Origin of the sequence: Mycobacterium sp. (assembly GCF_032159565.1) — a bacterium.
In the GTDB taxonomy this organism is placed as follows: domain Bacteria; phylum Actinomycetota; class Actinomycetes; order Mycobacteriales; family Mycobacteriaceae; genus Mycobacterium.
On the sequence record NZ_JAVHWR010000049.1, the window covers coordinates 1 to 55547 of the forward strand.

General features: G+C 65.4%; 59 protein-coding genes and 3 pseudogenes (1 of these 62 running past the window's edge). 35 read left to right on the forward strand and 27 right to left on the reverse strand.

The genetic code is table 11. The features are described from left to right. Together QOC76_RS06345 and QOC76_RS06350 are read left to right on the forward strand one after the other, a co-directional pair. On the forward strand, nt 1–608 hold a 608-nt coding region (locus tag QOC76_RS06345; protein ID WP_526355330.1), incomplete at its 5' end, for an amidohydrolase family protein. A gap of 32 nt (nt 609–640) precedes the next feature. Continuing rightward, nucleotides 641–1588: an amidohydrolase family protein gene (locus QOC76_RS06350; RefSeq protein ID WP_526355332.1), complete on the forward strand. Its 948-nt coding sequence runs from the start codon at nt 641–643 to the stop codon at nt 1586–1588. 24 nt (nt 1589–1612) lie between these two features. On the opposite strand, the gene QOC76_RS06355 is transcribed toward QOC76_RS06350, so the two are convergent. Together QOC76_RS06355 and QOC76_RS06360 are read right to left on the reverse strand one after the other, a co-directional pair. Then, nucleotides 1613–3199, reverse strand: coding sequence for a gamma-glutamyltransferase family protein (locus tag QOC76_RS06355; protein ID WP_526355334.1), 1587 nt, complete (start codon nt 3197–3199; stop codon nt 1613–1615). Next, nucleotides 3196–3855, reverse strand: coding sequence for a TetR/AcrR family transcriptional regulator (locus tag QOC76_RS06360; protein WP_526355336.1), 660 nt, complete (start codon nt 3853–3855; stop codon nt 3196–3198). Before QOC76_RS06360 ends, QOC76_RS06355 begins: the two co-directional genes overlap by 4 nt. Before the next feature lie 59 nt (nt 3856–3914). Between QOC76_RS06360 and QOC76_RS06365 the strand changes: the two genes are divergently transcribed. The 8 genes and pseudogenes from QOC76_RS06365 to QOC76_RS06400 all read left to right on the forward strand — a co-directional run bounded on the left by QOC76_RS06365 (nt 3915) and on the right by QOC76_RS06400 (nt 11683). Then, nucleotides 3915–4520: a pyridoxamine 5'-phosphate oxidase family protein gene (locus QOC76_RS06365; RefSeq protein ID WP_526355338.1), complete on the forward strand. Its 606-nt coding sequence runs from the start codon at nt 3915–3917 to the stop codon at nt 4518–4520. Beyond that, nucleotides 4517–5194, forward strand: coding sequence for a class I SAM-dependent methyltransferase (locus QOC76_RS06370; protein ID WP_526355340.1), 678 nt, complete (start codon nt 4517–4519; stop codon nt 5192–5194). Before QOC76_RS06365 ends, QOC76_RS06370 begins: the two co-directional genes overlap by 4 nt. Beyond that, nucleotides 5194–5364 (forward strand): annotated as a pseudogene (locus QOC76_RS06375) (VOC family protein); the annotation flags it as partial. The gene QOC76_RS06370 and the pseudogene QOC76_RS06375, both read left to right, overlap by 1 nt. A gap of 136 nt (nt 5365–5500) precedes the next feature. Next, nucleotides 5501–6439: a fumarylacetoacetate hydrolase family protein gene (locus QOC76_RS06380; RefSeq protein WP_526355342.1), complete on the forward strand. Its 939-nt coding sequence runs from the start codon at nt 5501–5503 to the stop codon at nt 6437–6439. 15 nt (nt 6440–6454) lie between these two features. Next, nucleotides 6455–7426, forward strand: a complete 972-nt coding sequence (locus QOC76_RS06385; RefSeq protein ID WP_526355344.1) for an enoyl-CoA hydratase/isomerase family protein — start codon at nt 6455–6457, stop codon at nt 7424–7426. Continuing rightward, nucleotides 7423–8691 (forward strand): oxygenase MpaB family protein, encoded by a 1269-nt coding sequence (locus QOC76_RS06390; RefSeq protein ID WP_526355346.1) that lies wholly within the window; start codon nt 7423–7425, stop codon nt 8689–8691. Before QOC76_RS06385 ends, QOC76_RS06390 begins: the two co-directional genes overlap by 4 nt. A gap of 56 nt (nt 8692–8747) precedes the next feature. Then, complete coding sequence (locus QOC76_RS06395; RefSeq protein ID WP_526355464.1) at nt 8748–9029, forward strand: Dabb family protein; 282 nt, start codon at nt 8748–8750, stop codon at nt 9027–9029. 791 nt (nt 9030–9820) lie between these two features. Next, nucleotides 9821–11683, forward strand: a complete 1863-nt coding sequence (locus QOC76_RS06400) for a fatty acyl-AMP ligase (RefSeq protein WP_526355348.1) — start codon at nt 9821–9823, stop codon at nt 11681–11683. Between the two features lie 18 nt (nt 11684–11701). Here the strand turns inward: QOC76_RS06400 and QOC76_RS06405 are convergent, their stop codons facing one another. After that, entirely contained in the window at nt 11702–12085 is a 384-nt protein-coding gene (locus QOC76_RS06405; RefSeq protein WP_526355350.1) for a hypothetical protein, read from the reverse strand. Nucleotides 12086–12263: 178 nt separating this feature from the next. Between QOC76_RS06405 and QOC76_RS06410 the strand changes: the two are divergent. From QOC76_RS06410 to QOC76_RS06430, 5 genes and pseudogenes are all read left to right on the forward strand, one after another. Beyond that, nucleotides 12264–12641: pseudogene (locus tag QOC76_RS06410) on the forward strand (NAD(P)-binding domain-containing protein); the annotation flags it as partial. Then, nucleotides 12636–13058, forward strand: coding sequence for an NAD-binding protein (locus QOC76_RS06415; RefSeq protein WP_526355466.1), 423 nt, complete (start codon nt 12636–12638; stop codon nt 13056–13058). The pseudogene QOC76_RS06410 and the gene QOC76_RS06415, both read left to right, overlap by 6 nt. Nucleotides 13059–13429: 371 nt before the next feature. Continuing rightward, nucleotides 13430–14095, forward strand: a pseudogene (locus tag QOC76_RS06420) (Crp/Fnr family transcriptional regulator); the annotation flags it as partial. Between the two features lie 251 nt (nt 14096–14346). Continuing rightward, nucleotides 14347–15474: a S1C family serine protease gene (locus tag QOC76_RS06425; protein WP_526355352.1), complete on the forward strand. Its 1128-nt coding sequence runs from the start codon at nt 14347–14349 to the stop codon at nt 15472–15474. A 95-nt stretch (nt 15475–15569) separates the two neighbouring features. Then, nucleotides 15570–15719, forward strand: a complete 150-nt coding sequence (locus tag QOC76_RS06430) for a hypothetical protein (protein ID WP_526355354.1) — start codon at nt 15570–15572, stop codon at nt 15717–15719. A gap of 157 nt (nt 15720–15876) precedes the next feature. On the opposite strand, the gene QOC76_RS06435 is transcribed toward QOC76_RS06430, so the two are convergent. Both QOC76_RS06435 and QOC76_RS06440 read right to left on the reverse strand, forming a co-directional pair. Next, on the reverse strand, nt 15877–16077 hold the full coding sequence (locus QOC76_RS06435) for a hypothetical protein (RefSeq protein ID WP_526355356.1): 201 nt from the start codon (nt 16075–16077) through the stop codon (nt 15877–15879). Between the two features lie 143 nt (nt 16078–16220). Beyond that, nucleotides 16221–17069: an aldo/keto reductase gene (locus tag QOC76_RS06440; RefSeq protein WP_526355358.1), complete on the reverse strand. Its 849-nt coding sequence runs from the start codon at nt 17067–17069 to the stop codon at nt 16221–16223. Between the two features lie 571 nt (nt 17070–17640). Here QOC76_RS06440 and QOC76_RS06445 point away from each other — a divergent pair. Both QOC76_RS06445 and QOC76_RS06450 read left to right on the forward strand, forming a co-directional pair. Continuing rightward, nucleotides 17641–17967: a hypothetical protein gene (locus QOC76_RS06445; RefSeq protein WP_526355360.1), complete on the forward strand. Its 327-nt coding sequence runs from the start codon at nt 17641–17643 to the stop codon at nt 17965–17967. 96 nt (nt 17968–18063) lie between these two features. Next, the gene (locus QOC76_RS06450) at nt 18064–18555 is read left to right on the forward strand and encodes a Dps family protein (RefSeq protein ID WP_526355362.1); all 492 of its coding nucleotides are present in this window, start codon (nt 18064–18066) and stop codon (nt 18553–18555) included. A gap of 16 nt (nt 18556–18571) precedes the next feature. On the opposite strand, the gene QOC76_RS06455 is transcribed toward QOC76_RS06450, so the two are convergent. The 4 genes from QOC76_RS06455 to hemW all read right to left on the reverse strand — a co-directional run bounded on the left by QOC76_RS06455 (nt 18572) and on the right by hemW (nt 21024). After that, the gene (locus QOC76_RS06455) at nt 18572–18961 is read right to left on the reverse strand and encodes a nuclear transport factor 2 family protein (protein ID WP_526355364.1); all 390 of its coding nucleotides are present in this window, start codon (nt 18959–18961) and stop codon (nt 18572–18574) included. Nucleotides 18962–19033: 72 nt separating this feature from the next. After that, nucleotides 19034–19222: a hypothetical protein gene (locus tag QOC76_RS06460; protein WP_526355366.1), complete on the reverse strand. Its 189-nt coding sequence runs from the start codon at nt 19220–19222 to the stop codon at nt 19034–19036. After that, nucleotides 19219–19740, reverse strand: coding sequence for an RNA polymerase sigma factor (locus QOC76_RS06465; protein WP_526355368.1), 522 nt, complete (start codon nt 19738–19740; stop codon nt 19219–19221). Before QOC76_RS06465 ends, QOC76_RS06460 begins: the two co-directional genes overlap by 4 nt. Nucleotides 19741–19821: 81 nt before the next feature. Then, nucleotides 19822–21024: a radical SAM family heme chaperone HemW gene (gene hemW / locus QOC76_RS06470; protein ID WP_526355370.1), complete on the reverse strand. Its 1203-nt coding sequence runs from the start codon at nt 21022–21024 to the stop codon at nt 19822–19824. 91 nt (nt 21025–21115) lie between these two features. Here hemW and QOC76_RS06475 point away from each other — a divergent pair, with 91 nt between their 5' ends. The 11 genes from QOC76_RS06475 (at nt 21116) to QOC76_RS06525 (ending at nt 32541) form a co-directional block, all read left to right on the forward strand. Further along, nucleotides 21116–21211, forward strand: a complete 96-nt coding sequence (locus tag QOC76_RS06475; protein ID WP_526355372.1) for an Ms4527A family Cys-rich leader peptide — start codon at nt 21116–21118, stop codon at nt 21209–21211. Nucleotides 21212–21321: 110 nt separating this feature from the next. Next, nucleotides 21322–22995, forward strand: a complete 1674-nt coding sequence (locus tag QOC76_RS06480) for a nitrite/sulfite reductase (RefSeq protein ID WP_526355374.1) — start codon at nt 21322–21324, stop codon at nt 22993–22995. A 34-nt stretch (nt 22996–23029) separates the two neighbouring features. Then, nucleotides 23030–23722 carry a phosphoadenylyl-sulfate reductase gene (locus QOC76_RS06485; protein WP_526355376.1) on the forward strand — a complete coding sequence of 231 codons (693 nt, stop codon included), beginning with the start codon at nt 23030–23032 and terminating at the stop codon, nt 23720–23722. After that, nucleotides 23701–24420 (forward strand): sirohydrochlorin chelatase, encoded by a 720-nt coding sequence (locus tag QOC76_RS06490; RefSeq protein WP_526355378.1) that lies wholly within the window; start codon nt 23701–23703, stop codon nt 24418–24420. The genes QOC76_RS06485 and QOC76_RS06490 overlap by 22 nt, the downstream gene beginning before the upstream one ends. Before the next feature lie 248 nt (nt 24421–24668). Beyond that, a complete protein-coding gene (locus tag QOC76_RS06495) occupies nt 24669–25532 on the forward strand; it encodes an ABC transporter permease (RefSeq protein ID WP_526355380.1) in 864 nt (287 codons plus the stop codon). Then, the gene (locus tag QOC76_RS06500; protein WP_526355382.1) at nt 25533–26591 is read left to right on the forward strand and encodes a taurine ABC transporter substrate-binding protein; all 1059 of its coding nucleotides are present in this window, start codon (nt 25533–25535) and stop codon (nt 26589–26591) included. Next, complete coding sequence (locus QOC76_RS06505; RefSeq protein WP_526355384.1) at nt 26575–27384, forward strand: ABC transporter ATP-binding protein; 810 nt, start codon at nt 26575–26577, stop codon at nt 27382–27384. Before QOC76_RS06500 ends, QOC76_RS06505 begins: the two co-directional genes overlap by 17 nt. A gap of 96 nt (nt 27385–27480) precedes the next feature. Beyond that, a complete protein-coding gene (locus QOC76_RS06510; RefSeq protein WP_526355386.1) occupies nt 27481–28926 on the forward strand; it encodes an amino acid permease in 1446 nt (481 codons plus the stop codon). Continuing rightward, nucleotides 28923–30278, forward strand: coding sequence for a glutamine synthetase family protein (locus tag QOC76_RS06515; RefSeq protein WP_526355388.1), 1356 nt, complete (start codon nt 28923–28925; stop codon nt 30276–30278). Before QOC76_RS06510 ends, QOC76_RS06515 begins: the two co-directional genes overlap by 4 nt. Continuing rightward, nucleotides 30275–31291 (forward strand): LLM class flavin-dependent oxidoreductase, encoded by a 1017-nt coding sequence (locus QOC76_RS06520; RefSeq protein ID WP_526355390.1) that lies wholly within the window; start codon nt 30275–30277, stop codon nt 31289–31291. The genes QOC76_RS06515 and QOC76_RS06520 overlap by 4 nt, the downstream gene beginning before the upstream one ends. 14 nt (nt 31292–31305) lie before the next feature. Further along, nucleotides 31306–32541, forward strand: a complete 1236-nt coding sequence (locus QOC76_RS06525; RefSeq protein ID WP_526355392.1) for an acyl-CoA dehydrogenase family protein — start codon at nt 31306–31308, stop codon at nt 32539–32541. Nucleotides 32542–32568: 27 nt separating this feature from the next. Here QOC76_RS06525 and QOC76_RS06530 read toward each other — a convergent pair whose 3' ends face one another. The 6 genes from QOC76_RS06530 to QOC76_RS06555 all read right to left on the reverse strand — a co-directional run bounded on the left by QOC76_RS06530 (nt 32569) and on the right by QOC76_RS06555 (nt 36883). Next, entirely contained in the window at nt 32569–33618 is a 1050-nt protein-coding gene (locus QOC76_RS06530) for a sulfate/molybdate ABC transporter ATP-binding protein (RefSeq protein WP_526355394.1), read from the reverse strand. Between the two features lie 11 nt (nt 33619–33629). Further along, entirely contained in the window at nt 33630–34445 is an 816-nt protein-coding gene (gene cysW, locus QOC76_RS06535) for a sulfate ABC transporter permease subunit CysW (protein WP_526355396.1), read from the reverse strand. After that, nucleotides 34442–35314 carry a sulfate ABC transporter permease subunit CysT gene (gene cysT / locus QOC76_RS06540; protein ID WP_526355398.1) on the reverse strand — a complete coding sequence of 291 codons (873 nt, stop codon included), beginning with the start codon at nt 35312–35314 and terminating at the stop codon, nt 34442–34444. The genes cysW and cysT overlap by 4 nt, the downstream gene beginning before the upstream one ends. Beyond that, nucleotides 35311–36336: a sulfate ABC transporter substrate-binding protein gene (locus QOC76_RS06545; protein ID WP_526355400.1), complete on the reverse strand. Its 1026-nt coding sequence runs from the start codon at nt 36334–36336 to the stop codon at nt 35311–35313. Before QOC76_RS06545 ends, cysT begins: the two co-directional genes overlap by 4 nt. Nucleotides 36337–36457: 121 nt before the next feature. Continuing rightward, nucleotides 36458–36550, reverse strand: a complete 93-nt coding sequence (locus tag QOC76_RS06550) for an Ms4533A family Cys-rich leader peptide (protein WP_526355402.1) — start codon at nt 36548–36550, stop codon at nt 36458–36460. A gap of 138 nt (nt 36551–36688) precedes the next feature. Beyond that, a complete protein-coding gene (locus tag QOC76_RS06555) occupies nt 36689–36883 on the reverse strand; it encodes a hypothetical protein (protein WP_526355404.1) in 195 nt (64 codons plus the stop codon). Between the two features lie 115 nt (nt 36884–36998). Between QOC76_RS06555 and QOC76_RS06560 the strand changes: the two genes are divergently transcribed. The 3 genes from QOC76_RS06560 (at nt 36999) to QOC76_RS06570 (ending at nt 40746) form a co-directional block, all read left to right on the forward strand. Continuing rightward, a complete protein-coding gene (locus tag QOC76_RS06560; RefSeq protein WP_526355406.1) occupies nt 36999–38996 on the forward strand; it encodes a glycoside hydrolase family 15 protein in 1998 nt (665 codons plus the stop codon). Nucleotides 38997–39313: 317 nt separating this feature from the next. Then, nucleotides 39314–39580 (forward strand): ANTAR domain-containing protein, encoded by a 267-nt coding sequence (locus QOC76_RS06565; protein WP_526355468.1) that lies wholly within the window; start codon nt 39314–39316, stop codon nt 39578–39580. Nucleotides 39581–39639: 59 nt separating this feature from the next. Beyond that, nucleotides 39640–40746 carry an LLM class flavin-dependent oxidoreductase gene (locus QOC76_RS06570; RefSeq protein ID WP_526355408.1) on the forward strand — a complete coding sequence of 369 codons (1107 nt, stop codon included), beginning with the start codon at nt 39640–39642 and terminating at the stop codon, nt 40744–40746. Nucleotides 40747–40856: 110 nt separating this feature from the next. Here the strand turns inward: QOC76_RS06570 and QOC76_RS06575 are convergent, their stop codons facing one another. From QOC76_RS06575 to lepA, 4 genes are all read right to left on the reverse strand, one after another. Further along, nucleotides 40857–42200: an MBL fold metallo-hydrolase gene (locus QOC76_RS06575; protein ID WP_526355410.1), complete on the reverse strand. Its 1344-nt coding sequence runs from the start codon at nt 42198–42200 to the stop codon at nt 40857–40859. An 11-nt stretch (nt 42201–42211) separates the two neighbouring features. Continuing rightward, complete coding sequence (locus QOC76_RS06580) at nt 42212–43282, reverse strand: sulfite oxidase (RefSeq protein ID WP_526355470.1); 1071 nt, start codon at nt 43280–43282, stop codon at nt 42212–42214. A 91-nt stretch (nt 43283–43373) separates the two neighbouring features. Continuing rightward, nucleotides 43374–44069, reverse strand: coding sequence for a sensor domain-containing protein (locus QOC76_RS06585; protein WP_526355412.1), 696 nt, complete (start codon nt 44067–44069; stop codon nt 43374–43376). Continuing rightward, on the reverse strand, nt 44066–45913 hold the full coding sequence (lepA, locus tag QOC76_RS06590; protein ID WP_526355472.1) for a translation elongation factor 4: 1848 nt from the start codon (nt 45911–45913) through the stop codon (nt 44066–44068). Before lepA ends, QOC76_RS06585 begins: the two co-directional genes overlap by 4 nt. A 106-nt stretch (nt 45914–46019) precedes the next feature. On the opposite strand from lepA, the gene QOC76_RS06595 reads away from it, so the two are divergent. Next, nucleotides 46020–46610 (forward strand): type II toxin-antitoxin system PemK/MazF family toxin, encoded by a 591-nt coding sequence (locus tag QOC76_RS06595; RefSeq protein ID WP_526355414.1) that lies wholly within the window; start codon nt 46020–46022, stop codon nt 46608–46610. Nucleotide 46611: 1 nt separating this feature from the next. On the opposite strand, the gene QOC76_RS06600 is transcribed toward QOC76_RS06595, so the two are convergent. Beyond that, the gene (locus tag QOC76_RS06600) at nt 46612–47217 is read right to left on the reverse strand and encodes a GNAT family N-acetyltransferase (RefSeq protein WP_526355416.1); all 606 of its coding nucleotides are present in this window, start codon (nt 47215–47217) and stop codon (nt 46612–46614) included. Continuing rightward, nucleotides 47210–47638, reverse strand: a complete 429-nt coding sequence (locus QOC76_RS06605; protein WP_526355474.1) for a CBS domain-containing protein — start codon at nt 47636–47638, stop codon at nt 47210–47212. The genes QOC76_RS06600 and QOC76_RS06605 overlap by 8 nt, the downstream gene beginning before the upstream one ends. A 135-nt stretch (nt 47639–47773) precedes the next feature. On the opposite strand from QOC76_RS06605, the gene QOC76_RS06610 reads away from it, so the two are divergent. Then, nucleotides 47774–48799 carry an aldo/keto reductase gene (locus QOC76_RS06610; RefSeq protein ID WP_526355418.1) on the forward strand — a complete coding sequence of 342 codons (1026 nt, stop codon included), beginning with the start codon at nt 47774–47776 and terminating at the stop codon, nt 48797–48799. Nucleotides 48800–48803: 4 nt separating this feature from the next. Here QOC76_RS06610 and QOC76_RS06615 read toward each other — a convergent pair whose 3' ends face one another. After that, the gene (locus QOC76_RS06615; protein WP_526355420.1) at nt 48804–49541 is read right to left on the reverse strand and encodes a hypothetical protein; all 738 of its coding nucleotides are present in this window, start codon (nt 49539–49541) and stop codon (nt 48804–48806) included. A 69-nt stretch (nt 49542–49610) separates the two neighbouring features. Between QOC76_RS06615 and QOC76_RS06620 the strand changes: the two genes are divergently transcribed. Beyond that, entirely contained in the window at nt 49611–50474 is an 864-nt protein-coding gene (locus tag QOC76_RS06620) for a ribonuclease Z (protein WP_526355422.1), read from the forward strand. Here QOC76_RS06620 and QOC76_RS06625 read toward each other — a convergent pair. From QOC76_RS06625 to QOC76_RS06640, 4 genes are read right to left on the reverse strand one after another with little or no spacing between them, the layout of a single operon-like run. Further along, entirely contained in the window at nt 50471–51277 is an 807-nt protein-coding gene (locus QOC76_RS06625; protein WP_526355424.1) for an alpha/beta fold hydrolase, read from the reverse strand. The genes QOC76_RS06620 and QOC76_RS06625 overlap by 4 nt on opposite strands. Before the next feature lie 25 nt (nt 51278–51302). Beyond that, nucleotides 51303–52142, reverse strand: coding sequence for a transglutaminase-like domain-containing protein (locus QOC76_RS06630; protein ID WP_526355426.1), 840 nt, complete (start codon nt 52140–52142; stop codon nt 51303–51305). 2 nt (nt 52143–52144) lie between these two features. Then, nucleotides 52145–53119, reverse strand: coding sequence for an alpha-E domain-containing protein (locus QOC76_RS06635; protein WP_526355428.1), 975 nt, complete (start codon nt 53117–53119; stop codon nt 52145–52147). Then, nucleotides 53119–54819 carry a circularly permuted type 2 ATP-grasp protein gene (locus QOC76_RS06640; RefSeq protein WP_526355430.1) on the reverse strand — a complete coding sequence of 567 codons (1701 nt, stop codon included), beginning with the start codon at nt 54817–54819 and terminating at the stop codon, nt 53119–53121. Before QOC76_RS06640 ends, QOC76_RS06635 begins: the two co-directional genes overlap by 1 nt. Nucleotides 54820–54977: 158 nt before the next feature. On the opposite strand from QOC76_RS06640, the gene rpsT reads away from it, so the two are divergent. Beyond that, the gene (gene rpsT / locus QOC76_RS06645) at nt 54978–55238 is read left to right on the forward strand and encodes a 30S ribosomal protein S20 (protein WP_526355432.1); all 261 of its coding nucleotides are present in this window, start codon (nt 54978–54980) and stop codon (nt 55236–55238) included. A gap of 33 nt (nt 55239–55271) precedes the next feature. On the opposite strand, the gene holA is transcribed toward rpsT, so the two are convergent. After that, nucleotides 55272–55547, reverse strand: the 3' portion of a protein-coding gene (holA, locus tag QOC76_RS06650) for a DNA polymerase III subunit delta (protein ID WP_526355434.1). The gene runs 687 nt beyond the window's last position; the window shows 276 of its 963 coding nt (coding positions 688–963); the start codon falls outside the window, past its right edge — the gene reads right to left on this strand; its stop codon occupies nt 55272–55274.

The following is a 55547-nucleotide window of genomic DNA, read 5'->3' on the forward strand; positions in this document are numbered from 1 at the left end:
TCACCCTGACCAACGTCTACGGCACCGGCGAGGAGGCCCGATCGCTCGGAGACGAGATCTTCGAGCCACTCTGGGCCGAACTCGACCGGCGCAGGACGCTTGTCTTTCTGCACGGCGAGCAGACACCGGGTCGCAACCGGACGCCGAATCGGTTCCTGCCCACGCCCGTAAGCGAGGTGCCGAACGAAACCTACAAGGCTGCAGCGGATCTCGTCACCAGCGGCCGGAAACGGCAGTATCCGAACGTGCGGATCATCCTTTCGCACTCCGGCGGAAGTACGCCATTCCTCGCCGCGCGGGTCGCGGTGCTCTCCCATTACCTCGGCTGTGAGCTCAGTCCCGAGGAGATCATCGCCGACTTCCGCACCTTCTACTTCGAGACAGCGTTGTCGGGCTTCGAGACGAATCTCGTCGCGCTGGAGAACTTCGTCCCTACAGACCGGATCCTGTTCGGCACCGACTTCCCCGCGGTCAGTCCACAAATGGCCGGCTGGTACACGACCAACGTCGACAACTACTTCGCAGACCGGCCCGACATGCTCGCGCAGGTAATGCACGGCAATGCGCAGACACTCCTGCCCCGACTGGCTGCGAACGCCGCGGCCTGAGTCGCCGCAGCGCCGACGACGAAAGGATCGTCATGACACTGATCGCCCTTGAAGAGCACGTGCTTCCAGCCGAACTCATCAACGAGGTGTGGCCCGACTCGATGGGATCCGAGTCGCTTACCGCGAAACTGGCGGACATCGGCGAGCAGCGGCTGCCCGCTATGGACGAAGCGGGCATCGAAATGCAGGTGCTGTCGGTCGTGGCGCCAGGATCCCAACAGGTCCCTGCCGAGCCCGCAGTCCACCTCAGTAGAGCGCTCAATGACCGCTGCGCCGAAATCGTTGCGGCGCATCCCATCCGGTTCAGCGCATTGGCCACCCTGCCCACCCAAGACTCGGACGCCGCGATCGTCGAAGCCAAGAGGGCGATCACCGAGCTGGGATTCTGCGGGGTGGTCATCAACGGGCACACCCACGGACGCTTCCTGGACGCACCCGAGTTCGATGAATTACTCACGGCCATCGAGGAGCTCGACGTGCCGATCTATCTGCACCCCACCTATCCCCCGCCGGAGGTCGCCGGCGTCTACTTCGGTGACCTTCCGGAATCAACCGGCAGGGCCTTGGCCACCGCGGCCTGGGGCTGGCATGCCGAAACGGGTCTGCACATATTGCGACTCGCAGCAACCGGCGTCTTCAGCCGACATCCCAAGTTGCAGATCGTTGTCGGACACATGGGCGAGAACCTGCCGTTCTCCCTAATGCGCGCAGACTCCATTCTCACCCGCGCCAACCCCGACAGCCCGTCAGTGGCGCAGGCCATCCGCGAACACGTACACATCACCATCTGCGGCTACACCACGACACCGCCACTGCTGTGCGCGTTGCAGGTGTTCGGCGCCGACCGCATCATGTTCTCCAGCGACTACCCCTTCGGCGACCCGGTTCAGCACGCAAAGTTCCTAGCCGACGCCCCGATCAGTCCGGCCGACCGGGACAAAATCTCATACCGCAATGCCCAACACCTCTTCCGGCTCTGAACACGGCCCGGGCCGGGATCAGAGCTAGAAACCGGCGGCCTGCCCGTCGCGCCGCGGGTCGCTTGCTGCGAGATACCCGTCCGGCAACCGCCAGATCGCCTGGCAGCTGCCGAACTGGTTGTAGTCGTCGACCGCGACGACATCGTGGCCGCGGCGGCGTAGCTCGTCGACCGTCGCCGGCGGGAAGCCGTCTTCGAGGCTCACCTGCATGCCTTGTAGCCAACGGAACCTCGGCCCGTCACACGCCGCCTGCGGGTTCTGACCGTGATCGGCGATGCGGACCATCAGCTGCATGTGCCCTTGTGGCTGCATGGTGCCGCCCATCACGCCGAAGCTCATCACCGGTGCGCCGTTTCTGGTAAGGAAGGCGGGAACGATGGTGTGGTACGGGCGCTTTCGCGGCCCAACGAGGTTCGGGTGCCCCGGGGTCGCGCTGAACTCGGTGCCGCGGTTCTGCAACGAGATCCCAGTGCCCGGCACCACTACGCCCGACCCGAAGCCGTCGTAGTTGGACTGGATCATCGACACCATCATGCCGTCGGCGTCGGCCGCGGTCAGATACACCGTGCCGCCCTTCGGCGGCCTGCCTGCCGAAACCGGTTTGGCCCGCGCCGGGTCTAACAACGTCGACCGCTGCCTGAGGTAGTCGGCGTCCAGCAGCTGATTCGGCCGCACCGGCATGTGATCGATATCGGCCACATAGGCCAGCGCGTCGGCGAAGGCAAGCTTGATCGCCTCGATCTGCAGGTGCACGCTGTCTGCCGAATCCACTGGGAGCGAGGCCATGTCGACGTGCTGCAGAATGCCAAGAGCGATCAACGCGACGATCCCCTGACCGTTCGGCGGGATCTCGTGCAACGTATAGCCGCGGTAATCGATGCTGATCGGATCGACCCAGTCCGCGTGGTGAGCGGCCAAGTCGGAGGCCATCATCGCGCCGCCGTTCGACGTCGAATGTGCCTGCATCGCCGCCGCCAGATCACCCCGATAGAACGCCTCCCCGCCCGTCACCGCGATCGCCTCCAACGTCGCCGCGTGCTCGGGAAGCCGGAACCGCACGCCCGGGGCCGGCGCGCGCCCGCCAGGCAGAAACGCTTCGGCGAATCCCGGCAGTGACCGTAGCTCTCCCACCTGTCCGGCCCACTGCGCGGCCACCGTCGGCGAGACGAGGAACCCCTTGCGTCCGTAGCCGATCGCCGGCTCGAAGACCCGCGCGAACGGTAGCTTGCCGAAACGGGCGTGCAGTTCGGTCCACGCCGACACCGCGCCGGGCACGGTGACCGAGTTCCAGCCCCGCACCGGCACCGGTCCGCCGCGGAAGTACTCCGGCGTCCACGCCGCAGGCGACCGCCCTGAGGCATTCAGCCCGTGCAGCCCCTCGCCGTCCCACACGATGGCGAAGGCATCCGAGCCGATGCCGTTGGACACCGGCTCGACCAGGGTCACGGTGATCGCTGCGGCCAGCGCCGCGTCGGCCGCGCTGCCGCCGTCGGCGAGCATCGCCAGGCCGGCCTGCGCGGCCAGCGGCTGGGACGTGCAGACAACGTTGCGCGCCAGCACGGGCTTGCGCGGCCATGCGTAGGGCAGCTCCCACGAGAACGGGACAGTCACCGGCGCAATCCGGGCAGGAGGATAGCCACCAGTCCCTCGGCGTGCGCGTCGATCCACGTCGAGTCGTCGGGATCGCGCCCGGTGAGCAGGCGGACCTCCGCGGCGTTGACGTACGGCAGCGATGCCCCACCGACAAGAACGTAGTAGAGGATCTCGCTGTCGATGGGCGCGGCAATACCGGCGTCACGAAGCGCCTGCCAGGCCGGCCGGATGCCGTTGAAGAACGGCTTCACGTGGGTCTCTGTCAGCCATGTCAAGCGGTCGCTCGGTGCGGTGCCCTCGTGCACCATGATCTGGTTGAGCTCGGGGTGCGCTGCGACGAATCGCACCAATCGGCGTATCCCGTCGGCATATGCCGCGGCAAGTGCCGGAACGCCGATCTCGGTCGGCTTCGCGGGAAAGACGCCTCGGAATGTCTCCCGCAAGAGCCCGAAGAGGTGGTCCACCGCGGCTGTCCATAGCGCCGCCTTCGACTCGAAGTGGTAGTTGATCTGCGGCTGGTGCGCCTCAACGCGCGATGCGATCGCACGCGTCGACGCGCCGTCGAATCCCTTGGCCCCGAATTCGACCAGGGCCGACTCCAGCAGCGCCTCCCGGATATCGGTCCTGGACCGACGGAGGCGCACCGTGTTCGGCGGTTGGGTCTTGCGTTGCATCTCAAAGAGTGTACCGTTATTATCACTCGATAATAACGCTCAAAGAAATGGAGTGGTCGATGAGCGCCACCCGTGAGGCCACGAAGCACGACGCAGATCGCGCATCGACGCGTCTCCTCCCGCTCTCCACGAGCCCGTTCCAGGCGCCGACGGATCGCGACATGTTGCCCTCCGAGCGGCGCGAATTCGTTCGGACCCACCGAACCTGCGTATTCGGCTACGGCCGCCGGTCCGATGGGCCTGCGATGTCGATCGTGTATTACATCCCAGCAGCCAATGACGACCTGTTCGTGGCGACGATGGCGGACCGGGCCAAGGCAAAAGCCGTAGCCCGCAACGGCAAGATCAGCCTCTGCGTGCTCGACGAGACCTGGCCGTTCGCCTACCTGCAGGTCTATTGCGACGCTGAGATCGTCGACGACAACGAGGCGTTGATAGACGTGATGATGGCGGTAGGTGAACGCATGTCGGGGCAGCCCTTGGCGCCAGAGCTGCGCCCCGCGGTCAAAGCCGCCGCAGAGGAGGAAGGCCGGGTGCTGGTGCGCTGCAGGCCCTACGCGACGTTCGTCACGCCGCCGCGACACTTGCACAGCAACGACCAGCAGGAGCTGACCCACTGGGTCTCCGCGTCGATGCCGTGGGACGCCGCGGACACCCCACGATGACCGATGTAACCGAGAGGTGGCGCTCTGAGCGCGTCACAGCGGCCATGTACAACACCGGCGTCAAACATGACAGTGTCGCAATGGTCGGCGCCTGGGCGATGTGGGGCGCCGACATGCGACGCATGTTCGCCGACGTGGCGCGACTTGCAGACGCCCCGGCCGGGACCTCGGTACTCGACATACCCTGCGGCGGCGGCTTCGCCTTTCGCGGCCTGCGTCCCGGCCAGTCGGTGCGTTATGTCGCGGCCGACATATCTCCATACATGCTCCAACGTGCGCGCCAAGAGGCACATCGACGAGCAGTGCAGGACGCGATCGAGTTCGTCGAAGCCGACGTGACCGCACTTCAATTCGCCGACAACAGCTTCGATCTCTGCGTGACCTATAACGGGCTCCACTGTCTGCCGGACCCGCGTGCGGCGCTGGGAGAGCTCACTCGCGTGCTCAAGCCCGGAGGGACGCTGCGGGGGACGTCATGTGTTGCGGGTCGAGGCCCGCGCAAGGATGCTCTGATCGCGATGTTGCGGCGCGCCGGGGTGTTTGGAAACGCTCCACGCGCAGGCGATATCGAGGCGTGGTTGAGGGAATTCGGCCTCGATGTCCTGACACTGGAGCGCAGCGGAGCGGTCGAGTTTTTCGAGGCGCGATTGCCGTTTAGGGAGCAGGCGCAGTGATACGCGACCAGTCTGTCGGCGCCCACAACGATCTGCACAGTGATCGGGGCGCTCGCAAGGACGAGCATCCGGGGCGCTCACGTGGGCCGATCATCAAGGTGCACGACATCGCGTGGTTGGAGTTCGAGAAGCCGGATCTGGCACGGGCTGAGGCGTTTTCCCAAGCGTTCGCGCCCGGCCGCGAATCCCTGCGCGAACTTCGCAAGGTGATCAGCGCGTTGCGCACCGACAACGATTTCGATCTCACGAGCCTCCGCGGCTTGCTCGCCGTGGCCAACTCCTAATACCACGATTTAAGGACCCAAGATGCCCGTCTCGATCCTGCGCACCGTCGACGCCTGGTGGGTGCAGACTCCAACCGGCGCCGCTCGAATCACCACCGCGGCCGCCACCACCCGCCAGCTGCTGGACGATCGCGCCGCCATCGACGCCGCCGACCGTCGCACAGACACCGTGCCGCTGGACAGCCTGCAACTGCTGTCCCCGATCACCGCCCCCTGCCGGGTGGTGGCACAAATGACCAACTACGCCTCCCATGTCAAAGACGCCGGGCGGGACCCAGCCAACACTCCACTCGCCTTCTTCCGCAAGGCATCCGGCTCCATCAGTGGCCCACTGGACGATGTCGTCAAACCCCAACACGTGCGGCTGCTCGACTACGAGGTGGAGATCGGTCTGGTCATCGGCCGCGATATGCCTGTCGGCACCACGATCACCGAAGCCAACCTCTCGGACTACATCGCCGGCCTGGTAGTGGCCAACGACGTATCCGCGCGCGATGTGCAGTTGACGAAAACGCAGTTCTACGAAGCGAAGTCGTATCCGACGTTCACTCCGGTCGGCCCCGCACTGGTGCTGCTGAGCGCCGACGAGCTCAAGCGCTTCGGTGACTTGCGGCTGCGGCTCCAGGTGAACGGTGATATCCGACAAGACATGCTCGTCGACGGCGACATCATCTACCCACCCGTGCAGGCACTGCAGGCACTGTCGCGATTTCAGCGTCTCGACGCCGGCGATCTGGTATTAACCGGTACCCCGGTCGGCACGGCAATCAGCGCACCGCCCAGACCAATCGAGATCATTGGATCGCTGCTTCCGGACCAGCTGAAGTGGAAGGCCTTCTTCTCCAGGCAAGCCAAGAATCCGGAATATCTACGCCCCGGCGACCTCATCGAGGCCGCCGTGGCGACCGACGACGGAGCAATCGACCTCGGTGTGCAACGCACCGCCGTGAAGTACAGCTGAGCGGGGACGGCTGATATGGCGACCCGCGCACGCGACCTTGGTCTGGACACCCTGACGGTCGAGCAGGATGATCGAGTACTCACTGTCCGGTTCTGCGATCCACCGTATAACTACATGACGGCGCGGATGCAGAAGGACCTTGACACTCTCACCGCAGCCGTCGACTTCGACGTCAGTGTCGGTGCGGTCGTTCTCACCGGAGGCGTACCGAACCGCTACATCACCCATTTCGACATCGCCGAGATTCTCGCCGCCGCCCAGCATGTCAGACCACCGTTATCCGGTCAGGCATTGTTGAACCTCCTGCGGAACATCGACGTCGATGCCGAACCGGGCGGCGAACGGGCCCTGGAACGAACTCCCCTCAGCCAGTTTTTGAGTGTCCCGCGGTTCAATCAGGTTGTGCTGCGCATCTTGCGCTCGCCTGCGGTTTACATCGCTGCGATCGGAGGACCTTGCGGCGGTGGAGGATTGGAGATGTCGGTCTGCTTCGACGTCCGCTTGGCGGCAGCTGACGAATCCGTTGGCTTCATACTTCCCGAGCTCCTCATCGGATTGACCACCACATTCGGGGGTCAGCGACTGGCTCAGCTGATCGGGCCTGCCAGGGCGCTGGAGATGATGCTGGAGGGCCGGATGTACTCCGCCCAGGAGGCACATCAGATGGGCCTGGTGAATCGACTGGTTGCCCCGGATGATCTCATCGACGAAGCCAAAGCGCTCGGCGCGCGATACGCCCGCCGAAACCGGAATACCATCGCGGCACAGAAGAAAGTCTTCAACGAAAACGTTGTCTTGAACCCGGCCGAAAGCCTTCACCACGAAAGCGCATCCAACGTATCCACCATCCTGTCCGGTCCCGCTCCACAGGCCTTGCAGAAATGGCTTGACATGCAGCGAAATGGTGAGTCCGTGTTCCTGACAGATCTGGCGCCATGGATTCAGGGCGAAACGGTCCAGCTCAACGTCGAAGAGGTCCACCCATGACTCTTGACGAAGTGTCGCGCACTCAGATCAATCAGATCCCGACGGACTTCGAGGCGTTTCTGAACGCGCGCAGTGGACGTTCGGGTCGGCGTAAACGTCGCGGTATCAAGCTCTTCAACAGAGCTCGCACACTGCCGTCGCACGACCACATCCACGACTTCGCACACGGCTATTACGACGCGGACCCGGTTGCTGAAGCCTTCGTACAAGACGCCTACATCGACGGAAACTCATCCCACGGCAGGGCCATGCTGGATCAGGCTCTCGCGCACGGAATCGACTCCGTGCCCGACGCGCCTGCGTCGATGGTGCGACTGTTCTCCGAATTCGAAAAGGATCCCCCTTGGGTCGATCACGATCTGGTCGAGCGCGGCGCGTTCCTCTTCCGGCGGTGTGGCCCGGCGGTGTTCAGCTTTCTAGGAGTCGGCACGTTGCTCGCATACACCGAAAACCCGATCGTGCAGCCGCTCAGCATGACCGGCAAATACGCCGGCGACGCCGCTCTGAACCGCTTCATGGAGACCGCGCGCTTCTGGATCGACGTGTCCGACCCGGGCGGCACCAGACCCGGAGCGTCCGGTCGCGCCACCGCCATGCGGGTTCGCATCATGCACGTCTTTCTCCGGCATCGCATCATCCGCCACCCGCAGTGGAACCTGGCCGCCTGGGGCAAACCGATTAATCAGGCAGAAGCCACCATCACGCTCCTGTCGGGCGGGTTCGGCGCGGGACTGGGCATGCACAAACTCGGCTACCGATCGACCACCGCAGACACCGAGGCGATGATGCACTTCTGGCGATACGTCGGGCACCTGATGGGCGTCCAACCCCGTTGGTACCCAGCGGATCTGCGCGAAGCCAGCCAATTGATGACGCTCTATTTCGCGAAGCGGGCATTCGGGGCAGGCGAGGACGGCCGCGAACTCATCGAATCATATCCGCGCGCCTTCACACCGAAACAGGGCACGGGTCCTCGCAAGGCAATTCGCGACCAGTTCAACTATCGAATCCAGCTCGGCTACACCCGTTACTTCCTGCCGGGCCGCTTCTACCGGTCCTACGACATGCCCAACCCATGGCCATGGGCGCTCCTGCCGCTCCTTCAGATTCCGATCAACCTCACGATCGACCTGCTGGCACACGCCAGTCCTCGCATCGCACACTTCCAGGATCGGTTCGCCCGATGGCGACGAAATACCTGGTTTCGCAATGAGATGGGCGACCGCGACGCCCATTTCAAGGCCGCCGAGACATTCCGCCGCTGACGTCGCCCATGGACGTTGAATAGGAGGGAGAGCTAAGCAGGATCTCGTTCATCCACATAGTCACCTTCAAGTGGAAATTCCCCGATCAGTCCGCGAAAGCCGCTGCCGCCGCCGACGCGCTTCGCGCCTTCGTCGCCGACCTTGACGGTGTCGAAAGCTACCTCTGTGGCAGCGATATCGGCCTCACCCCATCGAGTCATGACTTCGCGGTCGTCGGAATCTTTACCACTCAGGCAAACTTTGAGAACTACCGCGATCATCCTCAACATCAACGGATAATCAGCGAACAGATCGCACCCATCCTCGGTGACAGAACTGTGGTCCAACTCAGGAGTTGACCCACGCACCAACACCGACGTGCGCGTTGGAACGAGATCATCGCGAGCAGTGACGTTTGACTCCCGATCGGACTGGATGACTGCAGGTGTCTGCTGTGTGATCGACATGTTCGGTCCGGATGGCGGCTGGCTGCTATGCGGCAATGAGGACTGCTCGGGGGTACAGATGGGCGTTAGCGCCGATGACAGCAGACCACCCCAGAGGTGATCGTGGGAATCATGCACATGGTCCTCAACGCCGGAAGCAAGGAGATGAACATGCGTAATCCGCTGGGCCGGTTGTTCTTCTTGATCGCTGAATACCTCGACCGTAGCTTGATCACAGTTCCGGATATCGACTTGCCGTTGCCTGCCACGGCCGGGTCGGCGACGGCGCTGAGCACAGCGCGCGTAGGATTCCCGACAACTCTGGGCGCTGATTGGCGCCGACGCCTAGAATGTTGGCGCACTCATCCGAATTCCCGAGTACCACAGTTCATTTAAACATTGTGTAGCGCACAGCAAGGTCATTGGCACGCGTCTGCGGATCGATGAAAGTCGCCTGTGACAGGACCTCGCATAGGCCTCACGGTAGGGCGTCCGGTCGGCGGCACAAGGCTCTCTGCCGCCGCGCGATTCCTACAGCTAGCAGGTATCGCGGCCTAACTGGTAGTGGGAACGCGGTAGGGACGCCAGCCATAAAGATTTCTGATGACAAGACAGCAATCCTGAAAGCTATGGTCAGCCACGGCGACGCAGCACATTCGGCTCCCCGCCCCGGCTCTGGCGTCGGTGGGTTTGAGAAGGGGTCTATGACCCGTCGGGAGACCAACCCCCGGATCGATGACTACGTGGATTCGGCAGGCAACGGCGAATTGCCTGACGGAACGACGTTGATGTCGAATCTGTCGCAACACATTGCCGCATACGGTGAAACACCGGCATTCCGGTATCTGGATTACGCGCGTGCTGATGACGGGGTGGCGGTCGAACTGACCTGGAGGCAGTTTGGAGCCAGGTTGCGAGCGGTGGGCGCCCGGCTGCAACAAGTGACTTCGCCGGGTGAGCGGGTGGCGATTCTGGCGCCGCAGGGCGTCGACTACGTTGTGGGGTTTTTCGCGGCGGTTCACGCCGGCGCGATCGCGGTGCCACTGTTCGCACCGGAGTTACCCGGGCATGGCGAGCGGCTTGACGCGATCCTGGTAGATGCCCGTCCCGCGGTGGTGCTCACTACCGTCCGCGCTGCTGAATCGGTCGGGGCATACCTGCGGAAACTTCCGCGGTGGCGACGACCGCGGGTCATTGCCGTGGATGCGGTGCCGGACTCGGTGGGCGCGATGTTCATCCCCGCGGCGCTGGGCACCGACGAGATCGCCTATCTGCAGTACACATCCGGTTCCACCCGCACGCCGGCCGGTGTGGAGATCACTCACCGCGCGGTGTGTACCAATGTGCTGCAGATGGTCGTCGCCGGCGGCCTGGACATGAATATCCGCAGCGTCAGCTGGCTGCCGTTGTACCACGACATGGGGTTGATGATGATCATGTTTCCGCTGTTGTGTGGTGGTCATATCACCCTGATGTCGCCGCTGGCGTTCGTGCGTCGACCGCACCGTTGGATCAAGGCGCTGGCGACCGAGTCGGCGCACGGACGTACCTTCGCGGCGGCGCCGAACTTCGCCTTCGAGTTAGCCGCTCAACGCGGCTTGCCGGCCAACGGCGAGAGCCTCGATCTCAGTAACGTGGTCGGTTTGCTCAACGGATCAGAACCGGTCACGATGACCGCGATCGAGCGGTTCACCGACGCGTTCGCTCCGTACAGGCTGCCGCCGACGGCGATCAAACCGTCCTACGGATTGGCCGAAGCAACCCTGTCTGTGGCCAGCATTGCGCCCGACGCCCAGCCGAGCGTGATCTACCTGGACCGCGGGCAGCTCAGCGCCCATCGGGCCGTGCCGGTGCCGCCCGACGCAACCGGCGCGGTGGCCCACGTCTCGTGCGGGCAAGTGATACACCGCCAATGGGCGGTCATCGCCCATCCTGACAGTGGCGCTGAACTCCCCGACGGTGAGATCGGCGAGATCTGGTTGCAGGGCGATAACATCGGCCGGGGTTACTGGGGGCGGGAACACGAAACCGAACTGGTGTTCCGCAACAAGCTGCAATCACAGCTCGAACACGGCAGCCACGCCGAAGGCTCAGCCGCGAGCGGTTTCTGGTTGCGGACTGGAGATCTCGGCGTTTATCTCAGCGGTGAGTTGTACATCACCGGCCGGATCAAAGACCTCGTCATCATCGACGGACGCAATCACTACCCGCAGGACATCGAGGCCACAGTCTCGGAATCGTCCACGGCGATACGTTCAGGGTTCGTCGTAGCCTTCTCCGTGCCGGCCAACGAACTACCCGGTGCCGCCACCGACGACACCAGCGAGCGGCTGGTGATCATCGCCGAACGGGCCGTCGGCGCGGGCCGCGCCGAGCACGCGCCGGTAGCCCAGGCGATCCGGGCCGCGATCTCACGGAACCACAGCCTTGCAGTGGCGGACGTGCAACTGCTCGCCGCCGGCGCCATCCCGCGCACCACCAGCGGCAAGCTGGGCCGCCGCGCTTGCCGGGCCAAGTACCTCCGAAATGTCGCGAGGCACCCGACCGGGTGCGTAGACACGGCCTGACTCCTACCGCAGGAAGAGTCAAATGACCACAGGCACATCGATGTTCAGTATCCATGGTCCGACTCGGATTGGAGTGTAGCCATGTCGGTAGTGCAGCTGGTTGATATCGGTGAGACCGAGCAGGAGGTATTCACCCGATGGGACATCACCGGCCATCAGGTGAACCGCCACCTTCTCAGCAAGGCGCTCACGGGGACGGATGACGTGGTCCTTGACCACTTGACGTTCCCGCCCGGATTCATCCACCGCATGCACCGGCACCCGCACGCTGACATGGTGCTCATCCCGGTGAGCGGTGTTGTGCAGTTCCTCGGCGCGCCGGGGTCCCCCGGTCGAGGTGTAGCCCGGACATGTCCTTGTCATCCCGCGCGGGAACTGGCACGAGATCAGGAACGTGGGCACGGTGGACAGCCAAGTGCTTCACTTCTTCGCCGGGGTCGGTTCGGTTGACGACATGGGCTATGAGGCCCATCCGGGGCAGGGCGACGCGATCGGATCGGTTGGTAGGCAAGGGAGCAGCGCATGCGGATAGCGATCACGGACTCGGCAGGATGGAACGCGCGCTCGCCGAGCGGTTGCTCGACGAAGGTACGAGGTGAGCGTGTGGAACCGGACCCCGGGCCGGGCTGGTGCGCTCCGGGAACGAGGAGCTGGGGTGATGGGGTCTCCCGATGACGGGGGCGACGAGCGAGATGCCGTCTTCCTCTGCCTGGCCGACGACCGCAGCACCCTTGACGTAGCGGCTCCGAAAGGTGAGGCGCGCGCGAGGTGGGCACAGACCCTGGCGGTCAACACGGGAACGGTGGCTCTCGATGTCATCACCGCTCTTGCAGAGGCTTACGGTGACAGGTTTGTCAACGCGCAGATCCTTGGCGCGCCGCAGGCCCTCCGCTCGGGTGCCGCCTCATTCGTTGTCGGCGGCCCGGCGTCAGCACGTGCGGCACTGGTACCGGTGTGGAAGGGGTTCGCAGGTGCGCTCGATATCGGCGACCGTCCGGAGACCGCAGCGATCATCAAGCTCTTGAACAACCAGATGCTGCTGGTGCAAGCGGCGGTGATCGCCGAGACCATCCGAGCCGGCCGCGCTGCGGGTATCGACGACGCCACGTTGGCATCCACTTTCCGCGAATCGCTGATGATGCCCGTTGGTTTACGCGACCGCATCGACGTCTACTTCGACCCCGACCACGCCGGTTGGTTCACCAGCGCCCAGGCCGCCAAGTATGTCACGCTCTTCTTGGAGCTCGCCAAAGGTGGCGCGCCACTGCCGGTCACGGCGGCCGCGCGCGACGCCTACCGTCAGGTTGCCCGGGATGGATGGGAACGAACGACGTCACCGCCCTCGTCGAGTACGGCCGCCGTTCGCCGTGACTGAGACGGTCGCGGGCACGGCCCGCAACTCGTCGGGTCATATCCGCGTGCGTTCGCACCGAAACACGTTACGTCCCTTCGCAAGTCGATCTGCGACCGCGACGCCCACGTCAAGGCGAAGCTGAGACCTTCCGGCGCTGAGTAGCCCCTACCAGCGGCAAGTAGGCGGCCCAGATACCGGCTGGCATACCGCCTTGATGGGCGCCAGCGGTAGCGACATTCGCTCGCTCGACCGGGATCGTGGCAGGTGCATCGTCCACCCTTGGCACTCGACGAGACGATGCTGATCCGCCCATTGATCGGAGAAGCCAGATGCCCCACGCCCCTGTAGCGATCGATACCGCCTTGATGCCCGCACCGCGCCGGCGGGAAGAGATCGACGAGGTGCTCGCCAGGAGCGGGATATTCGGCAGAGTTGAGGCCGGCGCGCGTTCCGCGCTGACCGAACGGCTTCAGCCCGTTGACTTCCCAGCCGGGCACGCCGTCTACACCGAAGGCGACCCCGGTGACCATATGTACATCATCATTTCCGGGAAGGTCAAGATGGGCCGCCTTTCCCGCGATGGCGGCGAGGATCTGCTCGCAGTCATAGGCCCTTCGGAAATGTTCGGCGAGATGTCGACGTTCGACCCGGGTCCGCGTACCTCCAGAGCAACCACCATCAGCGAAGTCCGCGCCGTGTCGATTGGCCGGGACGCGCTGCGCTCCTTGATGTTTGACAGCCCCGCGATAGCCGAGCAGCTGCTTCGGGTGCTAGGTCGCAGACTACGGCGTACGACCAACCTGGCCGATCTGATCTACACCGACGTTCCCGGCCGAGTGGCCAAGCGACTGCTCCACTTGGCGCATCGGTTCGGCGTCCAGGAGGACGGCGCGTTGCGAGTCACCCATGACTTGACGGACGAGGAGATGGGCCAGCTGGTCGGCGCATCACCGGACACGGTTAACGACGCGTTGGCCGATTTTGCCCTCCGCGGGTGGATTCGGCTTGATGACACCAGCGTGTTGATCTCCGAATCCGAACTACTGGGCCGGCGGGCGAGCGCGGGTGTCGATCGCAGCGATCGGGGTGACTCATTGCAGCTGGCAGGTATCGCTAATTTGCCGCTGGCAGGAGGTGGCGATGGACGCCAGCGCTAGCGACACCAGGCACCGACAAACGCGATTCTAGAAGCATGTTCACGCTTCCTACAGCGAAGGACCGCAGCGACATGACCACTCAGCCGAGGCATTCGCATCGCAAACAAGGTCGAAGAAGCCCAGATCAGCAGCCGCACAAGCGTTCCCGAGGCGTGGCACTCTTCGCCGCTGCGCTGGCGATCGCGGTGGTGTCCGCTGGTATCGGCGGAGCGGCCGCCCTAGACCTGTATCCGCAACCGGCCGCAAGGAGCACCGTGGCGACGGTCCCGGTGGCCGCGTCCGGGCCGGCGAGCCTTCGCACCGATTCGATCGAGCAGGTTGCCGCAAGGGTTGTGCCCAGCATCGCCAAACTGCAGACAGATCTGGGCAGTCACGCTGACGTGGGCTCGGGCATCGTCATGACCGCCGACGGGCTGATCATGACCAATGCTCATGTCGTGTCGGCCGCACAGCAGCCCGCTCCGGCCGCCCCGGGCGGCGTGCACACCATCGTGACGTTCGCCGATGGCCGCACCGCGCCCTTCACCGTCGTCGCCACCGATCCAACGTGCGACATTGCCGTTGTGAGGGCCGACGGAACGTCTGGACTCACCCCGATTACCTTCGGCTCGTCAACCGACCTTCGCGTCGGCCAGCAGGTCGTGGCGGTGGGTTCGCCGCTGGGTTTGGACGGCACCGTCACAGCGGGCATCATCAGCGCTTTGGACCGGCCGGTGTCTACCGCTTCCGGTTCAACGAATCAGGCCACGGCGATCGACGCCATCCAGACCGACGCCCCGCTCAACCCCGGCAACTCGGGCGGGGCCTTGGTGAATGCGAACGGCCAGCTCATCGGAATGAACTCGGCGAACGCGTCGCTTGGCGCCCCATCCACCGAAAGCGGTTCGACCGGCCTTGGTTTCGCGATTCCCGTCGACGAGGCCAAACGCATCGCCGATGAACTCATCCACACCGGCACTGCCTCTCATGGGTTTCTCGGTGCGCGGCTTGCTGACGACGGAAATGCAAACGGCGCCCGGATCGTCGAGGTCTCGAGCGGCGGACCCGCGGCGGCGGCCGGCCTGCCCGCAGGCGCATTGGTTACGAAGGTCGACGATCAACTGATCGACAACGCTGACGCATTGGCCAGCGTAGTGCTGACGAAGGCGCCCGGCACCGCAATCACCGTGGATTATCTCGACCCATCGGGGACTGCCCGTACCGCGCAAGTCTTGCTCGGCACCGATCAGGGACAGCAGTCGTCAGAGCCGCTGTCCGGCGCGGGGAAACCGTCCAGTTAGCGGGTACGTCCATGGGGGCAGCGGGGACGACATGCGGCCGCTCGAGGAACACCGTGGAATCAGGCCAGATTAGGCCCCCGTGACAGGAGCAAATCATGCATACGAAACTGACATACATCGCAGCGCTGTTCGGAGCCACCGCGGCCGCCGTGGCGGTTCTCGCCGCACCCGCCGCCGCAGCCACCGAAAACTCCTGCTCCGCACGTGCATCGGCAACCGTGTGCCAGTCGCCCGACAATGCATAGATCAACGACGCGCCGCCACCCGTTACCTTCGATCCTTACGGCGGGTACGAACTCGCCATCGGCGGCGGCATTCTGCCCGGACGGTAGATCACGCGTGCCCGCTGGGCGCAGTTGATTACTGATCAGGTCGCCGGAGCCGCTGGGCTGACCTCGACGATCAGGTGTTGGTCAACGGTTGTCCGCTCTGCGCGCTGTGGTCGGCGATGGCGCACAGCACATTCAGCTCGGGCATGTAGCCGAATACGCTGCCGCGAGGCGTGTTGTAGGCCAAGGCCCGGTAGCCGTACACCGAGCGGTGCTGCCGTCGCGGGCGAAGCTGGTGACCCGCACTCAAAGCCGCCGTTCTCTCGCGGTTCATCCGCTGGATCGCCCGCGTGGACCCCGGCCGGCCGGCCCGGCTCACCCTCAACGAGCCGATCCCCCGCAATAGGGGGTCTTATGTCGGTCACCGGAATCCCGTTCGTCCGCGTTGCGTGGCTCTCGATCGGCCGACGATCACCGTTACTTGGGTATGTAGTCGAACATGTCGGGGTTGGGGCCGGTTCTACCGGATTCGCCGTGATCGAGGGCTGAGATCGCGTCCATTGCGGAGTTGTGCAGTTCGAAGTCGAACAGTTCGAAATTGGACTTCATCCGAGCCGGCGATACAGATTTCGGGAACACGATGTCGCCCCGTTGTATGTGCCACCGCAGCACGACCTGTGCGGGTGACCGGTCTATGGCGTCTGCGATTCGCTCAACGACCGGGTCACCGAGCACCCTTCCCTGAGCGATCGGCGACCACGCCTCGGTCGCGATGCCATGCTTTCGTCCGTACGCGCGGACCTCATCGTTGGTGAAATACGGGTGGGCCTCGATCTGGTTGACCGCGGGTACGGTGTCGGACTCCGCTGCCAGTCTGTCCAGATGTGCGGGCTGGAAGTTCGACACTCCGATGCTGCGGGCGCGTCCCTCCTTGGCGAACTCCTCGAGGACATTCCAGGTCGAGACGAAGTTACCGCCATATAGCGTCGGCAGCGGCCAGTGGATGAGAAACAGATCCACGTAGTCGGATCCAAGCGCGTTCAGCGTGTTTTCGAACGCACGTCGCGCATCGTCGGGCTTGTGGAAGCCATTGTTGAGCTTGCTCGTGATGAAGACATCGGCGCGGTCCAATCCGGCGTCGCGGACACCCTGGCCGACCCCCTTCTCGTTTCCGTACATCTCTGCTGTGTCAATGTGCCGGTACCCGATCTCGACAGCAGCCTTCACCGCTTCAGCGGTTCTCTCTGGCGCTATCTGAAAGACACCAAAACCCATCTGCGGGATGTGGTTTCCGTTGTTTAGTCCGATTACAGGAACATTGCTCATATCATCTCTCCCAGATTGGATCGGTGCGACGGTGAAACTAGGTCCTGTGCCGTGTTGCCGGCGACAGCCAGAGTCCGCTTGTTGCGGCGGAATCCCAATTGAGCGGTAACGCTTAGCGGCCCCACTGCGGCATCGACGACGAACGACCAGCGCCCCGATGGGTGGGGACTACGCGTGGCTTCGGCTTTGAACGGCGATTCGGCGCAGATCATCGCGCCGGTCTGGTCCTCCCACATCGTTACACCTCTCGTTTCCTCGCGAATGCCTCGGTAGCGCCGAAATCGCTTCCCACCAAGCTTGCATTTCCGGGTGGTCACTGTCGTCCCCGCTGGCACCCACTGAACATTCTGGTCAGCACCCCCTGCATGACCGGCCAGAAGCAAACATTCATCCGACCAGGACGAGGGGATTACGCGCGTCCGAGTCGGTGAGGCGCCTTGGCCCTTGGCGGCCATGGGCTGATTGCAGCTGGGGGGAAACAGGTTTGGGTGGCATCCGTGATGACGCGGACTCGGTACTGCGAAATCCTGGAATGAGCCTGATCAGGGCCCAACCATTGAGGAGCACGACCTTGAGGATCAAACTGAATTACATCGCACCACTGTTGGCGGCGGGAGCTGCCGCGGTGGCGATCGCCGCCGCCCCGATCGCCGCGGCCGCTCCGGCTCCGGCTGCGGCTCCGCACGGGGCCTGCGACGCCGGAGTCTCCGGCAGCATTTGTGATACAGCCGGCGACGCCGGGATCAACGACTCCCCACCCCCGGTTAGCTACGATCCCTACGGAGGCGAGGGCTTTCTGCTCGGCTACGGCGGTGGTTTTCACGGCGGCTTCGGCGGTGGCGGCTTCGGCGGCGGCGGCTTTCACGGCGGCGGGGGCGGGGGCGGACACGGCCGGTAGCGGTCACGGGCCACGCCTGGCAGCCAAAAGAACACCATGAAACGTTGTGCGCCAGCATCATTGGCTTTCCACAACCATGACTAGAACGGAGATGCAATGACTACTTCACGCCGTCTGACCGATGATCAGGTCCGGGAGTTCGACGCCCCGCGCAGCCTTCCGCTGAACCTACAGAAGGTTCTAGTCGATCTCATCGAGCTGCATCTACAGGGTAAACAGGCCCATTGGAATCTCGTCGGCACCAACTTCCGGGATCTGCACCTGCAACTCGACGAAATCGTCGACACCGCACGCGAAGCCAGTGACACCATTGCCGAGCGTATGCGGTCGCTCAACGCGGTGCCCGACGGCAGCTCCGACACCGTCGCCGCGTCCACCACACTGCCCGCCATCTCGCGGGCGGAACTCAGCACCACGGAAACGGTCGATCTCATCACCACCCGGATCTACGCCACCGTCGGCACCATGCGGTTCGTCCACGACGAGGTGGACTCAGAAGACCCGTCCACCGCCGATCTCCTGCACCAGATGATCGACAGCTTTGAGAAGGCCGCCTGGATGTTGAAGTCGGAGAACCGGAAAATCTGACTCTGTCGGGATGCCCTCAAGACGTGTCCCGAGGCGGCGGCTGCGAGCCGGCGGATTCAGGGTCCACCTCGACCGCATAGGACGTGATCGCGGTGATCTCATCGCCCACGAATTCGTAGATGTCGCAACTGGCGACCGCCGTCACGCCACCGGGGCCGCTGTAACGCGCAAAGGTGTCGACCGCAACAACGTCCGCCCCAGCCGCCACCACACAGCGGTCGTAGGTTGTTGTGGTGTCTTCGAGGCTGGCCGCGGTCTCGCGGCAGGTCTGCCGGACGGCATCGGCCCCCTCCAGGACCATGTAGCCCACGATCGTCCAGCGGACATCCTTGGCGAGAAAGCCGACCGCCTCGTCGAACCGATGCTCGGAAAAAGCTCGGGCGATAGCGCCGGGGTCGAAAGCCATGAACCGACGCTACTGCCACCGCACTTCGGGATTGCCGACCGCTCGTGAGTCCCGCTTCGCCGCGGGCTAGCGCTAGATCAGGACGAGCGCTTCGTCGCGGCTCAGCACGCTGAGCCTGCCCAGCAGGCTGGCCAACTCGCTCAGCACCGCGGCCCGCTCCGGTTTCGCGCCAATAAAGGCCTCGTAGGTGCACTGGTCCTCGAGACTCAGGGCGCCCAGAAGATAGGCCGCGTCCCAATCGCCGATGTCGTCCGCGATCAACAGACAGCGCCCGTTTCCTGCAAGGCGTTTCTCAGTGCGTGCAGCGCGTAATGAAGCCGGGATTTGACGGTCCCCTCCGGAATCCGTTCGTATTCGGCGATGGTGGCCACCGTCTGGCCGAGATAGTAGGCACGAACGATCGCAACGCGATGGTCGGCCGACAAGGACATCAGCGCATCCAACACGAGACACTTGTCGAAAGCGGGACCGATCTCGTCCGGCGAGCGCCGTTGGGGAACCGACTCCGTCTGCAATTCCCGCGCATATCCCGCACTTCGGCGATCGTCGATCACCTGGTTGCGGGCGACGGTGAACAGCCAGGCCCTGACCCCGTCGGTGCACTGCCGCATCAGGTCGGGTTTACGCCAAAGCCGCAGAAGCGATTCCTGCACGACGTCCTCTGCGAACGCCATGTCGCCCCGGGTGAGCCGCAGAACATAGCGCAACAGCGCCTGCCTGTGTGCGTCATGAGTCGCCCGCAGGATTGCGGACTGCTCGGGATCGGTCACCCCGCACATGCTCCGCGCGCGCCCTTGGCATCCGCTGTGAATTAACTTGTGAATACGAGACAGAACGCGGAAATCGTTACGATGTGTGGCTCAGTCGAGCACGGTGCGCACGACAGCGTCGGCCAGAAGTCGGCCGCGGTCGGTGAGCACCAGCTGCTCGGCTTCAACCCTCAGCAACCCGTCGCCGATGGCGATCTGCGCGCGGTCGCGTTCGCGATCGCTGAGAGAATCGGCCGACAATCCGTGTCGCAACCGCAGCCGCAGCATCACGTCCTCGGTGTGCGTCGCGACGGCGTCGAGCTGTTCGAAATCGGCCACCGGAAGCCGCCCTTCGGCCAGGGCCTGCGCATATGCGTTGGGGTGCTTGATATTCCACCACCGGGTCGATCCGACGTAGCCGTGCGCCCCCGGCCCTGCGCCCCACCACTCGCCGCCGTCCCAGTAGCCCATGTTGTGTCTGCACTCGCCACCCGGCGTGCACCAGTTGGACACCTCATACCAGTCGAAACCGGCTGCACGCAGTCGTCGGTCGGCAAGCTCGTAGCGATGTGCCATCACGTCGTCATCGGTCGGCGACATCTCGCCGCGGCGCACCCGACGGCCCATCGCCGTGCCTTGCTCGACGGTCAGCGCATACGCCGAGATGTGATCAACGCCTCCTTCCACAGCGGCGTCGATCGACCGCAGAAGGTCGTCGTCGGTCTCCCCAGGGGTGCCGTAGATGAGGTCGATGTTGACGTGATCGAACCCCGCCGCAAGAGCCTCGCGCGCTGCCGCAGGCGCCCGGCCCGGCGAATGCACCCGATCGAGCACCGCCAGCACATGTGGCGCCACCGACTGCATGCCGAGCGACACCCGCGTGTAGCCGGCGGCGCGCAGCTGCGCGAAGAGTTCCGGAGACGTCGACTCCGGATTCGCCTCGGTGGTGACCTCGGCCTCGCGCGCCAGAACGAAGTGCTCCCTGACCGATTCCAGCACCCGGGTCAGGCCTGCGCCGCCGAGCAGCGACGGCGTTCCTCCGCCGACGAACACCGTCTGCACGGGCGGAGCCGCACCGAGCCGGACCGCGGCCTCGGCGAGCTCGGCCCGCAGGGCGACCAGCCAGCGATCTGATTCGGTGCTCCTCTCGTCCGCGCGGGCGTTCACGCCGCCCAGCTCGGCCGGCGTATAGGTGTTGAAGTCGCAGTATCCGCAACGGGTGGCGCAGAACGGCACGTGGATATAGAGGCCGAACGGGCTGCCCCCCGTCGGCGCTCGGCAGGGCAGGTCGACTGGCTGGGTTCGAACGGTCACACAACCAGTTTTGCAGAGGCCTTTTGCTCACCCTGAGCGCAAATCTGGCCCGTTTAGGGCATGTGTCGATGTCCGTGGCACAATTGGGGCCGTGACCGCCGCCCGCATCTTCCCCCACCGCGTATCGCTGGTGGCACGGCGGCATGTCGACTACAAGCGCGTCTGTACCTCTTGTTGTCTGCCTTGAAGTCGTAGACCTGCCCACCAGTACTTCAGCTGGCCGCCGGATCTGCGCCGCCGGACAGCCCCCGGTGAACAGCGCGCCCGAAGGCCGGCTCCCGATAGGAGCCACATCAGATGACCACCGCCAAGCCGGCGAAGCCGGCCAAGCGCAGGGGTGAAGGCCAGTGGAAGCTCGGCTACCGCGAGCCCCTGAACCCCAACGAGCAGGTCAAGAAGGACGACAACCCGCTCAACGTCCGCGCCCGCATCGAGAATATTTACGCCCACAAGGGCTTCGACAGCATCGACAAGCAGGACCTTCGCGGCCGGATGCGCTGGTGGGGTCTCTACACCCAGCGCAAACCCGGCTACGACGGCACGTGGACCGGTGACGAGAACACCGACATGCTCGAGGACTCGTACTTCATGATGCGGGTGCGCTGCGACGGTGGCGCACTGTCCACGACGGCGCTGCGCACGCTCGGCGAGATTTCGACGGAGTTCGCCCGCGACACCGCCGACATCTCCGACCGCGAGAACGTGCAATACCACTGGATCGACATCGAGAACGTCCCGGAGATCTGGCGGCGACTCGACGAGGTCGGCCTGCAGACGACCGAGGCGTGCGGCGACTGCCCGCGTGTGGTGCTCGGATCGCCGCTGGCCGGTGATTCTGTCGACGAGGTGCTCGACGCGACCCCGGCCATCGACGAAATCGTGCGTCGCTACATCGGCAAGCCGGAGTACTCGAACCTGCCGCGTAAGTTCAAGACCGCGGTGTCCGGCCTGCAGGACGTCTGCCACGAGGTCAACGACGTCGCGTTCATCGGCGTCAACCATCCCGAGCACGGCCCCGGCCTGGATGTGTGGGTGGGCGGCGGCCTGTCGACCAACCCCATGCTCGGTCAACGACTGGGCGCGTGGGTGCCCCTGGACGAGGTGCCCGACGTCTGGGAGGCCGTGGTGTCGGCGTTCCGCGACTACGGCTACCGCCGGCTGAGGGCGAAGGCCCGGCTGAAGTTCCTGATCAAGGACTGGGGTGTCGAAAAGTTCCGCCAGGTGCTCGAGGATGAGTACCTCGGCCGCAAATTGATCGACGGCCCCGCGCCCGATCCGGTCGTTCACACGATCGACCACGTCGGCGTGCAGAAGCTCAAGAACGGCCGCAACGCCGTCGGCGTCGCGCCCATCGCGGGCCGGGTGTCCGGAACCATCCTGTCGAAGGTGGCCGATCTGGCCGAGAGCATCGGCTCTGACCGCATTCGCTTCACCCCCTATCAGAAGCTGATCGTTCTCGACGTGCCCGACGACAAGGTCGATGAGCTGGTCGCAGGCCTCGATGCGCTCGGGCTCCCATCGAAGCCGTCACACTGGCGCCGCAACTTGATGGCCTGCACCGGCATCGAGTTCTGCAAGCTGTCCTTCGCCGAGACCCGCAAACGGTCCCAGGTGCTGGTGCCCGAGCTGGAGAAGCGGCTCGAGGACATCAACGCCCAGCTGGACGTGCCGATCACCATTAACATCAACGGCTGCCCGAACTCGTGCGCACGCATCCAGGTCGCCGACATCGGCTTCAAGGGCCAGATGGTCGACGACGGCGACGGACCGGTCGAGGGATTCCAGGTGCATCTGGGCGGAAGCCTGGGCCTGGACAGTGGGTTCGGCCGCAAGTTGCGTCAGCACAAGGTGCTCTCGTCTGAGCTGGGCGACTACATCGATCGCGTCGTTCGCAATTTCGTGAAACAACGCGAGCACGGAGAGCGTTTCGCAACGTGGGCACTGAGAGCAGACGAGGCGGACCTTCGATGAGCGCTTGCGCGAAGAGACGAGCACTGAGGTGACGATGACCGAGACAGACTTGCAGCAGCTGGCCGAACGCGGCGCGGTCGACCTCGAGGGCGCAGGCGCGGAGGACCTGCTGCGCTGGACGGACGAGAATTTCGGCGGCGATTATGTGGTGGCGTCGAACATGCAGGACGCGGTGCTCGTCGATCTGGCGGCCAAGGTGCGGCCGGGCGTCGACATCCTGTTCCTGGACACCGGCTACCACTTCGTGGAGACCATCGGCACCCGCGACGCCGTCGAAGCCGTTTACGACGTCAACATCGTCAACGTGACGGCCGAGAACAGCGTCGCCAGGCAGGACCAGCTGTTCGGCAAGGACCTGTTCGCCCGCGAGCCCAACGAGTGCTGCCGGATGCGCAAGGTCGAACCTTTGGGCAAGGCTCTGCAGAATTACTCGGCCTGGGTGACCGGGATACGTCGGGTCGAGGCGCCGACGAGGGCCAATGCGCCGTTGGTCAGTTGGGACAGGGCCTTCAACCTGGTCAAGATCAATCCCATCGCGGCGTGGACCGACGAAGACATGCAGGCCTATATCGACGCCAACGACGTTCTGGTCAATCCCCTTGTGTTCGAGGGCTATCCGTCGATCGGATGCGCACCGTGCACGGCCAAACCGGTCGAAGGCGCCGATCCGCGCAGCGGCCGCTGGGCGGGCACAGCCAAGACGGAATGCGGGTTGCACGCTTCGTGACACTCGTCCTGACGGCGCACGGCAGCGCGGACCCGAGGTCCGCGGCGTCGGTGTGCGAACTCGCGCGCACCGTCCGAAGGGTCCGCCGGGGCGTCGATGTGCGGGTGGCGTTCTGCGAACAGAACTCCCCCAATCTCCGTGACGTCCTTGCGTTCGCCGGCCGCGACGCCGTCGTGGTGCCACTGTTGCTCGCCGACGCCTACCACGCCCGCGTCGACATCCCCGCCATGATCCGCGATTCGGGGTCGTCGGCGCGGCAGGCCGACGTCCTCGGCGAGGACGACCGCCTCGTCGCGGTGCTGCGGCAGCGGCTGACGCATGCAGGCGTGTCCCGGCTGGATCCCAGCGTCGGCGTTCTCGTTACCGCAGTGGGCTCGTCGCGCCCGCAGGCCAATGCGCGCACCGCCGCGGTCGCCGATTATCTCGTGCCGCATACCAATTGGGCGGCGACTACCGCATTCGCCACCGGACCGCATCCCACGCTTCCGGAAGCCGCCGAGGTTCTGCGTGACCGTGGCGCGACCCGATTGATCATCGCGCCGTGGTTCCTCGCCCATGGTCGGATCACCGACCGCGTCGCGGTCTTCGCGCGAGCGCACGGGATGTCGATGGCCGAGCCACTCGGTCCGCACCGGTTGGTCGCCGAGACCGTGCTTGATCGCTTCGACACCGTCGCGGCTGCACGCCGCGTCGCGTAGTACTCAGTCGCTTCGACGGAGCGCTTTCGTACGCTCATCCGCAGTGTTGCGGACGAAACCGCACATTCGGCGGGTCTTCGTTGCTGCTCAGCCAGGTTTCGCAGCCGGCAATAAATTCTCGCTGAGCCTGAATATCCTCCAGACAACTCCCAGCCGGTACCAATATCGGGTGACTACCGCGCCCTCTGATGACTCCTGTTGTGGCTGAACCCTCTTCGCTTTGTCTCAGCAACAGGAAGTCGTGAACAGTGTCGGTTTTCATCGATATCGCCCCCACCGAGCCGCACGTCGACTCGCCGGCAACGGCCGCTCCCATAGCCAAGTGGCGCGGCAGGCTCGCACGCGCCGCGCTACCGGTGCTGTCGCTGATCGTCTTCTTCATCGTGTGGCAGGTCGCCGCGGCGAGCGGCATCTGGAACCAGACGTTCGTGCCTTACCCGGGCACGGTGTGGCGGGCGTTCATCGCCGTCTCGACAACACACGACGGCGTCCGCGGTTATGCGGGCTACCTGCTGTGGGAGCACCTGTACATGACGTTGCGCCGCGTGCTGGCGGGCGTGGTCATCGGCGTACTGCTCGGCGTACTGCTCGGCCTCGTCATGGGCTCGGTCAGCTGGGTGCGCAGCGTGCTCGAACCGTGGCTGACGTTCCTGCGCGCGCTGCCGCCGCTGGCCTACTTCTTCCTGCTTGTCATCTGGCTCGGCATCGACGAGGCACCGAAGGTCACGCTGCTCGCGCTGGCCGCGCTGCCGCCCGCCGCCGTCGCGACCACCGCAGCCGTCGTCGCCGCACCCGTCGGCTTGCAGGAGGCCGCCCGTGCCCTCGGCGCGTCGCGCCGCCAGACCATCCGAGACGTCGTCGTTCCGTCGGCCCTTCCGGAAACGTTCACCGGCATCCGGCTCGCGGTCGGCATGGCCTACTCCTCGGTCGTCGCCGCCGAACTCTTCAACGGCATCCCCGGTATCGGCGGCCTTGTCAAGGACGCCAGCAACTACAACAACACCCCCGTCGTTCTGGTCGGCATCTTCGCCATCGGGATCTCCGGCCTGGTGATCGACGGTCTACTTCGCGCCATCGAACGGCGTGCCGTCCCCTGGAGAGGAAAAATCTAGATGAATTTCATCCGAGCGGCTCGGGCGGCGACACTCAGACGCGCTCTTCTCGCGGCACTGGCAGTGACGACGTTGGCGTTGGCCGGCTGCTCGGTGGACCAACCCGGTCAGCAGGCCGACAGGCCGACGATTCGCATTGGTTACCAGAGCTTTCCCAGCGGCGACCTCGTCGTGAAGAACAACAAGTGGCTGGAGAAGGCGCTGCCGGATTACAACATCAAGTGGATCAAGTTCGACTCCGGCGCGGACGTCAACACCGCATTCATCGCCAAGGAACTCGACTTCGGCGCGCTGGGTTCAAGCCCGGTGGCCCGCGGACTGTCGGAACCGCTGAACATCCCCTACAAGGTCGCGTTCGTGCTCGACGTGGCCGGCGACAACGAGGCGTTGGTGGCCCGCAACGGCACCGGTATCGACTCCATCGCACAGCTGCGCGGTAAGCGCATCGCCACACCGTTCGCCTCGACGGCGCACTACAGCCTTCTCGCTGCGCTGTCGCAGAACAAGCTGTCGCTCAGCGATGTTGCGCTCGTCGACCTTCAGCCTCAGGCCATTCTCGCGGCGTGGGAACGAGGCGACATCGACGCCGCCTACACCTGGCTGCCGACGCTGGACGATCTGCGTAAGGGCGGCAAGGATCTGATCACCAGCCGCCAGCTGGCCCGAGACGGCAAGCCGACGCTGGACCTGGCCGCGGTCGCCGACGATTTCGCGTCCGCGCATCCTGAGGTCGTAGACATCTGGCGTCAGCAGGAGGCCCGCGCGCTCACGACGATCAAAAACGATCCCGACGCCGCCGCCAGCGCCATCGCGGCCGAGATCGGCTTGTCGCCGCAAGAGACCGCCGGACAACTCAAGCAGGGCGTTTACCTGACACCGGAAGAGGTCGCATCGCCGGAATGGCTTGGCTCCGATGGCAAGCCGGGCAACATCGCGGTCAATCTGCAGAGCGCCTCGCAGTTCCTCGCCGACCAGAAGCAGATTCCGGCGGCGGCGCCGTTGAAGACCTTCCAGGACGCGGTCTACACGAAGGGACTGCCGGGTGTCCTCAGTCAGTGAGCTCAAGAACGCAACCGATCGCCGGCATGCGGGGGCGATTCGCATCAGCGATGTGTCGCATCGGTACGGCCGCGGGCGCGCCGAGGTCACCGCGCTCGGACCGGTCGACCTGACCGTCGAACCGGGTTCGTTCCTGGTACTCGTCGGCGCCTCGGGATGCGGTAAGAGCACGTTGCTTCGGTTACTCGCCGGCTTCGAGGCGCCCAGCGAGGGCTCCGTACAGGTGTCGGGCAGCCCTCCGACACCGGGCGTGACCGCGGGTGTGGTGTTCCAACAACCGCGGCTTTTCCCGTGGCGGACGGTCGGCGGCAACATCGACCTGGCCCTCAAATACGCCAAGGTGCCTCGGGAGCGCCGCACTGAACGCGGCACGCAACTGCTCGAGCGGGTGGGCCTGGAAGGCACTGCCGACCGCAAGATCTGGGAGATCAGCGGCGGCCAGCAACAGCGCGTCGCGATCGCACGGGCGTTGGCCGCCGAGACGCCGCTGTTCCTCCTCGACGAACCCTTTGCGGCGCTCGACGCCTTGACGCGGGAACGGTTGCAGGAGGACGTCCGTCAGGTCAGCGCCGAATCCGGCCGTACCACGGTGTTCGTCACACACAGCGCCGACGAGGCGGCGTTCCTCGGATCGCGCATCGTGGTGCTGACACGTCGGCCCGGGCAGGTGGCGCTCGATCTTCCGGTGGATCTGCCGCGCGGCGACGTCGACGCCGACGAACTGCGCCGCTCACCGGAATACGCAGACCTGCGTACCGAAGTCGGCCGTGCCGTCAAGGCCGCCGCAGCCTAGTAAGACTCATGATGACTCCAGATGTGGTCCTGCACCGTCGTTCAGTCCTACGGTTCCGTTAGCCCACCGACTGCCCCATCGAAGGATGGTCCCCGCATGTCCGAAATCACCGCCGCACCTGACGCTTTGAGGGACGAGCCGCCAGGTACAGGTCCGACACGCAAACTCCGCGGCAACCTCGGCGTGGCGTCCATCGTCTTCATGGTGGTGGCCGCCGCCGCGCCGCTCGGCGTGATCGGCGGCGTCGTGCCACTGGGCATCGCATCGGGCAACGGCGCCGGGTTCCCTGCCACGTTCGTGGTCTCCACGGTCATCCTGCTGTTCTTCGCGGTCGGATTCACCGCGCTCACACCGTATGTGGAGGACGCGGGGGCGTTCTTCTCCTACGTCCGCAAGTCGCTGGGTTTTCCGGCCGGTATCGGTATCGCGTTCGTCGCGCTCGTCAGCTACGTAGCGATCGAGGCAGGCGTCTACGGCCTGCTGGGTCCGGCGGGCGGAGTCATCGTCGAACTGTTCGGCGGCCCGGCTCTGCCCTGGTGGGTGTTCGCGGCGGTGGCATTCGCCGCCACGACGTTCGTCGGCTACCGCAACATCGAGCTGTCCAGCAAGGTGCTGGCCGTGCTGCTGACCGCCGAGATCGCGATCGTGGTGGTGCTGGATGCGGTCATCGTCTTCCAGGGTGGTGACCACGGTTTGTCCAACGGAGTCATCAACCCGAGCGCCATCTTCTCCGGCTCGCTGGGTATCGGGCTGCTGTTCGCGCTGATCAGCTACGTCGGCTTCGAGGCCACCGCGATCTTCCGGGACGAGGCCCGCACGCCGGACCGCACCATTACGCGCGCCACCTACGTCGCGCTGATCCTGATCGGCGCCTTCTACGCGGTGACCAGCTGGGCACTGATCTCGGGCTGGGGCGACGACGAAGCATTGAGTCGGGCAACGGATTCCGGCTCCACCTTCCTCGCTGACACCGCGCAGCGCTACATCGGTGTCGTCGGCACCGACATCATCACGGTGCTCTACTTCACCAGCCTGTTCGCGTGCATCCTGTCGTTCCACAACGTGGCGTCGCGGTATGTGTTCGCCCTCTCTCAGCGCGACGTGCTGCCCGAGTCGTTGAGTCGCCCGCACGACCGGCACGGCTCACCACATCAGGCCTCGCTGTGGATTTCGGGTGTGGTCGCCGTCAGCATCATCGCGGCCGTGGTGTTCGACCTCGACCCTGCGGCCCAGTTCTACACCTGGTTCGCCGGCGCGACCACGGTTGGGTTCGTCGTCCTGCTGATCGCCACATCGGTGGCCGTGCTGGTGTTCTTCGCCAAGGACCGTCGCGGCTACTCGCAGTGGCGGGTGCGTATCGCGCCCGCACTGGGACTGGTTGGGCTGGCGGCAGGGCTGGTGCTCATCGTGATCAACCTCGAAGGCCTCGTCGGTGGATCCACCGCGCTGGGCTGGTCGATCGTCGGTCTGCTCGTCATCGCGTTCGCGGCGGGTGCGGTCGTCGGTACCCGAGTCGGCGACAAAGCGGTATCACGGCAGTGACACACACCGTAAATTCGACGTCGAGCGACAACCGGGTTCGATCAGCTCCCGAGCAAGAACTGCGGAACGGGCTGATAGATGGGTCGCTGGCCGAAATCGAGATCGCGTGGAGTGATCCGTTCGGTCACGCGCAGGGCAAACGAATCCCGGCATCGCAGTTCTCGATCCGGGCTCTCGGCACCGGATTCGCCTTCTGCGAAGCATCTCTGGGATGGGATACCGCCGGCACGGTGATCGACTCGCTGCGGCTGACGAATTGGAGCGGCGGCTACCCCGACGTGTACGCCGTTCCAGACTTCTCGACCTACCGGCCGTTGCCGTGGCGTCCCCGGGTCGGCCACGTGATCTCCGATATCGTCGCGCACGACCGCCGTCCGTCACTTCTTGATCCCCGCGCCGTACTGAAGAAGGTGCTGGCGCGCCTTTCCGCGCTGGGCTTCACCGCCAAGGTCGGCGTCGAGTTCGAGCTCTACCTCCTCAACCCGGACGGCTCTGCGTTTCAGGAAGACATCCACGCTTATTCGCTCGAGAACGCCAACGCTCTCGATCCGATACTCGCCGACCTGTACGAAACGTTGAGCGCGTTCACGGCATTGGAGGGCATCCAGACCGAATACGGTCCCGGTCAGATCGAGACGAACCTGGTCTACACCGACGCGCTGGAAGCGGCGGACGACGCCGCCCGGCTGAAATACGCCGCCAAAGAGGTCGCACGCAGACACGGCAAGATCGCCAGCTTCATGCCCAAGCCCTTCACCGAACATTCGGGAAGCTCGCAGCACCTGCACATCTCGCTGTGGCGTGGTGGCAAGCCGGCCTTCGCGCCCGACGGCGGCGCCGAAAACGCACTGACCCTGCATGCCATCGCGGGACTGCTCGAGCATCTCCCGTCGATCACGCTGTTCGGCGCGCATTCGGTCAACGCCTACCGGCGGTTCACCCGGGACTCGTTCGCGCCTGCGACGGTTACCTGGAGCCGAGACAACCGCAGCGCCGCTGTGCGATCGCTGATCGAACCCGATCCCGCCGCCACCCGGATCGAATTGCGCAGCGGCGCCGCGGACGCGAACCCCTACTGGCTGATCGCATCGGCCCTGGCAGCGGTCGTCGCGGGGCTGGAAGCCGAACGCACGCCGCCGGCCGCCCTTGGCGGAAACCTCTACACCGAAGGGGTTCGGTTGCCTGAATCACTGGGTGTGGCAATCGAACTGGCCACTCGTGACGACACCATCCTGGAGATACTAGGAGCCGACTCGGTTGTCGACTTCGCCTCGTTGGCCCGCAGCGAGTGGGCGGAGTTCTCCACCGAAGTCAGCGACTGGGAACGCCGGCGCTACCTGAGCCGCTCGTGACCGCTCCGCGGTTCGGCGTGTGGGCGCCGGTATACGGCAATCACGGCGCCCGGTCTCATCCGCGCGACGCGCCAGACGCCGGCTACCGGCGGACGCGCGACCTGCTGTTGCGCGCCGAGCGGGCCGGCTTCGATTCGACGTTGTTGGCAGAACACGTGATTCATCCCAGCAACACCGAAGACGACGTACTCGAGACGTGGTCGACCATAGCTGCGTTGGCGGAGGCCACCTCATCCATCGAGTTGATCGGTGCGGTCAAACCACTGCTGTTCAACCCGTTGGTGTTCGCGAAGATCGCCGCCAACATCGCCGACATCGCCGACGGACGACTCGCGGTCAACCTCGTCACCGGGTGGTTCCTGCCCGAGTTGGAGGGGTTGGGTCTCGACCCGCTCGATCACGATGACCGGTACGCCTACTCCATGAAATGGATCAGAATCGTCACCGAGTTGTGGGCGGGCAAACACGTCGCAATCGGGGACCGCGACGGCCAGCCCGCGCTGGTCCGGCCGCTACCGCCCAGGCCGCCGCTGTTGTACGTCGGCGGCGAATCCGAACCCGGCCGCGCACTTGCCGCCGAAACCGCCGATGTCTTCTTCATCAACGGCCGCCCGTTCGCCGACACGGTCGCGGTCATCGAGGACCTGCGTGCGAGACCTCGAGACGGTGCACCGCTGCGATTCGGCCTGTCCGCCTTCGTGATCGCCCGCGAGACCGAGGCGGAGGCCGCCGCCGAACTTAGCTACCTGCAGTCGCTGTCGGATGCCGAGAGCCGGCCCGAGATCTCCGGTGGCACCGATCCGGACACTCAGATGTACAAAGTGCTGTCGGGCACCAAACGAATCGGCTCCAACGGCGGTACCCTCGCCGGTCTGGTCGGCAGCTACGACCAGGTGATCGAGCGCATCGAGGCTTTCCATGACGCCGGAGTCGAGCTATTCATGCTCCAGTTCCAGCCCATCGAGGCCGAGGTGGACCGGTTCGCCGACAGAATCATTCCCCATTTCCGTTGACGCTGGGAGCCGACATGACTGTCACACGCGACGCCGTCGCACCCCGAAAGTCGTTCTCCGGTCGCCCGCTTGACGGGTCGGTCGAAGACCGACTCGCGCGGCTACCCGAGGTCGTCGCCGCACTCCGTCGAGACGACGCCGCCGCCGAGCGCGGGCGGATACTGCAGTACGAGGCCGTCGAGTCGATCTGGCGGACCGGTGTGCTCAATCTTCGTGTGCCAACCGAGTTCGGCGGCCCCGGCGGGAAGGCACGTGATGTGCTGTCGGCTGTGATCCAGATCGGTCGCGGCAGTTCGAATGTGGCACAGGCCCTTCGGTCCCACTTCGGCTTCTCCGAGCGGCTGCTCAGCAACAGGGCCACGCGGCAAGAGGCGAAGGAATGGTTTCCGCGCGTCTACGCGGGCCTCATCGTCGGAAACGCCATCACGGATGCGGCGGGCAAGGCCCCGTCGAGTGCCGACACCAAGGTGCTGCCCGACACCGACGGGGTCTTGCGGCTCAACGGTTACAAGTTCTATTCCACCGGCACGCTTTTCGCCGACGTCATCGCGGTGTCGGCGCTGGATGCAGACGGTCGCGACGTGCAGGCGATCATACCGGCGGACCGTCCCGGAGTTGACTTGTTCGACGACTGGGACGGATTCGGTCAGCGCACCACCGCCAGCGGCGGAACGGCATTCACCGACGTCGAGGTGCATCCCCACGAGGTCGTCACCGTATCCGACGGCAACACCCTGGGGCACGCGACAGCTTTCCTGCAGCTGTATCTGGCGTCGGTGGCAGTGGGCATCGCATACGCGGTGTTCGACGACGCCGTCGAATACGTGCGCACGAAGGCGCGCCCGGCGTCACATTCGGTGGCGGACAGCGCAGCCACCGACCCGTTCGTGTTGGAAGCCGTCGGCGAGATCTCGGCTGCGGCGACGTCGGCCGAAGCCATCGTGTTGACGGCCGCCGACGCCATCGATCACCTTGTCGACGAGGGCAGGCAGAGCGACCCCGACGTGGTCGCCCACGTCGCCGTCGCCGTGGCCGGGGCACAGTTGGTCGCGGAGCGGCTGACGATCTCGGCCGCCCAGCGACTTTTCGACACCGGCGGCGCATCGGCGACCGCGCGGGCGCTGAACCTGGACCGGCACTGGCGGAATGCGCGCACGATCGCCGGGCACAGCCCGCTGGCGTACAAGGCGTATGCGGCAGGCAATTACGCCGTCAATGGGACGCGGCCGCCCGCCAACGGCTACTTCTAGCCCCGCTTGTAGTCCCGCTGATCAAGGTCAGGCGTTGGTCAGCGCCTCGTTGTCGTCGACCTTGGGCAGGTCGGCGCCGCCCGGCAGCGAAGGCACCCGCGTGGCGCGGACATAGACGATGTCGCCCTCTTTCAGTCCGAGTGCCTCGGCGTCACCGCGGGTGATCTGCGCGGTGAAACCGACGTTGTTCGATGCCGCGGTCAGCTCGACGCGAATCTCGAAGCCCAGTGTGACGATTCGATCGATCGTGGCCTTCAGCACGCCGGTGCTCTGCACCGAATCGTCGGTGTTGGCGATCGCCATGTCGGGATTGCGACCCACGCGGATGTCGTGTGGCCGCACCAACGTGCCGTTGAGCGAGGACACCGCCCCAAGGAAGGACATCACGAAGGCGTTGGCCGGGGTGTCGTACACCTCTGTCGGCGAGCCGACCTGCTCGATACGGCCCTTGTTGAGGACGGCGATCCGGTCGGCGACGTCGAGCGCCTCCGCCTGGTCGTGCGTGACGAGCACCGTCGTGACGTGCACCTCGTCGTGCAGCCGACGCAGCCACGCGCGCAGATCGTCACGCACCTTCGCGTCGAGCGCACCGAACGGCTCATCGAGCAGCAACACCTGCGGATCGACCGCGAGCGCGCGCGCCAACGCCATGCGTTGGCGCTGACCGCCCGACAGCTGGTTGGGATAACGGGTCTGAAAACCGGCGAGTCCCACCACTTCCAGTAGGTTGTCGACTTTTTCTTTGACTTCCGCCTTCGGGCGCTTACGGATCTTGAGACCGAACGCGACGTTGTCGCGGACGGTCAAATGCTTGAAGGCCGCATAGTGCTGGAAGACGAAGCCGATACCGCGCCGCTGCGGCGGCACGTTCGTCACATCCTTGCCGTTGATCGTGACCGTTCCGGTATCGGGCTGATCCAGGCCCGCGATCGCGCGCAACAGCGTGGACTTACCCGAGCCGCTGGGACCCAAAAGCGCCGTCAGCGAGCCGTCCGGCACCACGAAGTCGACGTTGTCCAGCGCGGCGAAGTCGCCATAGTGCTTGTTCGCACCTCGCACGATGATTGCGTCGGTCATTCCCAGTTCTCCTATGCCTTGGTCTGCCGCGCACGTCGGGCGTCCAAAACGACCTGAACGATCAGGACGAGCACAGCCACAGTCATCAGCAGCGTGGACACGGCGTATGCGCCGTACTCCGCGCCGCGGGTGTACCGGTCCGCGACCAGCAGTGTGAGAGTCTGCGAGGTTCCCGGCAGGTTGGACGACACCATGATGACCGCACCGAATTCACCGAGCGTGCGCGCGATCGTCAGGACGATGCCGTAGGTCAGGCCCCACCGGATCGACGGCAGCGTGACCCGCCAGAAGGTCTGCCACCACTGCGATCCCAGCGTGGCGGCCGCCTCCTCCTGATCGGTGCCGATCTCGTGCAGCACGGGTTCGACTTCCCGGATCACGAACGGAACCGTCACGAAGATGCTCGCCAGCACGATGCCCGGAATACCGAAGATGATTTTGAAGCCGAGGTTGTTCTCGACGAACCCGAACAGCCCGGCCGAGCCCCAGAGCAGGATCAACGCGACGCCGACGACGACCGGTGAAACGGCGAACGGCAGGTCGATAACCGCCTGCAGTGCGCTCTTGCCGCGAAACCTGTTGCGCGCCAATACTAGAGCGGTCGGCACACCGAAGATCACGTTCAGCGGGACCACGATCGCCACGACGAGCAGCGACAATTGCAGTGCCGACAGCGCCGCCGGCGTGGTGATCGATTCGAAGAAAGCCCCGATTCCGGGCTGGAAGGTACGCCACAGAATCAACGCCACCGGCACGATCACCAGGATGACGACGTAGGCGAGCGCAAGGTAGCGCAGCAGATGGCGCACAACGGGTGACAGTGTCATCGCGCCAACTCCTCACGTCTGGCCGCCCGCGACCCGATGGCACGCAGGATGAACAGGACCACGAATGAGATCACCAGCAGCACAATGGAAATAGCAGCGGCGCCGGTTCGGTCGTCATTCTCGATCAGCGTCCGGATCCACTGCGACGACACTTCCGTCTCTCCCGGCACCGCCCCGCCGATCAACACGACAGAGCCGAACTCGCCGATCGCTCTGGAGAAGGCCAGTCCCGCTCCGGACAGCAATGACGGCAGCAGCGCGGGAAGGACGACCTTGGTGAAGATCGTCCAGTTGTTGGCGCCGAGCGAGGCGGCGGCCTCCTCGGTCTCCCGGTCGAGCTCCAACAACACCGGCTGCACCGAGCGCACCACGAACGGCAGCGTTACGAACAACAGCGCCACCCCGATGCCCCACTTGGTGTGCTGCAGGTGAAGGTCCACCGGACTGTTCGGGCCGTAGAGCGCCAGCATGACCAGGCTCGCGACGATTGTCGGTAGTGCGAACGGCAGGTCAATCACCGAGTCGACGAGGCGCTTACCGGGGAAGTAGTCGCGGGTGAGTACCCACGCCACCAGCAATCCGAAGACGAGATTGATTAGGCTCACGCCGATCGAGACCGTGAGTGTCACCCGGAACGACTCGACGGCCGCCTTCGATGTGACCGTCGACCAGAAGGCACTCCAGCCACCACCGGCCGCCTGCCACAGAATTGCGGCGAGCGGCAGCAGCACGATGACGCTCAGCCAGATCGACGCCGCACCGACCCGCAGCGACGTCGTGCCATACCGCCTCTCGAACAGCCCGGGCGCCCGGCCCTCACCATCGGTCAGTTCGGGCCGGGTCGCCTCGGGGTTGAGCCCAACCGTCATCCAGTCGCCTGCTTGTAGATCTTCGTGATGGACCCGTTCTCCTTATCGAAGAGCGCGGGATCCACCGAGCTCCACCCGCCGAGATCAGCGATGGTCCACAGCTTCTGCGGCGTCGGGAAGTCGTTTGCGAAGTCCTCAGCGACCGACGGGTCGACCGGCCGGAACCCTGCCTGTGCCCAGACCTTCTGCCCCTCAGGGGTGTAGAGGAAGTTCTTCAACGCATTGGCCTTGTCCGCGTGGGCGCTCGACGTGACGACCGCGACCGGGTTCTCGATCTTGAAGGTCTGCGGCGCGTTGATGTGCTCGACAGGCTTGCCCTGCCGCTCGACATTGATCGCCTCGTTCTCGTAGCTGATCAGCACATCGCCGGTTCCCTGAAGGAATACGTCGGTGGCTTCGCGGCCCGAACCGGGTCGCGTCTTGACGTGCTCGGTGACAAGCTTGGTGATGTAGTCGAGTCCGGCCTGCCCGTTCTTGCCGCCATCACTCTTGGCGGCGTAAGGCGCCAACAGGTTCCACTTGGCCGAGCCGGAACTCAGCGGGCTCGGCGTGACCACCTCGAGCCCGGGCTGCAGCAGGTCATCCCAGTCTTTGATGTTCTTCGGATTGCCCTTGCGGACAACGAGCGAAACCACGGAACCGAAGGGGATGCCCTTGGTGGCGTCGGCGTTCCAGTCCTTGGCCACCTTGTCGGCCTTCACCAGGCGAGTGACGTCCGGCTCGACCGAGAAGTTGACGATGTCGGCGGGCTTGCCATCCTGCACGGCTCGCGACTGGTCACCGGAGGCACCGTACGAGGTCGTCACGGCGACACCCTTGCCTTCCGGGGTGCCGGCAAACGCCGGAATGATCTTGCTCCAACCCGGCTCGGGCACCGCGTAGGCGACGAGTGTCAAGGTGGTGTCGGCGGCCGGCTGATCGCCGCCACCGGCGACGTCACTGGAGCCCCCGCCGCACGCCGCGAGCAGTGTCGCGGTGGTAGCGAGCACGGCGGCATTGAGCCAGGCTTTGCGGATCTTCATTGATGGCCTTCCTTGCGTGGACGAGACGAACGGGTGAGTCCGCCACGACGGCAAGGCGAAGGATCAGTATCTGGGCACAGGAACAGCCGCTACCGACACCAAACCGCGGACGGAGGTGACTTCAGCGACAACAACAGACGTCAGCGACAGCAGTGAACCCCACGGCAATGAGGACCAGGACATGGCCACTCTTGTTGCCGGCCGCTGTGCGCATGGCGCGAAGAATAACAGAGTCCGGCTAATTGCTCAGATCGGGGCTTTCGCCGACGTCAACGAGTGACGAACCACATGACGATCACCAGCGCCACGAGGATGACCAGTACCAACGTGACCCGAGACCGGGGCATCCGCCTCACTCCCCGTCCTCATCCTGGTGCCGCGCCCTCCGGAGAAGCCGGATCCCGTTGCCCAGCGCACCGTCCAGCAGGATCGCGATCCCATAGGCCAGAGCAAGCACCACCGGCATCACGACCGCGGTCTGGGCGACGAAGCCGAGCCCGGAAAGCCACAGCTCAACGCCGTCCCACCAGTTGAGGAAGCCGCCCACCTGGCCAGCCTACGGTGCGAGCGCCTGCCCACCTGCGCGCGACGCCGCGCCAGCAACGCCGGACACACCCCTCGTCAAGTAGACGCCGGGCAGGTTCGGAGTCGATGATGTCCGAATGGTTCTGCAACACAGTGAAGAGGCCAGCGAGGCGCCGGGGCCCCCGCCGTTGACCGTGACGGCCCCGGTGCCGTACGCGCCGAATGGAGCGTTGCGAAACCCGTTTCCGCCGATCGCCGACTACGCGTTTCTCTCCGACTGTGAGAACACCTGCCTGATCTCGTCGGCCGGCTCTGTCGAATGGTTGTGCGTCCCGCGGCCGGACTCGCCCAGTGTGTTCGGCGCGATCCTGGACCGCGGCGCCGGCCACTTCAGGCTCGGACCCTACGGCGTCTCCGTACCCGCCGCGCGGCGCTATCTTCCCGGCAGCCTGATCCTGGAGACGACCTGGCAGACCCACACCGGCTGGGTCATCGTCCGTGACGCGCTGGTGATGGGCCCCTGGCACGACCTCGAGTCGCGGTCCCGTACGCATCGCCGCACGCCGATGGACTGGGACGCCGAGCACATCCTGCTGCGCACCGTGCGCTGTGTGAGCGGCACTGTCGAGCTGGTGATGCAGTGCGAGCCCTCCTTCGACTACCACCGCGTCAGCGCCAGCTGGGAGTACTCGGCCCAGGCCTACGGCGAGGCGATCGCTCGCGCCAACAAGGATCCCGACTCGCATCCGACGCTGCGGCTGACCACCAACCTGCGGGTCGGCCTGGAGGGACGCGAGGCGCGTGCCCGCACCCGCATGAAGGAAGGCGACAACGTTTTCGTCGCGCTGAGCTGGTCGAAACACCCTGTGCCGCAAACATATGACGAGGCTGCCGACAGAATGTGGCAGACCAGCGAGTGCTGGCGGCAGTGGATCAATGTCGGCGACTTCCCCGACCATCCCTGGCGGTCCTATCTTCAGCGCAGCGCGCTGACGCTGAAGGGGCTGACCTACTCGCCGACCGGCGCACTGCTGGCGGCGCCGACCACCTCGCTACCGGAAACCCCTCAGGGCGAACGCAACTGGGACTACCGCTACGGCTGGGTGCGCGACTCGACGTTCGCGCTGTGGGGTCTCTACACACTCGGGCTGGATCGCGAGGCCGACGACTTCTTCGCGTTCATCGCCGACGTGTCGGGCGCCAACAACGGCGAGCGCCATCCGCTTCAAGTCATGTACGCCGTCGGCGGTGAGCGCACCCTGGTCGAGGAGGAGCTACGTCACCTGTCCGGCTACGACAACGCCCGGCCGGTGCGAATCGGCAACGGCGCTTACAACCAGATGCAGCACGACATCTGGGGCACGATGCTGGATTCGGTGTACCTGCACACCAAATCGCGCGAGCAGATACCCGAGACGCTGTGGCCGGTGCTCAAGCAACAGGTGGAAGAGGCCATCAAACACTGGCGCGAACCCGACCGCGGCATCTGGGAGGTGCGCGGCGAGCCGCAGCACTTCACGTCGAGCAAGATCATGTGCTGGGTGGCACTGGACCGGGGTTCCAAACTCGCGGAGATCGAGGGTGAGCGGTCCTACGCGCAGCAGTGGCGCGCAATCGCCGAGGAGATCAAGGCCGACATCCTGGTCAACGGCGTGGACGCGCGTGGTGTGCTGACCCAGCGCTACGGCGACGACGCGCTCGACGCCTCCCTGCTGCTGGCCGTTCTCACCCGGTTCCTACCACCCGACGACCCACGGATACGCGCCACCGTGCTGGCGATCGCCGACGAGCTGACCGAGGACGGCCTTGTGCTGCGCTACCGGGTCGAGGAGACCGACGACGGCCTGTCCGGCGAGGAGGGCACGTTCACGATCTGCTCGTTCTGGCTGGTGTCCGCACTGGTCGAGATCGGCGAGATCCACCGGGCCAAGCACCTGTGCGAACGACTGCTGTCGTTCGCCAGCCCGTTGCATCTCTACGCCGAGGAGATCGAGCCGCGCACTGGACGGCATCTCGGCAACTTCCCGCAGGCGTTCACCCACCTGGCGCTGATCAACGCGGTGGTGCACGTCATCCGCGCCGAGGAGGAGTCGGACAGCTCAGGTGGATTCCAACCGGCCAACGCGCCGATGTAGGTGGGGGTCGCGCGTCGCGTCGGTCGCTTGAAAGCGAATGCGTTCAAGTTGATATGCCAGTGCAGGTTCGCCCGTGGACGCCGCGACGACGGCCCCAGCTGACGTGAGGTCGACGCCGGCGACATAGCGACGTAGTCGCCTGAAGCGCTGGGCGATGTCGACCATGCGGTCACGCTAAGCCAGGCGGCACCGAAGCCGACCGGTTCAGATCAGCGTGATGCGATATTCCCGACGCTCTGGTGGACAGCTCACTGTAGTTTCTCTCTGTTCGCGCGGAAATCTGTTCGGCGGCTTGTACCTTGCGCAGCATGGCGTCTATGGGTTATCGCGCTGAAGAACACACCTCACGTCAGGTGATCGACGTCGCCATCGGGGTCCTTATCGGGTTGCGGGGTTGTTCGCAACGCGAGGCGTTCGACGAACTTGTCCGCGTGGTGAATAGCAGCGGTGTCGGCATCGGCAGCGCCGCAGCCGGGCTGGTGGCCCTCGCCAGCGGATCCTCGTCGGCCGGGCATGCCGAAGCGTTCACCGCGTGGGGCGATCTGATCGGGTGCGGCCGGTCGGCTCCTGCGGCGACGATCTGAATCGCGCTGATTGTTTAGCTTGTCGTCGCCGGCAACCGATGGCAGAGTGCACGGCTCTGATGACCATTCACTTGCACTGGTACCTACCCACAAACGGCGACAGCCGCGAAATCGTCGGGTCCGGCGACGACTCACACCTGTCAGTCGGTCCGTCGACCGGCAGAATCAGGCCGCCGACCATTGCCTACCTCGGCGAAATCGCCCGCACCGCGGAACTCCTCGGCTTCGAGGCGGTGCTGACGCCGACCGGAACCTGGTGTGAGGACGCGTGGATCACCACCGCGGCGCTGACGCAGGTGACGTCACGCCTCAAGTTCCTGGTGGCCTTCAGGCCTGGCTTCATCTCGCCGACCTTGGCGGCGCACCAGGCTGCAACCTTCCAACGCATCTCCGGCGGCCGGCTGCTGCTGAACATCGTCACCGGTGGCGATCCGGTCGAGCAGGCCCGGTTCGGCGACTACCTCGGACACGATGAGCGGTATAGCCGCACCGGTGAGTTCCTCGCGGTGCTACGCGGGGTTTCTGCTCAGCCGACCGGATCGACGTTCGACTTGGATGGTGACCACTACCGGATCGCCGGTGCCCGCATCGATTACGGCGACTGGGACCCACCGCAGGTTTTCTTCGGCGGGGCCTCACCTGCCGCCGAAGAGGTCGCAGCGCGGCACGTGGACACCTACCTGGCGTGGGGCGAAACTCCAGCACAGATCACCGAGCGGCTCGACCGCATTCGGGTACGTGCGGCGGCGCACGGGCGCGAGTTGCAGTTCGGCATCCGGCTGCACGTCATCAGCAGGGACACCTCCGCCGAAGCCTGGGCGCACGCCGAGCGGCTGCTCGCTGCCATCAGCGACGAGCGGATCGCATCAGCTCAGCAAGTGCTCGCCAGGACCGAATCCGTTGGGCAGCAACGTATGACGGCTCTGCACGAAGGCCGCACCTCCGACCTCGAGATCTCGCCGAACCTGTGGGCGGGTTACGGCCTGGTTCGCGGCGGCGCGGGCACCGCCCTGGTTGGTAGCCACACCGAGGTCGCCGATCGCATCGCGGAGTATCACGCGTTGGGCATCGACCACTTCATCCTGTCCGGGCAGCCGCATATCGAAGAGGCGTACTGGTTCGCAGAAGGCGCCGGTGCCATCCTGCGCGAGCGCGGCCTGGTCTGAACCGGTTAGTTTCCCTGACCCCCTCGGCCAAGCGCCTTGAGGTCGGTGCACGGGGTCCTTACCGGCCGCGCGACCGATCCGTCACCCAACGCCGCTCGTCGCTGTAGACGCTAGCGCGAATCGCGTGTCAGATTCAGTTCCTCGGCTTTGCCGAACTCGTCGTCGACGAGCACGACGTCGCGCTCGTGCCTGTCGAGAATCGACGCCGCGATAGAGGCGCGGTAGCCGGACGCGCAGTGCACCCAGACCTCGCCGACAGGCAGTTCACCGACGCGGTCGACCAGCTCGTGCAGCGGAATGTTCAGCGCGCCGTCGATGTGCGAGTCGGCGAACTCGTCGGCCTGTCGCACATCGAGAACCGTCACCCCGTCGCCGCCGATGGCCTTGGCGAGCGCACCGAAGTCGGCCACCCGGTAGGTGCGCTCGTCTGCGGCGTCCCTGACAAGCTCGATGTCGGCTGAGCCTGTGATGTCGTCGACGCCGATACGCACGAGTTCGCGCCGCGCGTCGGCGATCTGGTCCTCGTCCTCACCGATCAGCGTCAACGGGGTGCCCCACGGGTGCAGCCAACCCAGGTATGTCACGAACGACCCGGACAACTCGAATCCGAGGCTGCCCCCGACGTGGCCGGCGGCGAACGCCACGCGGTGGCGGACGTCGACGACCCACTCCCCCGACTCCAGCCGGCGACGCAGCTCGTCGGGTCCGATGGTCTTGGGGAGGGAAAGATCAACGGCTGCGGGGCCTTCGCTGTTGATCACACCCATGTGTGCGTAGTAAGTGGGGTATGCCGAGAGCTCTGCCAACAGCTCGTCGACGAAGTCCTGCTCGTCCTTGGCCAACGCGGGGTTGCTCTGGCGCTGCTGCCCGATCGTCGACGAGTCCTCGTCGACGATCGAGGCGGAGCAGAAGCTGCCGAACCCGTGCGTCGGGTACACCTCGGCTCCGTCGGGAAGGGTGTCTGCAAGGCGCCGGACGGAGCGGTACTGCGCGCGAGTCAGCGCCTCCGTTTCGGCGTCGTCGACCAGGTCGGTGCGACCGGTGCTGCCGAACAACAGGGACCCACCGCTGAACACGCCGACGGTGGTTCCGGATTCGTCGCGCAGTTCGTAACTGACGTGGTGTTGCGTGTGGCCCGGCGTGTGAATGACCCGCAGCACGATCGGCCCGGACTCGATGGTGTCGCCGTCGACGACCCTTCGTGCCGAATATCCGAGGTCCTCGCCTTCGGGCACCACGTATTCGGCGGCCGCGGTCCGCGACAGCTCGAGCCCGCCGGTCACGTAGTCGTTGTGGATGTGGGTTTCCAGCACGTGGGTGATGCGGGCATCGCCGACGGCGGTCAGCACACGGTCGATGTCCCGCTGTGGGTCGATGACCACCGCGGTGGTGCCGTCGGTGACGACGTAGCTGCGATCGCCCAGTGCCGACGTCTCGATGATGGTCACTTTCATGGTGCTAGGGGTTACCCCGAAACCACCGACGCGTGCACGTTCGCCCACGAGTTGTTCGCATAGCCTTTCGGATTCCATAGCGCCTCTGCCGACTCGGGCTGAAGCGCACCGGTGTTGTCCCAGGCCCTCGCGGTGATGTTCAGTGGCCCAGTGGCGACGACGGCGTCGAGCGTCCAGAACCGCCACGACCAGGGGCTGCGCTGTGGCGCGAGGTCCGCCTGGCGCCAGGATGCTCCGCCGTCGATGGACACGTCGACCCTGGCGATTCCTCGGTCATCCCCGGCGAAGGCGTACCCGCGGATCGTCAACGGTCCCTCGGGAATCGAATCGCCGTCATCCGGCACGAGAATCTCGGAATTGACGGCGACGGACGACAGCGGGATGCCCGTGCTCGGATCGGCGGTGTCGGGATCGGCGTCGGCAGGCAGGAGGTGATAGACCTGCGCCTGAAAGTAGTTGTCGGACGGCGCATCCTGAACATTGATGGACGTTACCCATTTGACGCTTCGGGCGCCGATGTAACCCGGCACCACCACGCGGACCGGGCCGCCGTGCAGGCCTGGCAGCGGACCACCGTTCATCTCCCAGGCAAGCAGCACCTCCGGCGACAATGCCTTCGACAATGGAATGGAGCTGCCGTAGCGCTGTGGCGGCGTCGCTTCCTCGGCGATATCGGGGCCTTCGAAGGCGACGTGCAGACCGTCGCCGGTACGCACTCCCGCGCTCTGCAGCACGTCGGCGAGGCGCGCACCCCGCCATTCAGCGGTCGAAGTCGCCCCCGCTCCCCACGGATCCTCGCCCTCGATCTTGCGGATCTCGTTGAATCCGGCGCGACGGTTGCCTGCGCACTGCAGCGTCGCCACCAGAGTGTGGACCTCGAATCGGGTGGTGAGTTCGTCGAAGGTGACGGTCTGTTCCCGGTCTATGAGTCCAGCGATGCTCAGCCGCCAATCGCGTTCGACAACACACGGAATCTGACCGTGATTGCGCGTATAGAACGTGTCCACCGCGGTGATATCCGCTTCCGCCAGCGCGGACCGGGATGGCTCGGAGTTGAACGGCGCACTGCTGTGCACGATCATCTCCGGTCGCTTGCCCCACACCTTGCTCAATCTATCGGTGTGTCCGGAGCCCGCGCGCGTTGAACTCCGGCTGATCAGAAGTTTTGCTCTGTTACTTCTCCGCGGCGTTGTCGACGATGTCGACGGCCATCGTCGACGCCTCGTCGTTGACGCTGTAGCCGCAGGCCCACGTTTCCGCCGTCAGGTTGGACACCGCCACGAGGGCGTGCTGGCATCCCCAGCCGTCGGCGTCCTCCTGCGTCGCCATCTGGGTGACCAGGTCGTCTCCGGAGACGTCGCCGAACTGCCACAGCGAGCTGGTGTCCTCGGTGTTCACCGCAAGCGACGAACCTGCGCATTTCTGCCAGATCGACCGCGACTTCTCGAGGAACCGGTTGGCGTTACCGGCCTGCGGGTAGAGCACGACGGTCTGCTCGACCCAATGGTCGTTGTCCTGGTCGGGCTCGCGGGCCACGATGTCACGCACCGCCGTCCACCCGCTGCCCTTGTAGACGGGCTCCTCGGCGCCGAACATCGCGCCGAGGCAGTCCGGGTCGGACACCTTGTCCGATGAATCGGTCATGTTGTCGATGTCGCTGGTGACCTCGAGGTCGGTGGTGCCCATGATGTCGTTGATCTCGTCGATGCCTAGGACCGCCTTGTCCAGAGCCGACTTATCCAGCCGCGGCACATCCGACGGCACCGTATTCGCGTTGCGCACCGCGGTGCCGGAAACCGTACTCACGCAGCCGGATAACGCCGTCGCGGCCGCGACCACGATTCCCACGAGCAGAACTCGCGCTGTCATTTCTTCGGCTTGTCACCCGCGGCGTCGCTGGACAGCGCGGCGACGAAGGCCTCCTGCGGAACCTCGACGCGACCGATGGTCTTCATCCGCTTCTTGCCCTCCTTCTGCTTCTCCAGCAGCTTGCGCTTACGAGTGATATCACCGCCGTAGCACTTCGAGAGCACGTCCTTGCGGATGGCGCGAATGTTCTCGCGGGCAATGATTTTCGATCCGATGGCAGCCTGCACCGGAACCTCGAACTGTTGGCGAGGGATGAGTTCCTTGAGCTTGGTGGTCATCTTGTTCCCGTAGGCGCCGGCGGAATCCTTGTGCACGATCGCGCTGAACGCGTCGACGGCCTCACCCTGCAGCAGGATGTCCACCTTGACCAGATCGGCTGCCTGTTCGCCCGCAGCCTCGTAGTCGAGGCTGGCGTATCCGCGGGTCCGGGATTTCAACGAATCGAAGAAGTCGAAGATGATTTCGCCGAGGGGCATGGTGTAGCGCAGCTCGACCCGCTCGGGCGACAGGTAGTCCATGCCACCCAACTCGCCGCGGCGGGACTGGCACAGCTCCATGATGGTGCCGATGAACTCGCTGGGCGCGATGATCGTCGTCTTGACCACCGGCTCGAACACCGCGCGTACCTTTCCGTCCGGCCAGTCCGACGGGTTGGTGACGACGAGCTGGCTCCCGTCGTCCTTCTCCACGCGGTACACCACGTTCGGGGAGGTGGAGATCAGGTCCAGGTCGAACTCTCGCTCCAGCCGTTCCCTGGTGATTTCCATATGCAGCAGCCCGAGGAAGCCACACCGGAAGCCGAACCCCAGTGCCACCGACGTCTCCGGCTCCCAGACCAGTGCCGCGTCGTTGAGCTGCAGCCTGTCCAACGCGTCCCGCAGGTCCGGATAGTCGGAGCCATCGACGGGATACAGCCCGGAATAGACCATCGGCTTCGGCTCGCGGTATCCGGTGAGCGCGTCCGTGGCGCCATGGCGAGCGGAGGTCACGGTGTCGCCGACCTTCGACTGGCGGACATCCTTCACGCCGGTGATGAGATACCCCACCTCGCCGACACCGAGCCCGGCGGCCGCCTTGGGGTCGGGCGACACGATGCCGACCTCCAGTAGTTCGTGGGTGGTGCCGGTAGACATCATCTTGATCCGTTCGCGCGGCAGGATCTTGCCGTCGACGACGCGGACGTAGGTGACGACGCCGCGGTAGATGTCATAGACGGAGTCGAAAATCATAGCCCGGGCCGGTGCGTCGGCGTCGCCCTGCGGGGCGGGCACCTCACGCACGACGTGGTCGAGCAGGTCGGCGACGCCCTCGCCGGTCTTGCCGGATACCCGAAGCACGTCGCCGGGCTCGCAGCCGATGATGTGGGCGATTTCAGCGGCATAGCGGTCGGGGTCGGCGGCGGGCAGGTCGATCTTGTTGAGCACCGGAATGATGTGCAGGTCGCGGTCCAGCGCCAGGTACAGGTTGGCCAGCGTCTGCGCCTCGATGCCCTGGGCGGCGTCGACCAGCAGCACCGCGCCTTCGCACGCCTCGAGCGCCCGCGACACCTCGTAAGTGAAGTCGACGTGGCCCGGGGTGTCGATCAGATGCAGCACGTAATCGGTGCCATCGACGTTCCACGGCAGCCGGACGTTCTGGGCCTTGATGGTGATGCCGCGCTCGCGCTCGATGTCCATCCGGTCCAGGTACTGCGCACGCATGTCGCGGTCGGCGACGACGCCGGTGAGCTGCAGCATCCGGTCGGCCAGCGTGGACTTGCCGTGGTCGATGTGGGCGATGATGCAGAAGTTCCTGATCTGCGCCGGCGCGGTGAAGGTTTGGTCGGCGAAACTGCTTATGGGAATCTCCTGGTCAGGCTTTGTATAGCGGGCGCGCTATGCCCTTCCAGGGTATCGAGCCGGCGGCACGGCGACACAATCGCGCGATTTCTCCTTCACCTATGCTGCGAATATGGCGTCGCAATGGAGGACGTTTCAGAGGATCGCAGAGAACCTGGTATTCAACGGAGCACCGAAGGTGATCCGCCAGCTCCAACGACCTGAGAACCTGCCTCGCAACATCCAGCAGGGCATCAAGATGGGCCTTGACGCCCTCGCCGGCACCACCGCGGTCCCCACGACCGCGATCACCGCCGGGCGCCCGGTGACCAACAACAGCGTCCCGACGGCACATCGCGCCCGCAAACTTGTGTACGCCCCTGACCTCGACGGCCGCGCGGATCCCGGCGAAGTGGTGTGGACGTGGGTGGTCTACGAGGACGACCCGTCGCGGGGCAAGGATCGCCCGGTGCTGGTGGTTGGCCGCGACCGGCGCACGCTGCTGGGCCTGATGCTGTCCAGCCAGGAACGCCACCAGAACGAGCGCGATTGGGTCGGTATCGGTTCCGGGCCATGGGACTACGAATCCCGGCCGAGCTGGGTGCGGTTGGACAGGGTGCTCGACGTGCCCGAGGAGGGCATCCGACGCGAAGGCGCGATCCTGGAACGCGAAACGTTCGAGATCATCGCGGCGAGGCTGCGCCGCGACTACTCCTGGAGCTGACCTACCGCGGCGCCCGCCACATCGGCCACATCTTCGGGCCGTCGGGAACCTGGATCTCGCCGATCTGCTCGAAGCCGAACCGGCTGTAGTAACCGACCAGCTCTTCCCTGCTCGCCTCCAAATAGGCGGGCGCGCGTTCACCGTCGCAGCGGTCGAGGCGCGAGCGCATCAGCGCCTGCCCGAAGCCGGCGCCGCGCACGCTCGGGTCGCTACCGATGACCATCAGATACCAGTGCGGTTCCTCGGGGTGAGCTTCCTCCATAGCCCTGCCGAGGGCCTGCGTCTGCTTGCCACGCGAACGGAAGTACCACGCCAGCGTCGGCAGCATCCGGAGCTCTTCCCATCGCGACGACTTGCGTTGCCCCGGCGGATCCCACAGCGTGGCCGCGCCGATCCGTCGGTCGCGGCTCGCCACTTCCGACCCGCCGCGGGACAGGAAATGATGGCTGGTCAGCGCCGCGAACATCGGCGGCAGCGCCTTCGCCCTTGCCTTGTCGTCGGGCAGCATATAGAGCATCAACGGGTCGTCGTAGAACGCCCGGGCCAGCACTTTCGAGGAGGGACGAACGTCGGCACGCTCGATGGGCCGACGTTCGATCTCAGCCACGGGTGATGTAGTCCTGCAGAGCCCTGTGCTCGCTCTCCAGTTCCTCCATCCGCTGTTTCACGATGTCGCCGATGCTGACGATGCCGACGAGCCGGTCGTTGTCCAGCACAGGGATGTGTCGGACCCGCTTCGTGGTCATCAGCGCGGTGAGATGGTCGACCGTGTCGTGCGGCGAGCAGGTCGCGACGAACGTCGTCATAATGGCCTTGACGGGCAGTTTCAGCAGTTCAGCGCCGTGCTCATGCAGCTTTCGCACGACGTCGCGCTCGGAGACGATGCCGACCAGCCCGTCGGACGACACCACCACCATGGCGCCGATGTTGTGCACAGCGAGCTCGTTGAGCAGCCCGGAAACCGAGGTCTCGGGGGTGATCGTCGCCACCGCGGCGCCTTTGTTTCGCAACACGTCCGCGATTCGCATCGTCGCCTCCATCGTGACCTGGTTCACACAAGGTTAGGTCGAAGTCGGTCGAGGCGAAAGCATCTTGGTCGGAACAGTCACGCGCCGGCGCTGGTTGCAGGAACATGAACCACCGTCGACTTGAGGAACGAAAGCATGACTAACCAATCTAATGACGTGCCTGCAGTCGCTCTCGGCGACGGATTGACGGTCAGTGCAATCGGTTTCGGAGCGATGGCGTTGACGCCCGTGTACGGAGAGGTCGATGACACCGAATCGCTGGCCACCCTGCACCGCTGCCTCGACCTCGGCGTCACGTTCATCGACACCGCCAACGTGTACGGCGGCGGAAACAACGAACGGCTGATCTCCAAGCTGCTTGCCGACCGACGTGACGAAGTCACCCTGGCAACGAAGTTCGGCATTGCGAGCAATCCGGCCGATCGAGCGGCAGGGACTCTGGTGGCGCGCGGGGACGCCGAGTATGTCCGCAAGTCCATCGACGAGAGCCTGTCACGGCTCGGCACCGACGTCGTCGACCTCTATTACATGCATCGCCGCGACCCGTCGGTGCCGATCGAGGAGACCGTGGGCGCGATGGCCGAGCTGGTGACCGCGGGCAAGGTGCGCCACCTCGGCCTGTCGGAGGTCACCGCCGACGAACTGCGGGCCGCGGTCGCGGTGCACCCGATCGCCGCGGTGCAGAGCGAGTGGTCGATCTGGAGCCGTGACGTCGAGCGCAATGTCGTGCCCGCGGCCGCCGAGCTGGGCGTGGGCTTCGTTCCGTACTCGCCGTTGGGGCGTGGCTTCCTGACCGGCACCGTGCGGTCGGCAGCCGATCTCGCGGCGAGCAACGACTTCCGCAAGACGATGCCCCGCTTCGCCGAGGGTGCGCTCGACGCGAACCTCGTGGTGGTCGACGTCGTCACGTCGGTGGCCGATGCGTTGGGCGCGACGGCCGCCCAGGTCGCGCTGGCCTGGTTGCGGCAGCGCGCCGAAACCTTCGGTGTGGCGTCGGTGCCGATCCCGGGAACCCGGAGGGCCGCACGGGTCGAGGAGAATCTCGGCTCGTTGTGGGTGACGCTGACCGCGGATCAGCTCACCGCACTGGATGCCGCCGCAGATGCCGTGTCCGGGAACAGGTTCCGCGATATGAGCTGGGTGTCGGCCGGCCGCGAGTAGCCGGTCACGGCGGCATGGTCTGCCACGAGCGAAGGTGGTGGACGGCGAACCCGTCGAACAACGGCTGCTGAAGCCGTGCGGCGACGGCGGTGAGCTCCCTGCGCATCACCGCCTCGCCGTCGTCGGCGAACGTCGTGTTGGTCGGTACCGAGGCTGACGGCGGCTGGGTCTCGACGCCGATCCGGTAGCGAGTTCCCGCGGCTTCACAAAGCCGGAGCATCGGTTCGGCCTCCGCGACGATGGTCGAGGCACGGTCTCGGTAGGCCAGCACGGTGATCGAATCACACTGACGCACAATGCGAGTGAGCAACTCACGGTGATCGTGCACAAGCCACGGCACCAGATCCAGCACCAGCGGAGCCACCTCCGTCACTTCCTCCACCAGAGTGGCGAAGGAACTCATCAGTTCGCGCGCATCCTGCGGCCAACGGGGCAGTGCCCACGGTTCGACGTCGAGGTGGACGGCGTCGAACACGGCGTCGGTGGTGGCCCGGAACGCCCAATTGGACGCGGTGTCATGCTGGACCGTCCACGTTGGGTCGCCGCCGAGGCACGACACCGCAATTCCGTTGGCCCGTAACGCTGTGGTGAGCGCCGCGATATTGTCGTCGACCCCGCTGAGTGGCACCGCGACGTAGACCTCGCGAAGCCGGCGCGCGGCCACGAACTCGACGATCTTCGGGATGTCTGCTCCTGCTTGCCACAGCCACGTTGCGACCGTTCCCGCCGGATCCGCGTCCACAGATCTCACGTTAGGCAATTTCTGGCGATATGGCCTGAGCCGGACCGTTCGACGGGGTAGGTATGTCTGATGATCGAAGTCACCCTGCTCGGCACCGGCAGTCCGATTCCCGACCCGAACCGGGCGGGCCCGTCGACGCTGGTGCGGGCCGGTGGGCAGACGTTCCTGGTCGACTGCGGTCGTGGCGTGCAACAGCGGTTGGCGGCGGTGGGCTCGGGTGCCAATGCGTTGTCCGCACTGCTTCTCACGCATCTGCACAGCGATCACATAGCCGACCTCGGAGACGTGATCATCACGCGCTGGGTGACGACATTCGATCCGGACGCGCCGGCCTTGCCGATCATCGGACCGCCCGGCACGGCAGAAGTCGTCGACGCCACGCTCAAAGCGTTCGGCCACGACATCGGCTACCGGATTGCACACCACGCCGACATCACCGGCCCACCGCGCGTCGAGGTGGAGGAGGTCACCGGCGGCGTGGTGTGGGGCCGCGACGGCGTGCGGATTCTGGTGGCGCCGACCGATCACCGGCCGGTGGCGCCGACCATCGGGTTCCGGATCGAACATGACGACGCGTCGGTGGTGCTGGCCGGCGACACCGTGCCGTGCGCCGGCCTCGACGACCTGGCCGCGGGCGCAGGCGCGCTCGTGCACACGGTGATCCGCAAAGAGCTGATCTCGCAGATGCCGCAGCAGCGGATCCGCGACATCTGCGATTACCACTCGTCGGTCGAGGAGGCCGCTGCCACCGCGGAGCGCGCGGGCGTCGGCATCCTCGTGCTCACCCACTACGTGCCGGGCATCGCACCCGGGCAAGAGGACGACTGGCGCGCGCTGGCGGCGACGGTGTTCAGCAGGCAGATCGAACTCGGCGACGATCTGCACCGCGTCGAGGTGCACCCCGGCGTATGCGGTGGCCGCGGCGGCAACTAACCGACAAGCGCGCGTAGCGCTTCGGCGGCCGGCTCGTACGTCATGACGGTGAAGTGGTCGGCGTCAACGTCGGTAATGGTGAGCGTCTGGACCGTCGAGTCGATATCGGCGGCGACGTCGTCGGGAACCACAAGGCCGCCATTGAGTGGCTGCCTGCAGCGCACCAATCCGACGGGCATGGTCAGGTGGCGCCACTGGTGCGGCCAATCTCGCCCGGACGCGTCGCGGCCATCTTCGAGGCAGGCAGCCTTGCTGGTCCGCCGGAATTCGTAGAGATAGAAGCGCCGCCAGAAGTCGGTGAACGGGCGGATCGGACTCACGGCCTCCACCTGCGACACGTAACCTTCGGCAGTCGAAAGGTGGAAATCCAGCCGGTTGAGGCCGGCGAGTACGGCTGCCACGGCTCCTTCGTCGGACCGGCCCGCATGGTCGATCAGCCCGAGGCGGCGGATACGGCCCGGTTCGAGCCCGGCGGCGAGGATGCCGGTCAGCGCGCCGAGCGACCAGCCGATCCAGTCGAACTGCTCGTGTCCGAGAAGCGTTGCCGCCTCGAACATGTCACGGGCATGAGACGCCAGACCATAGGTGCCCGGTGCCGTGGAGTCGCTGCCGCCGCGTCCGCGCAAGTCGACCGCGACGACCTGGCGTCCGCCGTCGGCGACGAGATGCGGAGCCAGGTAGTCGAAGCCGTGCATGTTGGCCGAAAGTCCGTGCACCGCGAGCACCAGCGGCGCATCGGGATCGCCGAAGCGTTGAGCGTGCACGCGCCCGGACGTGAGCTCGAGGTCGAACTCGGCCGCCATGACAGCCAGGTTAGCGGTCGAGGCGCTATGCCAGCCGGGTGATCTCCACGACCACGTCCAGGTCGGTCGAACCTTCCCCCGAGTAGACGCCCTTCAGCGGCGAGACGTCCGAGTAGTCCCTGCCGACACCGACGCTCACATACTGCTCGTTGATATCGGTGTCGTTGGTCGGGTCGTAGTTCCACCAGCGGCCCGTCCACGCCTGGACCCATGCGTGGCTCTGGCCCTCGATGGCGTCACCGACAGGTGCCTTCGGTGTCGGATGCAGGTATCCCGACACATACCGCGCCGGAATACCCATGCCCCGCAGCAGAATCAAGGTGAGGTGTGCGAAGTCCTGACAGACGCCCTTGCCTTCGCGATGAGCATCGAGCCCGGACGAGTGCACGCCGGTGGTGCCCGGCACGTAGTCGAGTTCGCTGTTCACCCAATTGGCTGCGGCGACAACGGCGTCGAAGGGATCGTGATCCTTCGCGATCTTCTGTCCGACCCTGACGATGCGTTTGCTCAGCGGCGTGTAGTGCGTCGGGCCGAGCACCTCGTCGAACTTGTCTATCACGGCTTCGGTCGTCAGGTCGTCCCAGCTCACCTTCTCGTCGGGCACCTCATCCTTGTCGGTTTCGACCACCGACGACGACGTGACCTCGAGCTCCGTGTGCGGCGCGTGTAGGTCGAAAGCCGTCACCGCCGTGCCCCAGTAGTCGACGTAGCGGTAGGAGCGCGTCGCGGGGACGGTTTCGACGCGGTTGAGGATGACGTTCTGGCGGGAGTCAGACCGCGGCGTCAGGCGTGCCTCGTTGAACGACGCCGTCACCGGTGACTTGTACGCATAGCCGGTCGAGTGCACCACCCGCATGCGCCACATCTCTAAATCTCCCCCTCTTCGATGACGAGGGACCCGTTGCGTCCGGCGTCCGTCCACGCCACCCAAGGCGCGGAGTGGAAGTACTCCAGCGCCAACGCCTCTCCGACGTCGCTGCACGTTTCCTGCAAGCTGGCGAGACGCCGTTCGAGCGACTCCAGAAGCACGCCGGGACGGACGAACTCCAGCTCGCTGCGGGCCCGGCCGAGGAGCCGTTGCGCCTCAGCGGTCGCGCCGACCCGGTTGAGCGCGCGGTGGTGCAGTTCGTCGAGGCTGTGCTCGGCCAGCCGCAGCGAGTAGAACACCGACCGCGGGAACAGCCGGTCCAGCAGCATGAACTCGACGACGCGGGTGGCATCGAGCACGCCGCGGTAGGTGCGCAGATAGGTGTCGTGTGCACCCGCCGAGCGCAGCACCGTCACCCAGGCGGGCGACGATGCGCTATCGCCGACCCGGGACAGCAGCAAGCGCACCGTCATGTCGACCCGTTCGATCGCCCGGCCGAGCACCATGAACCGGTAGCCGTCGTCACGGGACAGCGTCGAGTCGGCCAACCCGGCGAACATCGCGGCGCGCCGCTCGACATAGGAGAGGAACTCGCCGGGCCCGAGGCGTTTGGCGGCCCGTTCGCGATCGGCGAGTGCGTTGTAGGTGGTGTTCAGGCACTCCCAGATTTCGGTTGACGTGACTTCGCGTGCACCCCTTGCATTCGCGCGCGCAGCTGAGATCGAGTCGACGATCGATCCGCCGTGTGTGTTCCGGCTGAAGGCGACGACGTCGGTCAGCGACCACACGTCAAGCGGCTCCGAGGGCGCTTCCATCCCCAGCACCCGAAGCAGCGTGCGCGACGCTTCGTCGGGGTCGACGCTGGAATCCTCGAGCAGCTGATGGACGGTGACGTCGAGGATGCGGGCGGTGTCGTCGGCGCGCTCGACGTAACGGCCGATCCAATACAGAGATTCGGCGTTGCGGGCGAGCATCAGCGCACCAACGACTGCTGTTGCTGTTGCTGCTGTTGGCTCTGACCGGGACCCGGCGACTGCTGTTGCTGCGACTGAGACGCGGATTCGCCGTTCTTGTCGGCTCTTGGACCCTTGGGCCCCTTGGGCAGCTTGCGGACCACCTCGGCGGCCGCCAGTTCCCGGTCGGCCACCGACGCACGCGACGCCAGCACCCAGGTGTCCTTCGAGCCGCCGCCCTGGCTGGAATTGACCACCAGCGAGCCCTTCGGCAGCGCGACGCGGGTCAGGCCGCCGGGCAGCACCCACACGTCGTCGCCGTCATTCACCGCGAACGGCCGCAGGTCGACGTGGCGTGGCGCGAGCTTGTCGCCGATCTGGGTCGGCACCGTGGACAGCTGCACGACCGGCTGGGCGATCCAGCCGCGCGGGTCGTTGCGGATCTTCTTGCTGATCGTGGCGAGCTCCTTCTGAGAAGCCTCTGGCCCGAAGACGATGCCGTAGCCCCCGGAGCCTTCGACGGGTTTGACGACGAGTTCGTCAACGCGGTCGAGCACTTCCTCGCATTCGTCGTCAAGCCAGCAGCGGTACGTGTCGACGTTGGCGATCAACGGCTTTTCGCCCAGGTAGTACTCGATGATCGTGGGCACATAGGTGTAGACCAGTTTGTCGTCGCCGACGCCGTTGCCCACCGCGCTCGAGATGACGACGTTGCCCGCCCGCGCCGCGTTCAGCACGCCCGCAACCCCGAGCACCGAGCTCGGATTGAACTGCATCGGGTCGAGGAAGTCGTCGTCGATGCGGCGATAGATGACGTCGACCTGACGCTCCCCCTCGGTGGTGCGCATGTAGACGGTGTTGTCGCGGCAGAACAGGTCGCGTCCCTCGACGAGTTCGGCGCCCATCTGCCGGGCGAGAAGTGAATGTTCGAAATAGGCGGAGTTGTAGACGCCGGGCGTCAGCACCACCACGGTCGGGTCCGCCTCGTTGGATGCCGCGGCGTTGCGCAGTGCCCGCAGCAGATGCGATGAGTAGTCGCCGACCGCGCGCACGCGGTGGGTGGCGAACAGGTTCGGGAAGACGCGCGCCATGGTGCGGCGGTTCTCCATCACGTAGGAGACGCCTGAGGGTGAGCGCAGGTTGTCCTCAAGCACCCGGAAGTTGCCCTGTGCGTCGCGCACCAGGTCGATGCCGGCGACGTGGATGCGCACGCCGTTGGGCGGGACGATGCCCGCGGCTTCGCGATGGAAATGCTCGCACGAGGTGACCAGCCGACGCGGGATCACGCCGTCACGCAGGATCTCCTGCTCGCCGTAGATGTCGTCGAGGTACATCTCCAGCGCCTTGACGCGCTGCCGGATGCCCTTCTCCAGACGCGACCATTCGGCGGCGGAGATCACCCGCGGCACGAGGTCGAGCGGGAAGGGACGTTCCTGGCCGGAGTGCGAGAACGTGATGCCCTGGTCGATGAAGGCACGGCCGAGTGCGTCGTTGCGCGCTTCCAGCTCAGAGGCGTCGGAAGGCGCGAGTTCGGCGAAGATGCCCTTGTATGGCCCGCGGACGTTGCCCTGCGCGTCGAACATCTCGTCGAAGGCTTCGGAGTAGCTGCCCAGGTGGTTGTAGCCGTCGAAGATCCCCTCGTAGCGCGAGGTCCGGCGGCCGTTGGTGCGTGAGGGCTTGGCGGTCTCGGTCGGCAATATACGAAGGCTCACCGTTGACATGCTGCCCCACCCGCTCCGTTTCCGCAGGCCAGCGGCTTCCCATTCTCCCCCACTTTGGGTTTTTACCCCGTGCGCTGGTAATCTGAACCCTCGCTGCCCGCTCGCCGGGCGCCCAAGAGCTTCCAACCCCCAACCGAGATTTACGAAGGAATCAGCGCGTGGCCAACATCAAGTCGAAGGTAAAGCGCATTCACACCAACGAGCTTGCCCGACTGCGCAACCAGTCGGTGAAGTCCTCGCTGCGCACGGCCGTTCGCTCGTTCCGTGAGGCCGCCGAGGCCGGCGACAAGGACAAGGCCGCCGAGTTGCTCGAGTCGACCAACCGCAAGCTGGACAAGGCCGCCAGCAAGGGCGTGATCCACAAGAACCAGGCGGCGAACAAGAAGTCCGCGCTGACCCGCGCCTTCAACAAGCTCTGAGTCGGCGGTCTGGGCTCAGTCCGCTCAGTCCGCTCAGTCCTTGATGAGTTCCGCCACTTTCCGCACCGCAGCTTCCAGCGCATAGTCGGCGTCTGCCGCTGCGCCCTTGACATCCGCGTTCAGTGTCGCCACCAACTGCATCGCCGTCGCGATCGATTCGCGCGACCAGCGTCGCGCCTGCTTCTGCGCCTTCTGTACCCGCCACGGCGGCATCCCCAGCTCGGATGCCAGTCGGTAATGGTCGCCCGACAACGGCCCCACCCGGGCGATCGTGTGCACCGCTTCTGCCAGCGCGTCGGCGAGCACCAC

What these genes read in the sequence shown, in the direction of transcription:
- QOC76_RS06400 (WP_526355348.1), top strand. Translation starts at nt 9,821, where the DNA reads ATGACCCGTCGGGAGACCAACCCCCGGATCGATGACTACGTGGATTCG.
- QOC76_RS06560 (WP_526355406.1), top strand. Translation starts at nt 36,999, where the DNA reads ATGGTTCTGCAACACAGTGAAGAGGCCAGCGAGGCGCCGGGGCCCCCG.
- QOC76_RS06595 (WP_526355414.1), top strand. Translation starts at nt 46,020, where the DNA reads ATGGCGTCGCAATGGAGGACGTTTCAGAGGATCGCAGAGAACCTGGTA.
- QOC76_RS06390 (WP_526355346.1), top strand. Translation starts at nt 7,423, where the DNA reads ATGACTCTTGACGAAGTGTCGCGCACTCAGATCAATCAGATCCCGACG.
- QOC76_RS06585 (WP_526355412.1), bottom strand. Translation starts at nt 44,069, where the DNA reads ATGACAGCGCGAGTTCTGCTCGTGGGAATCGTGGTCGCGGCCGCGACG.
- QOC76_RS06370 (WP_526355340.1), top strand. Translation starts at nt 4,517, where the DNA reads ATGACCGATGTAACCGAGAGGTGGCGCTCTGAGCGCGTCACAGCGGCC.
- QOC76_RS06580 (WP_526355470.1), bottom strand. Translation starts at nt 43,282, where the DNA reads ATGATCGTGCACAGCAGTGCGCCGTTCAACTCCGAGCCATCCCGGTCC.
- QOC76_RS06635 (WP_526355428.1), bottom strand. Translation starts at nt 53,119, where the DNA reads ATGCTCGCCCGCAACGCCGAATCTCTGTATTGGATCGGCCGTTACGTC.
- QOC76_RS06525 (WP_526355392.1), top strand. Translation starts at nt 31,306, where the DNA reads ATGACTGTCACACGCGACGCCGTCGCACCCCGAAAGTCGTTCTCCGGT.
- QOC76_RS06545 (WP_526355400.1), bottom strand. Translation starts at nt 36,336, where the DNA reads ATGAAGATCCGCAAAGCCTGGCTCAATGCCGCCGTGCTCGCTACCACC.
- QOC76_RS06490 (WP_526355378.1), top strand. Translation starts at nt 23,701, where the DNA reads ATGCGGGTTGCACGCTTCGTGACACTCGTCCTGACGGCGCACGGCAGC.
- QOC76_RS06510 (WP_526355386.1), top strand. Translation starts at nt 27,481, where the DNA reads ATGTCCGAAATCACCGCCGCACCTGACGCTTTGAGGGACGAGCCGCCA.
- QOC76_RS06610 (WP_526355418.1), top strand. Translation starts at nt 47,774, where the DNA reads ATGACTAACCAATCTAATGACGTGCCTGCAGTCGCTCTCGGCGACGGA.
- QOC76_RS06630 (WP_526355426.1), bottom strand. Translation starts at nt 52,142, where the DNA reads ATGTGGCGCATGCGGGTGGTGCACTCGACCGGCTATGCGTACAAGTCA.
- QOC76_RS06455 (WP_526355364.1), bottom strand. Translation starts at nt 18,961, where the DNA reads ATGGCTTTCGACCCCGGCGCTATCGCCCGAGCTTTTTCCGAGCATCGG.
- QOC76_RS06380 (WP_526355342.1), top strand. Translation starts at nt 5,501, where the DNA reads ATGCCCGTCTCGATCCTGCGCACCGTCGACGCCTGGTGGGTGCAGACT.
- QOC76_RS06575 (WP_526355410.1), bottom strand. Translation starts at nt 42,200, where the DNA reads ATGAAAGTGACCATCATCGAGACGTCGGCACTGGGCGATCGCAGCTAC.
- QOC76_RS06500 (WP_526355382.1), top strand. Translation starts at nt 25,533, where the DNA reads ATGAATTTCATCCGAGCGGCTCGGGCGGCGACACTCAGACGCGCTCTT.
- cysT (WP_526355398.1), bottom strand. Translation starts at nt 35,314, where the DNA reads ATGACGGTTGGGCTCAACCCCGAGGCGACCCGGCCCGAACTGACCGAT.
- QOC76_RS06530 (WP_526355394.1), bottom strand. Translation starts at nt 33,618, where the DNA reads ATGACCGACGCAATCATCGTGCGAGGTGCGAACAAGCACTATGGCGAC.
- QOC76_RS06485 (WP_526355376.1), top strand. Translation starts at nt 23,030, where the DNA reads ATGACCGAGACAGACTTGCAGCAGCTGGCCGAACGCGGCGCGGTCGAC.
- QOC76_RS06440 (WP_526355358.1), bottom strand. Translation starts at nt 17,069, where the DNA reads ATGAGCAATGTTCCTGTAATCGGACTAAACAACGGAAACCACATCCCG.
- QOC76_RS06565 (WP_526355468.1), top strand. Translation starts at nt 39,314, where the DNA reads ATGGGTTATCGCGCTGAAGAACACACCTCACGTCAGGTGATCGACGTC.
- QOC76_RS06605 (WP_526355474.1), bottom strand. Translation starts at nt 47,638, where the DNA reads ATGCGAATCGCGGACGTGTTGCGAAACAAAGGCGCCGCGGTGGCGACG.
- QOC76_RS06625 (WP_526355424.1), bottom strand. Translation starts at nt 51,277, where the DNA reads ATGGCGGCCGAGTTCGACCTCGAGCTCACGTCCGGGCGCGTGCACGCT.
- QOC76_RS06435 (WP_526355356.1), bottom strand. Translation starts at nt 16,077, where the DNA reads ATGAACCGCGAGAGAACGGCGGCTTTGAGTGCGGGTCACCAGCTTCGC.
- QOC76_RS06465 (WP_526355368.1), bottom strand. Translation starts at nt 19,740, where the DNA reads ATGTGCGGGGTGACCGATCCCGAGCAGTCCGCAATCCTGCGGGCGACT.
- QOC76_RS06570 (WP_526355408.1), top strand. Translation starts at nt 39,640, where the DNA reads ATGACCATTCACTTGCACTGGTACCTACCCACAAACGGCGACAGCCGC.
- QOC76_RS06350 (WP_526355332.1), top strand. Translation starts at nt 641, where the DNA reads ATGACACTGATCGCCCTTGAAGAGCACGTGCTTCCAGCCGAACTCATC.
- QOC76_RS06385 (WP_526355344.1), top strand. Translation starts at nt 6,455, where the DNA reads ATGGCGACCCGCGCACGCGACCTTGGTCTGGACACCCTGACGGTCGAG.
- QOC76_RS06365 (WP_526355338.1), top strand. Translation starts at nt 3,915, where the DNA reads ATGAGCGCCACCCGTGAGGCCACGAAGCACGACGCAGATCGCGCATCG.
- QOC76_RS06620 (WP_526355422.1), top strand. Translation starts at nt 49,611, where the DNA reads ATGATCGAAGTCACCCTGCTCGGCACCGGCAGTCCGATTCCCGACCCG.
- QOC76_RS06480 (WP_526355374.1), top strand. Translation starts at nt 21,322, where the DNA reads ATGACCACCGCCAAGCCGGCGAAGCCGGCCAAGCGCAGGGGTGAAGGC.
- cysW (WP_526355396.1), bottom strand. Translation starts at nt 34,445, where the DNA reads ATGACACTGTCACCCGTTGTGCGCCATCTGCTGCGCTACCTTGCGCTC.
- QOC76_RS06360 (WP_526355336.1), bottom strand. Translation starts at nt 3,855, where the DNA reads ATGCAACGCAAGACCCAACCGCCGAACACGGTGCGCCTCCGTCGGTCC.
- QOC76_RS06450 (WP_526355362.1), top strand. Translation starts at nt 18,064, where the DNA reads ATGACTACTTCACGCCGTCTGACCGATGATCAGGTCCGGGAGTTCGAC.
- QOC76_RS06640 (WP_526355430.1), bottom strand. Translation starts at nt 54,819, where the DNA reads ATGTCAACGGTGAGCCTTCGTATATTGCCGACCGAGACCGCCAAGCCC.
- QOC76_RS06430 (WP_526355354.1), top strand. Translation starts at nt 15,570, where the DNA reads ATGCATACGAAACTGACATACATCGCAGCGCTGTTCGGAGCCACCGCG.
- QOC76_RS06550 (WP_526355402.1), bottom strand. Translation starts at nt 36,550, where the DNA reads ATGCGCACAGCGGCCGGCAACAAGAGTGGCCATGTCCTGGTCCTCATT.